This window comes from Pseudomonas sp. P20, assembly GCF_016463925.1.
GTDB classification, from domain to species: domain Bacteria; phylum Pseudomonadota; class Gammaproteobacteria; order Pseudomonadales; family Pseudomonadaceae; genus Pseudomonas; species Pseudomonas aeruginosa.
This window is the reverse complement of sequence record NZ_JAEMVM010000024.1, coordinates 1-54,501: the sequence shown is the minus strand read 5'-3', so window position 1 is coordinate 54,501 and position 54,501 is coordinate 1. Positions and strand designations below refer to the sequence as shown.

The following is a 54,501-nucleotide window of genomic DNA, read 5'->3' as shown; positions in this document are numbered from 1 at the left end:
CCGACAGGCTGACGTGCACTGCCTTGCCCCACTGCGGGCTGCGTCGCAGGTCCTCCGCGACCTTGTAGTTACCGGCGATGGAGACCAGTTCGGCGGCCAGCTGCTGGCAGAAGATTCGCGCCGTGGCGTCGCCTTTCACGCCGGCCAGTGCGCGTCCGCGCATCGGGCCGTACACATGGATGTTTCCGTCGGCGAGAAGTTCCGCGCCGGGACTGACCGCGGCCAGCACGATCAGGTCGCCGCCGGCGGCGTAGATCTGCATGCCGCCGCGCACCGGGGTCTTCACCACCTTGGTCGGGCGGCTGACGGGCTCGGCGGGCTTCTCTTCCGCCTTGGCCGGCTCGGGCCTGGCTTCACCGGCGCTCGGGCTGGGCTCTTCGGCAGGCTTGCGCGGGGCGCTGTCCTTGATGTCCAGCGGTCGTTCGCGGGCGCCCGAGGGCGGCAGCACCGGCAGGTCCAGGGCCTGGGCGGCGGCGATGTCCTCCTCGCGCCCGGCGCGTATCGCCAGGGTGCGCAGGCCGTGGCGGCGACAGACCTCGAGGAGCGCCGGCAGGTCGAGGCGGCCTTCGCCTTCGGGCAGCTTGTCGAGGGCCATGACCAGGGGGGTGTCGCGGAAGAAGTTGGGCGCTTGCGCCACTTTGTCGGCGAGTTGCCGTTCGAGCCTCGCCAGGTCGTTGTGCGCCAGTTCGAGGATGGTCACCGCGAGCATGCTGCCCTTGAGCTGGAATACGGGGTCTTGATCGAGGAGGTCGGCTTGGCTCATGGGGCTTGTCGGTCGTTGAATTGCAGGGACTTATAACGAGAACGCCGGATGCCCGCAAGCGTGGCAGATAGCCGGGGCGGCGTCGATCGGCAACGCGGCGTCCCGCCGGGACGGCGGGCAGGGTAGAATGGCGGGCTTTGATCGTCGTCGGAACCGTCCATGGATCGCCCCCGTTTCTCCAGCGCTTTCCTCCATCCCCGCTACTGGCCGCTCTGGTTCGGCCTGGGACTGCTCTGGCTGGTGGTGCAGTTGCCGTATCCCGTCCTGCTGATGCTCGGCCGTGGCCTGGGGGCGCTGATGTACCGCTTGGTCGGCTCGCGCCGCGAGATTGCCGCGCGCAACCTCGAACTGTGCTTTCCGGAAAAGTCGCCCGCCGAACGCGAGCGTCTGCTGAAGGAGAACTTCGCCTCCAGCGGCATCGCCTTCTTCGAGATGGCCATGAGCTGGTGGTGGCCGAAGGCGCGCCTGGCCCGTCTTGCCCATATAGAAGGCCTGGAGCATCTGCGCGAGGCCCAGGCGCAGGGCGAGGGGGTGATCCTCATGGCCCTGCATTTCACCACCCTGGAGATCGGCGCGGCGCTGCTCGGCCAGGTGCACACCATCGACGGCATGTACCGTGAGCACGACAATCCGGTGTTCGACTATGTCCAGCGCCGTGGCCGCGAGCGGCACAACCTCGATGCCACCGCCATCGAGCGCGAGGACGTGCGCTCGATGCTCAAGGTGCTGCGTGGCGGCCGCGCCATCTGGTACGCACCGGACCAGGACTACGGCGCCAAGCAGAGCCTGTTCGTGCCGCTGTTCGGCATCCCGGCGGCCACCGTCACCGCCACCACCAAGTTCGCCCGCCTGGGCCGGGCGCGGGTGTTGCCGTTCACCCAGAGCCGCCTGGCCGATGGCAGCGGTTATCGCCTGACCATCCACCCGCCGCTGGAGGACTTCCCCGGCGAGAGCGAGGAAGCCGATTGCCTGCGGATCAACCAGTGGGTCGAGCGCTGCGTGCGCCAGCAGCCCGAGCAGTACCTGTGGGCGCACCGGCGTTTCAAGACCCGCCCGCCAGGCGAAGCCAAGCTCTATCCGAAACGGCGCAAGCGCTGAGGACGGGCATTCCGGACGCGCGCGGGGTCTGGCTATACTCGCCGCAGTTCATGACGGAAGCCCCGCTGTGTCCGATCCCCTTGCCCCACGTCCGCCGCTCACCGGCCTGATCCTTTCCGGGGGCGGCGCCCGCGCGGCCTACCAGGTCGGGGTCCTGGCCGCCATCGCCGACCTGCTGCCGGACAGTGCCGGCAATCCTTTCCCGGTCATCGTCGGTACCTCCGCCGGCGCCATCAACGCCGTTGGCCTGGCTTGCGGCGCCCTGCAATTCCGCCAGGCGATCCAGCGCCTGACCGCGGTCTGGCAGGGATTCCGCACCGAACATGTCTATCGCAGCGACTGGCCGGGCGTGACCCGCCAGGCCTCGCGCTTCCTCGGCCATAGCCTGCTCGGCCTGGGACGGCGGGTGCCGGTGGCGTTGCTGGACAACCGGCCGTTGCATGAGCTGCTGGCACGTGAGCTGGATTTTTCCGGGATTCATGCGGCGGTGCGCCAGCGCCAGTTGCGCGCGGTGGCGGTGACCGCGTTCGGCTACGAGTCGGGGCAGGCGGTGACCTTCTACCAGGGGCGCGCGACCATCGATCCCTGGGTACGCCATCGGCGCCTGGGCATTCCCACCCGCCTGGAGCTTCGGCACCTGCTGGCCAGCGCGGCGATCCCGCTGCTGTTCCCGCCGGTGCGGATCAACCGCGAATACTTCGGCGACGGCGCGGTGCGTTCCCAGGCGCCCATCAGCCCGGCGTTGCACCTGGGCGCCACGCGGGTGCTGGTGATCGGCGTCAGCGGCAACCCGGCCACCGGTGGCGACAGTGCCATGACCGGCCTGCCGCCGTCCGACCGACCGCCGAGCCTGGCGCAGATCGGCGCCCACCTGTTGAACAGCACCTTCATCGACAGCCTGGAAGGCGACATCGAGCAGTTGCAGCGGATGAACCAGATCGGCCAGTTGGTGGCGCCGGAGGTGCGCCGCCAGGCGGGTGGGCTGGAGCCGGTGGAGGTATTGCTGGTGTCGCCGAGCCGGCCGCTGGACGAGATCGCCGCGCGGCACTACCGGGAGCTGTCGCGGGTGCTGCGGCTTTTCCTGCGCGGTCCCGGAGCGACCCGCGCCAGCGGGGCGGGGGTATTGAGCTACCTGTTGTTCGAGCGCGGCTATTGCAGCGAACTGATCGAACTGGGCTACCACGATGCGATGGGCAAGCGGGCGGAACTGGAGCGCTTCCTGCGGATCGAGCGGTAAACCTTATTCAGGACGGGACAGGCGGAAGGAAAAAGCCGCCCCGAAGGGCGGCTCGCGCACGGCTCAGACGGCCAGGACACCGTCGCGATAGTCGCGTAGCGCCTGCTCGATTTCCTCGCGGCTGTTCATCACGAACGGACCGTACTGGACGATCGGCTCGCGCAACGGCTTGCCGGCGAGCACCAGTACCCGGGCGCCGGCTTCGCTGCGCAGGCTCAGTTCCCCTTCTTCGGACAGCCGAGCCAGGCGATTGGTGGCGATTTCCACCGGGCGTTCGCCTTCCACCGTCAGGCTGCCTTCGTAGACGTACAGCAGCACGCGATGGCCGTCCGGCAGGCGCGGGGCGATGCGGCCGCCGGCAGGCAATTGCAGGTCGTAGTAGTGCGGCTCGGTGTCCGGCCTTTCCACGGCGCCGATCTGCTGCGCCTGGCCGTCGTCGAAGCGACCGGCGATCACCGTGACCTTCACGCCTCCGGCGGTTTCCAGGCGCGGCACGTCTTCCGGCTCGATATCGCGATAGCCGGCCGGAGCCAGCTTGCTCTTCGCCGGCAGGTTGACCCACAGCTGGAAGCCACGCATCGCGCCTTCCACCTGTTCCGGCATCTCGCTGTGGATGATGCCGTGGGCGGCGGTCATCCACTGTACGCCGCCGGGCTTGAGCAGGCCGCGATTGCCGAGGTGGTCTTCGTGGCGCATACGCCCTTCGAGCATGTAGGTCACGGTCTCGAAGCCGCGGTGCGGGTGCGAAGGGAAGCCGGCGACATAGTCGTCCGGGTTCTGGGTATCGAACTGGTCGAGCATCAGGAACGGATCGAAGCGTTCCGGGGACGGGCCGCCGATCACGCGGGTCAGGCGGACGCCGGCGCCATCGGAGGCGGGGTGGCCGGTATGCAGTTCGAGGACATCACGGTAGCGGGTCATGGGAACCTCCTGGTTCGTGTATGGCTCGATGATAGTCCTCTCTGGTCGATATATGGTTGCGAGTTTTATGTAATTCCTATCGATTTATTGAATCGTTATGAGGAAAAGAAACCGCCGCACAGGGCGACGGTTCTTCGTCTCACTCGGCGATCTGCAGCTTGCGCGCCTCGGTATAGATGTAGCGCAGTTTCTCGTACTCGAACGGCGAGTTCATCTGGCCGTAGCGGAAGCTGGTGTTGTAGCGCCTGTCCACCACGCGCAGGGCGGTGATCTCCGGGTGGTCGCCGCTGGCCTGGGGAACGTTGAGGTAGTTCACCTGGTATTCGCCGACGTAGTCCACCACCAGTCCGCCGGTGTCGCGCAGGTTGGACGGGCCGAGGATCGGCAGCATCAGGTAGGGGCCGCCGCCCACGCCGTAGAAGCCGAGGGTCTGGCCGAAATCCTCGCTGCGCTTGTGCAGGCCCATCCTGGTCGCAGGGTCCCACAGGCCGAGCACACCGAAGGTGGTGTTGAACAGCAGCCGCGCGGTGGTTTCCATCGCCGCCTTGCCCTTCAACTGGGCGAGGTTGTTCAGCAGGTTGGGCACGTCGCCGAGGTTGTCGAAGAAATTGCTCACGCCGCTGCGGACGAAGTGCGGGGTGACGTACTCGTAGCCTCGTACCACGGGCAGGAACACCCACTCATCGAAGCGATAGTTGAAGTGGTAGACCCGGCGGTTCCAGGATTCCCAGGGATCGTACATGTTCAGTGCGTCGAGGGTGGCGCGCTCGAATTCGCGTTGATCCAGGCCGGGATTGAACTTGAGTTGGTCCAGTGGACGGCTGAAACCGTCGCCGTCGAGCTGGCGTGGCGGCAGTTCGGCCGGCGCGGCGGCCTCGTCGGCCTGGGCGCTGGCGGCAGCGCTCAGCAGAAGGGCGAACATCCAGTGTGCGGTTCGGCTCATCGATCAGTTTCCTGCCTGCTGGGTGAGGGCCGCGCTGGCGACCTGGGTCTGTCCGGCAGCGGGCGTGGCGAAGAAGTCCAGCATGTCCTGCGCGTTGACCTTGTAGTTGAGGTTGCCGCAGTGACCGCCATAGGGATAGACGGTCAGGCGTTCGCCGAAGGTCCGGCGGAGGAAGCCGAGGTCGCCCGGGCCGAGGATGACGTCGTCGGCGTTGTGCATCACGGCGATCTTCGGGCTGTCGTGCAGATAGTCCTGCAGCTTGTAGAGGCTGACCTGGTTGACCAGTTGGGTCAGGCTGCCGCCGTCGTAACGGGCTCGCCACATCGGGATCAGTTGCTCGGTCATGTAGCACTCGAAGTCGCACTGTAGCGCGCGCTTGAAGAAGGGCTCCAGGCTGGTGCCTTCGTTGATCGGGTAGTTCGGCGGGGTGATCAGGCCGCGACGGTTGACCAGGTCCGAGGTGAAGGCGATGTCGGCGGCGGAGAAACGGAACGAGGTGCCGATCAGCATGGCCATTTCCTCGTTGCTCAGGCGCTGCTTCGACTGCTGGAAGTCGTAGAGCATGGCGTCGTTGATGTCGACGTAGCCTTTCTGCCGGAAGTAGCGGGTCAGCTTGCTCAGCACCACCTCGTAGAAGGTGCGCGAGTCGGTGATGCCCTTGACCTGGGTTTCCACCAGTTTGTCGAGGTTGCTCACCGAGGTGTAGAGGTTCACCGGTGGATTGAGCAGCAGCACCTTCTTGAAGTTGAAGCTCTGGCGGCTTTCGTCGAGGTGGCTGACGAACGCGGCGTTCAGCGCCCCCAGGCTATAGCCGGTGAGGTAATAGTCGGTCACCGGCAGGTCGCGCTGCTGCGCGCGCACCGCCTGCATCACCCGGTACAGGTCATCGGCGTCGTCGCTGGAAAAGCCCGGTGTGGCGAAGCGCGAGGCGCTGGCCATGAAGTCCCAACTGGTCGGCGAGGACAACTGCACCACGTGGTAGCCGGCCTGGTAGAAGAGCTTCTTCAGGTATTCCGGGTAGCTGCTGGCATAGTGCGCGCCAGTCCCGGCGATGATGAAGATCAGCGGCGCCGCATGATCCTGGCGGGCCAGGCGGTAGCGCAGCTTCTTCACCGGCCAGAAGTTGTCCGGCAGGGCGAACTCGCGCTCCGGGCGCAATTTCAGGCTGTAGTCCTTCTGGTCGATGTCCTCGCTGTGCGGAAGCTCGGGACGCAGTTCCGGCGGCGTGGTGGCGATGGTCGCCTCGAACGGGTTGGTCAGTGGATAGCCGTAGCTCGCGGCGTCCACGTCCCGGGCCTGCGCCAGATTGGCACAACCGAGGGCGAGGCCGCCGAGCAGGGCAGCGAAACGGAGGAAGTGGGGCATCGGGGGAATCCCTTCGAGGGAAAAGTACTGAGTGAATATACTGCCGCTATGACAACTGCAAGCCTCAGTAGTGCAGTGGGTTATTGCAGCCAGCGTTCCAATCGGTCTTTCCCGCCTCTTGCCGTGCCTCGCGAATATCCCTTCAGGCGTGGCGGTGCAGCCAGCCATGGGCGCTAGCCGGGCGCGGCGCGCCGTCTTTCTCGAAGCGTTTCCAGATCTTCTCGTGGAAGTAGAAACCGACCGAGTTGCACAGCGGCTCGACCGCCGCCACCAGCCCGCCGACCGCTATGCTGCCGGTCAGCGCATAGGCCACGCTGAAGGCGATGATGAAGTGCATGACGGTGAAGGTCAGGGTCTTGAGCATGGCTGCTCTCCTTTGATCGAGAATCATTCCTCTTTGGCGAAAGCCTATCCAGGCGGCCGGCCAAGCGGAAATCGGCCTGTCCAATCGAGGGCATAGAGCGCTTCGATCGCACCGTCGCGGAGCACATTCGTTGCGGGCCGCAGCGCAGTTCGGGACATGTCGTTATCGGGTGCGATGGGTGTCGTTCTCAGAGCAGTCCGCCGTCCGGGCGCGCCGATGATGGACGGCGGCACCGCAGAGTGCCGCGACCGCCGGGGAGCGTCCCCGTCGGCATAGAACAAGGGGTACGTCTGATGCGAATGATGCGACGACTGTTGTGCTGGAGTGCGGGCCTGGCAATGTCGGCGGCGGTGGGGATGGCGGCCGCGGCGGACAAGCCGGTGATCACCATCGGTTACGTGGACGGCTGGTCGGACAGCGTGGCGACCACCCATGTGGCCGCCGAGGTGATCCGCGAGAAACTCGGCTACGAGGTGAAGCTGATGCCGGTGGCGGCGGGGATCATGTGGCAGGGCGTGGCGCGCGGCAAGCTCGATGCCATGCTCTCGGCCTGGCTGCCGGGCACCCACGGCGCCTACTACGAGAAGATGAAGGACAAGGTGGTCAACCTTGCCATCAACTACCCGGACGCACGCATCGGCCTGATCGTCCCCGAATACGTGAGCGCCAGCAGCATCGCCGACCTCCAGGCGCAGAAGGACGCTTTCGGCGGCCGCGTGGTGGGTATCGATGCCGGCGCCGGGGTGATGATCAAGACCGACGAGGCGATCAAGCAATATGGCCTCGACTACAAGCTGGTGGCCAGTTCCGGCAGCGGCATGATCGCCGAGCTGACCCGTGCCGAGAACGAGAAGAAGCCGGTGGTGGTGACCGGCTGGATTCCGCACTGGATGTTCGCCAAGTGGAAGCTGAAGTTCCTCGACGACCCGAAGAAGGTCTATGGCGATACCGAGCATGTCGACACCGTCGCCAACCCGGCGCTGGAGGCCAAGGCCAAGCCGGTCTGGGAATTCCTGAAGAAGTTCGGCTGGAAGGATGGCAACGAGGTTGGCCAGGTGATGCTGGCGATCCAGGAGGGCGCCAAACCCGAGGATGCGGCGAAGCAGTGGGTGGCGGCCAACCCGGGACGGGTCAAGGACTGGGTGCAGTAGCACGGCTGGTTCGATCGGGGAACGCCGTGCCCGGGCAACCGGGCACGGCGTTTTTCCTTGCCGAAGGCTGGCTCCGGAATCTGCCGGAAGGCCCGGGAATACCGGTCTAGAGCGGCTGGCGAAACGCTACGACTAAAGTCGTCTGGAGCGCTTGCACCAGCGTCCTACAGTGGATATCGACGACATTCCGCGTCACCCCGCTGTGAGGATAAAAACAATGAACGACAGCATCTACCAGCGGATTGATACCAATCCGCGCTTCAAGGAGTTGGTGGCCAAGCGAGAGCGTTTCGCCTGGATACTTTCTTCGATCATGCTTGGCCTCTACGTGATATTCATCCTGCTGATTGCTTTCCAGCCGCAGCTGCTGGGCGCGCGTATCAGTCCCGATTCGTCCGTGACCTGGGGCATCCCGATGGGTGTCGGACTGATCCTTGCCGCGTTCATCCTGACCGGCCTGTACGTGCGTCGCGCCAACGGCGAGTTCGACAGCCTGAACCAGGAAATCCTCAAGGAGGCGCAGCAATGATCGCTCGTCTCCTTGCCGCGCTCGGCCTTGCCGCCTTCGCTCCGGCCCTCTGGGCCGACGCGCTGACCGGCGACGTGCAGCGCCAGCCGCTGAACGTCTCGGCCATCGTCATGTTCGTCGCCTTCGTCGGCGCGACCCTCTGCATCACCTACTGGGCATCCAAGCGCAACCGCTCGGCGGCCGACTACTATGCCGCAGGCGGCCGCATCACCGGCTTCCAGAATGGCCTGGCGATCGCCGGCGACTACATGTCGGCGGCATCCTTCCTGGGTATTTCGGCGCTGGTCTTCACTTCCGGCTACGACGGCCTGATCTACTCGATCGGCTTCCTGGTCGGCTGGCCGATCATCCTCTTCCTCATCGCCGAGCGCCTGCGCAACCTGGGCAAGTACACCTTCGCCGACGTCGCCTCCTACCGCCTCAAGCAGAAGCAGATCCGCACCCTGTCGGCCTGCGGCTCGCTGGTGGTGGTGGCGTTCTACCTGATCGCGCAGATGGTCGGCGCCGGCAAGCTGATCGAGCTGCTGTTCGGCCTCAACTACCATGTCGCAGTGGTCCTGGTGGGCATCCTGATGGTGCTCTACGTGCTGTTCGGCGGCATGCTGGCGACCACCTGGGTGCAGATCATCAAGGCCGTGCTGTTGCTCTCCGGCGCCTCGTTCATGGCGATCATGGTGCTCAAGCACGTCAACTTCGACGTCAGCACGCTGTTCTCCGAAGCCATCAAGGTGCATCCGAAGGGCGAGGCGATCATGAGTCCGGGCGGCCTGGTCAAGGATCCGATCTCGGCATTCTCCCTGGGCTTCGCGCTGATGTTCGGCACCGCCGGGCTGCCGCACATCCTGATGCGCTTCTTCACCGTCAGCGACGCCAAGGAAGCGCGCAAGAGCGTGTTCTACGCCACCGGTTTCATCGGCTACTTCTACATCCTGACCTTCATCATCGGTTTCGGCGCGATCCTGCTGGTCAGCACCAACCCGGACTTCAAGGACGCCACCGGCGCCCTGATCGGCGGCAACAACATGGCGGCGGTGCACCTGGCCGACGCGGTGGGCGGCAGCCTGTTCCTCGGCTTCATCTCGGCGGTGGCCTTCGCCACCATCCTCGCGGTGGTCGCCGGGCTGACCCTGGCCGGGGCCTCGGCCGTCTCCCATGACCTGTACGCCAGCGTGTTCAAGGGCGGCAAGGCCAACGAGAAGGACGAGCTGCGGGTCTCGAAGATGACCACCGTGGCCCTGGGCGTGGTCGCCATCGTGCTCGGCATCCTCTTCGAGAAGCAGAACATCGCCTTCATGGTCGGCCTGGCCTTCTCCATCGCCGCCAGTTGCAACTTCCCGGTGCTGCTGCTCTCCATGTACTGGAAGAAGCTGACCACCCGCGGCGCCATGATCGGCGGCTGGATGGGCCTGATCACCGCGGTGGGCCTGATGGTCCTCGGCCCGACCATCTGGGTGCAAATCCTCGGCCACGAGAAAGCCATCTACCCGTACGAGTACCCGGCGCTGTTCTCGATGATCGTCGCCTTCGTCGGTATCTGGTTCTTCTCCATCACCGACAAGTCGGCGGCGGCCGACGAGGAGCGGGCGCGCTTCTTCCCGCAGTTCATCCGTTCCCAGACCGGCCTGGGCGCCTCTGGCGCGGTGGCCCACTAAGCGCTACGTGAAGACGTAGCCCGAGGCGGCGGCCGGATTTCCGGTCCGCCGCCTTTCGTTTCAGCGTCCCGGTTACAGCGAGATGAGCCATGCCTGACAGTTTCAACTTCGCCTCGCCGCCCTTCGACCAGTTGCGTCCCCATCAGCGCGAGACCCTCAAGCAGGCCCTCAGCGTAGGCTACTACGCGCCGGGGGAAACCTTGCTGGAGGCCGGTTCGGCGGTCCCCGGGCTGTTCGTCCTGCTCAAGGGCGTGGTCGAGGAGCGCGGCGACGACGGGCGAGTGTTCGCCCAGTACGCCGCGGACGACCTGTTCGACGTCCGCGGGCTGTTTTCCGGCAGCAGCAAGCATCGCTACCTGGCGATCGAGGAAAGCATCGTCTACGAACTGCCGGCCAGTTGCTTCCACCAGTTGTGCGGGGAGAACCCGGGTTTCGCCCGGTTCTTCCAGGCCGACCTGGCGGCCAAGCGCCAGTTGGCCCAGCGCGACGGGCAGAACCTTGCCGAGTTCATCCTTACCCGCATCGCCCGCGAGCACTTGCTGCCGGCGCTGGAGGTGGAGGCCTCGCTGTCCCTCGGCGACGCCGCGCGCCTGCAATTGAGCCACGGCGCCGATGCCCTGCTGGTGCGGCTGGAGAGGGACGGGCCCGAGCTCGGCATCGTCACCCGCACCGACCTCATGAGCGCGCACTTCCGCGACGGGCGCAGCGAGCTGGAGGCTATCGGGCCGTTGGCCCATGGTCCGCTGGCCAGCGTCGAACTGGGCGATTTCCTGTTCGACGCGATGATCCTCATGACGCGCCAGCGTATCGAGCGGGTCGCGGTCACGGAGGACGGTCAGGTGATCGGCCTGTTGCACCTGACCCAGGTGCTCAGCCTGTTCTCCACCCATTCCCACGTCCTGGCGCTGCGCATCGCCCGCGCCGACGACCTCGGCGACCTGCGCCGCTGCGCGGAAACCCTGGACACCCTGATCGCTACCCTGGCCGGCAACGGTATCCGCCTGCGCTTCATCATGCAGCTGGTCAGCGCGCTCAACGAGCAATTGCTCGAACGGCTTTTCGAATTGTTGCTGCCGCCAACCCTGCGCGGGCGCTGCTGCTTGCTGGTGATGGGCAGCGAAGGACGCGGCGAGCAGTTGCTGAAGACCGACCAGGACAATGCCCTGGTCCTGGCCGACGATCTGCCGCAGGAACAGGCCCTGGCGATGATGCAGCGCTTCAGCGCGGCCTTGCTGGAGTTCGGTTATCCGCCCTGTCCCGGAGGGGTAATGGCCAGTCGGCCGGAATGGTGCAAGCCGCTGGCGGCCTGGCAGGCGGAGCTGCGCGGGACGCTGCTGGAGGGCAAGCCGGAGCAGCTGTTGCGCCTGTCGATCCTGGCCGATGCCTGGCCGGTGGCCGGCAACCTGCAGCTGTTCGAGCCGTTGCGTCGGCAACTGCGCGGTTTCGCCGACGGCGGCGAGCGCTGGCTGGCGGATATCGCGGCGGCGGCCCTGCAATTCGATACGCCGCTGACCTTCCTCGGCCAGCTGAAAACCCAGGACGCCCGCCTCGATCTCAAGCGCGGCGGGATCTTCCCCATCGTCCACGGCATCCGCACCCTGGCCCTGCGCGAAGGCCTGGAGACCCGCGGGACCCTGGCACGGATCGAGGCGCTGAAGCGACACAAGGTCCTCGAAGCACGCCTGGCGGACGACCTGAGCGAGTCTTTCGAGCTGTTCCTGCAACTGCGCCTGACCCGCCAGTTGGCCGGCCAACACGACGGTCGCCAGCAGGGCCTGGACGTCAGCGGCATGAGCCGCCACGATCGCGACATGCTGCGCTACGGCCTGCATGTGGTGAAGAAGTTCAAGCAGAGCGTGGCCCGTCAATTCCACCTGGAGACCCGATGAACACCATGGTCAAGTTGCCCGACAGCCGCTGGCCGGGCTGGCGCCGCCGGCTGTATTGGTGGATGCACGAGGCGGTCGAGGCGGAGGAAGTGATCTCCCTCGATCTCGAGACCACCAGCCTCGACCCGCGTCGTGCCGACATCCTCAGCATCGGCGCGGTGCTGGTGCGGCGCGGCAAACTGGTCATGGGCGAGCGCCTGGAACTCTACGTCGAGCCGCCGCCGAGCCTGGATGCGGAGTCGATCCGCATCCACAAGCTGCGCCGCGCCGACCTGGAGGGACAGTTGCAGCTGGAGCAGGCCCTGCGCCAGGTGCTGGCGTTCATCGGCGACCGACCGCTGCTGGGCTACTATCTGTCGTTCGATGTCGCCGTGCTGAACCGGCACCTGCGCCAGCTCCTCGACCGACAGTTGCACAACCCCTCCATCGAGATTTCGTCGCTGTACCACCGGAAGGTCAGCCGGCATTTTCCCGACGCACACATCGACCTGCGCTTCGACACCCTGGCGCGGGCCCTGGATGTGCCGGTCAGCGGTCGCCACACCGCCCTCGGCGACGCCCAGGCGGTGGCGCTGATGTTCATGCGTCTGCTCAAGGGGCCGGCGCCCAAGGTCATCCACTGAGGCTGGAGGTCGCGGATTTATTGAATCTTCGTTGCTCGGCGGGGGTCGAGAACTACAAGGGCGGAATCTCCCGCCCTTTGCCCCATGAGCCGAACAGGAGCGACGCCCATGAGTCTCGGTACGATTCTTCTGATCATCCTGATCCTGCTGCTGATCGGCGGTCTGCCGGTCTTTCCTCATTCGCGCAACTGGGGCTACGGGCCCTCGGGGATCATCGGCGCATTGCTGGTGGTGCTGTTGGTCCTGTTGCTGCTGGGCATGATCTAGGGCCCGATCGGGAATGCCGTCGCGGCGGGTATCGGCGGATAACGCCTCCGGCGTTATGCGCCCTACGCGGAGGGTTCCAAGCTTTCGCTCTGCGCTGGGGTAGGGTGAATAACCGCATCGCGGTTATCCGCCGTCGCGGCGGGTATCGGCGGATAACGCCTCCGGCGTTATTCGCCCTACGCGGAGGGTTCCCAGCTTTCGCTCCGCCGTTGCGGCGGGGTATCGGCGGATAACGCCGTTGGCGTTATGCGCTCTACGTAGGATGGATTGAAGCCTTCGCTTGGAGAAGGGCGGTTTCATCGCGGGTCCGCCGGGCGCTTTTTTCCATCGACCGGCTTCACTTGCCTTGCGTCTCGCGCCAGACTGGCGCGCATGCCGATCCAGACGCTTGCCACCCTTGCCGATATCGACGCCGCCGAGTGGGACGCCTTGCTGCCTCCCGCCCAGCCATTCCTGCGTCATGCTTTCCTGTCCGCGCTGGAAGACAGCCACAGCGTGACGCCCGCTACCGGCTGGCGCCCGGCTCATCGCGTGCTGCGCGATCCGCAAGGGCGGCTGTGCGCGGCGCTGCCGGCCTATGTGAAGGCGCACTCGTACGGCGAATACGTGTTCGACTGGAGCTGGGCCGACGCCTGCCAGCGGGCCGGTATCCGCTACTACCCGAAGCTGCTGGTAGGGGTGCCCTTCACCCCGGTCGCCGGTGCGCGCCTGCTGGGCGAGGACGAAGGGTTGCAGGGGCTGCTCGCGTCCCTTGGCGAGGAGGCCGAGGCGAGCGGTCTGTCGAGCATCCATGTGAATTTCACCGACGCCCGGGCGGACACCTTGCTTGCCGCGCGTGACGGTTGGCTCGAACGCCTGGGTTGCCAGTACCACTGGCACAACCGCGGCTATCGGGACTTCCAGGACTTCCTCGAGGCCCTCAGTTCGCGCAAGCGCAAGCAACTGCGCAAGGAGCGCGAACAGGTCGGCGGACAGGGCATCGAGTTCGAATGGCGGGAAGGCGGCCAGTTGTCCGAACTGGAGTGGGATTTCGTCTATCTCTGCTACGCCAACACCTACCTGGTGCGCGACCGCGATCCCTACCTGAGCCGCGAGTTCTTCGGCCTGCTGGCCGAGCGCATGCCGGAGGCGATCCGTGTGGTCTTCGCCCACCAGCGTGGCAAGCCGGTGGCGATGGCGTTCAGCCTGGTCGCTGGAGATACCCTGTACGGGCGCTACTGGGGATGCCTGGCCGAGTTCGACCGGCTGCACTTCGAGACCTGCTTCTACCAGGGCCTGGAATTCGCCATCGGCGCCGGCCTGGCGCGCTTCGACGCCGGCGCCCAGGGCGAACACAAGCTGATCCGCGGTTTCGAGCCGGTGCTGACGCGCTCCTGGCACTACCTGGCGCATCCCGGTCTGCGCGATGCCGTGGCGCAGTTCCTCGAACAGGAGCGGGCGGGTGTGCGCGCCTACGCCGAGGAGGCCCACGGCCTGTTGCCCTACCGCCAGGCCTGAAGGGGGCCGGAACGATAGGGCGTGGCGTCCGCTCAGCCGTTGCTGGTGCTGCCGCCCCATTCGAGGAAGCGGATCTTGTGCAGCTCGCCGCTATGGTCCTCGTAGACCACGGTCACCGGCACTACGCCGGTCCTGGTCGAATTGTCGGTACGGTGCAGGACATTCTTCACGTCCAGTTGCATGCCGTAGTGGTATTCCTCGACCGGCAGGCCGCGGCCCGGGTCCTTGTCCACGTCCTGGGCGAAGGCCATGGGGGCGAGGCTGGTGATGACGGCGGACACGACAGAGGCAAGTTTCATTCTGTGATTCTCCGTAGCGATGGGGCGAAATCCCCGGTACCGAGCACTGGCATCCTTGGTCGTCCGTGGCCGACGCCAGGTGGACGGGGACGATGCGGCAGGCGTCGGGATCGAGCCGGGGCACGGGTTCGATAAGAACACCGTTTCGCTGGCGGAAAAAATCGAAGCGCGTGCTAGTCGAGATCGACGGCGGTGATGATTGCCGCGAAAAGGCCCGTTGCAGAGCCTTTGACAAGGTCACCCAGGCCGGGCGGCGCGAGCCGCCGCCCGGTGCCGAGGCTTCAGTCGACGCCGACGAAGCCGCCGGTCTGGTGTTGCCAGAGGCGCGCATAGAGGCCGCCATGGGCGAGCAACTCGGCATGCGTGCCGCTTTCGGCGATGTGGCCCTTGTCCAGCACCACCAGGCGGTCCATGCGCGCAATGGTCGACAGGCGGTGGGCGATGGCGATCACCGTCTTGCCCTGCATCAGGGTCTCCAGGCTTTCCTGGATCGCCGATTCGACTTCCGAGTCCAGCGCCGAGGTCGCTTCGTCGAGGATCAGGATCGGCGCGTCCTTGAGCAGCACCCGGGCGATGGCGATGCGCTGGCGCTGGCCGCCGGAGAGCTTCACTCCGCGTTCGCCGACATGGGCGTCGAAGCCGCGGCGGCCCTCGGCGTCGCTGAGCAGCGGGATGAACTCGTCGGCGCGAGCCTTGCGCACCGCTTCCATGAGTTCCGCGTCGCTGGCGCCGGGGCGGCCGTAGAGCAGGTTGTCGCGGATCGAGCGGTGCAACAGCGAGGTGTCCTGGGTGACCATGCCGATCTGCGCGCGCAGGCTTTCCTGGGTCACCCCGGCGATGTCCTGGCCATCGACCAGGATGCGTCCGCTCTCCAGGTCGTACAGGCGCAGCAGCAGGTTGACCAGGGTCGACTTGCCGGCGCCGGAAGGTCCGACCAGGCCGATCTTCTCGCCGGGCCGGACCTTCAGGTCGAGACCCTGGATCACGCCGCTGCCCTTGCCGTAGTGGAAGGCGATGTGCTCGAACTCCACCTCGCCGCGCTCTACCCGCAGCGGCTGGGCGTCCTCGCGGTCGACCACCTTGCGCGGCAGGGCGATGGTCTGCATGCCATCCTGGACCTGGCCGATGTTCTCGAAGATGCCGCCGACCACCCACATGATCCAGCCGGACATGTTGTTGATGCGGATCACCAGCCCGGTGGCCAGGGCGATGGCGCCCACCGAGATCAGCTCCTGGCTCCACAGCCACAGGGCCAGGCCGGTGGTGCCAGTGATCAGCACGCCGTTCATCACCGTGATGGTCACGTCCATGGAGGTCACTACGCGCCCGGCGCGTTGCGACTTGAGGGTCTGGTCGCCGATCGCTTCGCGGGCGTAGTCCTCTTCCTGGCGGGTGTGGGCGAACAGCTTCAGCGTGGTGATGTTGGTGTAGCCGTCGACGATCCGCCCCATCAGCTTCGAGCGCGAATCCGAGGCCTCCACCGAGCGGCGCTTGACCTGGGGAACGAAGTAGGCGAGGGCGCCGACGTAGGCGAACACCCACAGCACCAGAGGGATCATCAGGCGCCAGTCGGCCTCGGCGAACAGCACCAGGGCGCTGACGGTATAGATCAGCACGTGCCAGAGGGCGTCCACCACCTGCACCGCCGAATCGCGCAACGAGTTGCCGGTCTGCATGATGCGCTGGGCGATGCGCCCGGCGAAATCGTTCTGGAAGAAGCCGAGGCTCTGCTTGAGCACGTAGCGGTGGTTCTGCCAGCGGATCAGGTTGGTCATGCTCGGGTTGATGCTCTGGTGCACCAGCATGTCGTGCAGGGCGTTGAACAGCGGGCGCAGGACCAGCGCCACCACCGCCATCCAGATCAGTTCGTTGGCGTGCACGCGGAAGAACTCCGCGCTGGGCGTGCTCTGGGCGAGATCGACGATGCGGCCGAGGTAGCTGAACAGCGCCACCTCGATCAGCGCGACGATCAGGCCGACCACCAGCAGGGCCAGGAACACCGGCCAGACCTGGCGCAGGAAGTAGACATAGAAACGCAGCACTTCGCTGGGCGGCATGCGTTCGGAAGCACTGCGGAACGGGTCGATCAGACGTTCGAAACGACGATAAAGCATGATGGCTCTCTTCTGGAGCGGGCCCGTCCTGGGCCCGCCGGATCAAGCCCCTGCGGCTGGACTCAGAGGCGTTTGGCGGACAGGATCACCACGTCGTCGCTCGGCACGTCGGCGAAGCCGTTGCGGCGGGTGGTGGGAACCTTGGCGATCTGGTCGACCACGCCCATGCCACGCACCACCTTGCCGAACACGGCATAGCCGAAGTCGCGGGCACCATGGTTGAGGAAGTCGTTGTCGGTCAGGTTGATGAAGAACTGGCTGGTGGCCGAGTCGACCACTCCGGTACGGGCCATGGCGAGGGTGCCGCGCTCGTTGAGCAGGCCGTTGTCGGCCTCGTTCTTGATCGGTGCACGGGTCTTCTTCTCCTGCATGCCGGCGCTGAAGCCGCCGGTCTGCACCATGAAGCCCGGGATCACGCGGTGGAACAGGGTGCCGTCGTAGTAGCCGCTGTCGACGTACTCGAGGAAGTTCTTCACGCTGATCGGCGCCTTGGCCGGATCGAGTTCTACCTCGATCTCGCCGAGGCTGGTGGCGATCAGGACGTGCGGCTTGGCGGCAGGAGTGGCGGCCAGCAGGGAACCGGCGAAGAGCAGGGTGCAGGCGGCGATCAGGAGACGTTTGAGCATGGTTGTTCCTTGGTTTTATCGATATCGGCGAGGAAGCCGAGCAGGGTGGTGTTGAAAATCTCGGGTTGGTCCATCGGCGTGGCGTGGCGGGAGTCCTCCACCACCACCAGGCGGGCGTCGGCGATCCGCTCGCAATAGGCCTGCTTCAGCGATACCGGCGTGTAGTCGCGATCCGCGCTGATCACCAGGGTCGGACAGGCGATCTCGGCCAATCGTTCCTGCACGCCCCAGCCGATGATCGCGTCGAGGCTGGCCAGGTAGGCGCGCTTGTCGTTCTCCGCCCAGCGCGCCTCGATCTTCTCTCGCAGCCCGGCCTGTTCCGCCTTGGGAAACAACAGCCGGCCGAGGGCGCGGCCGATGGTCCGCAGGCTGAGCAGGCGCGAGAGGAGCTTGCGCTTGGCCACCTCCAGATGTTCGCGAGGCTTGCGCGGGATGACTTCCGGAGTGCTGTTGACGATGGTCAGGCTGCGCAGCAGGTCGGGTCGGTCGCAGGCCAACTGGAAGCCGATCATCCCGCCCATGCTGATGCCGACCAGGTGTACCGGGCCGCAGCCGAGCCGGTCGAGCAGCGCCGCGCAGTCCTCGGCGAAGCCGGCCATGCTGTAGCCGCCGCGCGGCTTGCCGGAGCGGCCGTGGCCGCGCAGGTCCGGGACCAGCAGGCGGTAGTGGCCCAGCAGGGCCGGCAACTGGTATTCCCAGTCGCGGGCGCTCGAACCGAGACCGTGCAGCAGCAGGACCGGCGCGCGCTCGGTGGGACCGGGGTGGTCGTCGTAGACGAGGGTGCAGTCGCGGTGCTGGAAGTCAGGCATCTGCGTTCACTCGGCGGCCGGTTCGGGCGCCGCGAAGGGCGCGTTGAGCGGTACGTTGGCGAACGACTTGAGCATTTCCATGAGGATCTGGCTGGCCGGGCCGAGCGGCTTTTCCTTGTTGGTGTAGAGGTAGAAGCGGCTCTGCCGCACGCCGCCCTGGCTCAGCGGCAGCGGCTTGAGCTGGCCACTCTGCAGTTCGCGCTCGATGATGTGTCGCGGCAGCCAGGCGAAGCCCAGGCCGTTGCCGACGAAGGTCGCCGCGGTAGCCAGGCTGCCCACCGTCCAGCGCTGTTCGGCGCCCAGCCAGCCGTGGTCGCGCGGCTGTAGCCGGCCGCTGTCGCGGATCACCACCTGCATCTGGGTTTCCAGGTCCTGGTGGGTCAGTTCGCGTTGCAGGCGGTGCAGCGGATGGTCGGGGTGGGCCACGGCGACGAACTCGACCACGCTGAGGTCGGCGCCGAGGTGGCCGGGAATGATCAGGCCGCTGATCGCCAGGTCGGCGGCGCCCTGGATCAGCGCTTCCTCGACGCCGGAGAGCACTTCCTCGCGCAGCAGCACGCGACAGCCGCGGCTCTGCGGCATGAAGGCGGACAGCGAGCGGACGATCCGCGCGGTGGGGTAGGCGGCGTCCACCACCAGGCGCACCTCGGGTTCCCAGCCCTGTTCCATGTGGTGCGCCAGTTCCTCCAGTTGCCCGGCCTGCTTGACCAGTTGCCGCGAACGGCGCAGCAATACTTCGCCGGCCTCGGTCAGCACCGCCTTGCGTCCGTCGATGCGCAGCAGCGGCACGCCGAGCTGTTCCTGCATGCGCGCCACGGTATAGCTGATCGACGATTGCGAGCGGTGCAGGGCTTCCGCGGCCTGGGCGAAGCCGCCGTGGTCGACCACCGCCTGCAGGGTCCGCCATTGGTCCAGGGTTACGCGTGGCGCTTTCATTTCCGCCTCCTCGAATGCAGGGATGCCTCGCCGGCGTTTCCGCGGCCGGCAGGCGATGACGAGTGCGCCGGAGGGGCGACTTCGCTTATCGTGTCGTCGGCGTCCTGTACGGGATGGCTGTCCATTCTCTTGACGTACGGGATGCCGTGGTTTTCAGGGTGTTGCCATTTTTCCATCTGTCGCTACCGGGAGTCCGGCCATGAAAAGGCTTTGCTGTTTCGCACTATCGCTGCTGCCCCTGTCCGCTTTCGCCTATCCGATCGAGGTCGACCCGCAACTCAACGGCACCGAGGTCTCCTACAGCACCCAGGACATCGGGCGCGACATGGGCGCGATCCTTCTCACCAACCTGGGAGGCCAGGCGGCAGAGTGCACGGCGGTGTTCCGCAACGGCCCGGAGACCCCGAAAGTGCGCAAGGGCGTGATCCAGCCCGGGCAGAACAGCAACTTCACCGCGCAGTTCGGCCGCGACATCATCAAGTTGCGGATCAAGCTGACCTGCAAGATCGCGAAATAGAGCGTTCTCTCACCGAAAGACTAGGTGGTGCCTGTTTATAAATCAACCTGGTCGATATTTAACAGCGGTTTTTTCAACTTTTTAATCGATTAATCATTCTCTACCCTCACCTCCATCGTTGTAGCGCAGTGGGTGGAGGTCGAGTCATGTCCCGTGTCCTGGTTATCGAGAGCAGTGCCCGCCAACGGGGCTCGGTTTCCCGCCTGCTGACGGCGGAATTCATCTCCCACTGGAAAATCGCGCATCCCGCTGATCGCTTCCAGGTCCGCGACCTGGCGCGCGAGCCGCTGCCGCACCTTGATGAATTATTGCTGGGAGCCTGGACCACCCCCTGTGATGGCCATAGCGCTGCGGAAAGGCGCGCCCTCGAGCGTTCCAATCGCCTGACCGAGGAGTTGCGGATGGCGGACGTGCTGGTGCTGGCGGCACCGATGTACAACTTCGCCATTCCCAGCAGCCTGAAGAGCTGGTTCGACCATGTGCTGCGCGCCGGCCTGACCTTCCGTTACGCCGAGCAGGGGCCGGAAGGCCTGCTACAGGGCAAGCGCGCCTTCGTTCTCACCGCCCGCGGCGGGATCTACGCCGGCGGTGGTCTCGATCACCAGGAACCCTATCTGCGCCAGGTGCTGGGCTTCGTCGGCATCCACGACGTCACCTTCATCCACGCGGAGGGCATGAACATGGGCCCGGAATTCCGTGAGAAAGGCCTGGCGCGAGCCCGTGAGCGGATGCGGCAGGCGCTGGAAACCGACACCTCCCTTTGCGTCCCTCTGCCAACGCTCCGGTGATTGGACGCAGCACCCGGTCGAACCCCTTCCCCCCGCGTGTTCGACCGGGTTTTTTTATTCCCTGCGGACTTTCGATGGTTGCCGGTGTGACGGCCGGGGCGGATTCAGGCGCGCTCGGGATCGCCTCGTTCGTCGCCGACTGCGGTTTTCCTGCCCCGTGCACCGAGGCGCGCCGACAGCACGATGGCGAGGATGATCAGGGCACCGCCGAGGAACATCCGCGGCCCCGGCGTCTCATGGAACAGCAGCCAGGCGAAGGCGATCCCGTAGACCGGCTCCAGGGCGAATACCAGTGCCGCGGTGCGGGCCTTGACCACCGCCAGGCTGGCCACGAACAGGCTGTGCGCCAGGCCGGTGCAGAAGACGCCCAGCAGGGCCAGCCAGAGCCAGTCGAGAGCGGGTGGCGCCGGTAGTTCGCCGACCGCGAATGGCAGCAGGCACAGGGCGACTACCAGGTTCTGCCAGAGCGCCGCCTGCACCGGGCCGACCTGCCCGCTGTTGCTACGGTTGGCCAGCGACAGCAGGGCGAACAGCAGGCCGGAAAGGATCGCCCAGAGCAGGCCGAGGGTGGCGCCGCTGGCGAGGTCGAAGTTCGGCGTGACCAGCACCAGGCCAAGGCTGACCAGGACCACCAGCAGTCCTTCCGCGAGATGAATGCGCTCGCGGAAGAGCAGCCCTTCGAGGATTACCGTGAAGGCCGGGAAGCTGGCGAAGCCGAGGGTGGCGATGGCCACGCCGGCGGTCTTCACGGCGATGAAGAAACTCACCCAGTGGCCGGCCAGGAGCAGGCCGCAGAGCGCCAGGCGCAGCCATTGCGCGGGTCCCAGGGCGCGCCAGGCCTGGCCCGCGAGGCGGGCGAAGAGGCCGAGGGCGAGCACCGCGAACAGCGCACGACCGAACACGATCACCCCGGGGGAGGCGCTGGCCAGCTTGCCGAACACCCCGGTCAGGCCGAAGAGGAGGGCGCCGCCGTGCAGGGCGGCGAGGGCGGAACGTCGATTCATGGGGATCCTTCAGGCCAGGCGCGCACCGTTGGGCAGGGGCTTGTCGAAGCCGGCCAGGACCACCTTGTCCTCGCTATCGTAGACCCCGGTGACCAGGACCTCCGAGCGCACCCCGGCGATCTGCTTCGGAGCGAAGTTGCAGACGCAGAGGACCTGGCGTCCGACCAGTTGCTCGGCCTGGTAGTGTGCGGTCAGTTGCGCGCTGGAGGTGCGCAGGCCGAGCGGTCCGAGGTCGACCTCGAGGACATAGGCGGGTTTGCGTGCCTTGGGGTTGGGAGCGGCGCTGAGGATGGTGCCGACGCGCAGTTCGACGCGTTCGAAATCCTGCCATTCGATGATGTCCATGCTGACTCCTGTTCTGTCGATGGGCAGAGAGTAAGGAGTCGTGACGGATTTGTCTGTCGTGCGGCTAGCCGGTTTTGTCGCGGGACTCGCGACGCAGTTGTCGCGGGGTGACGCCGAACTCGCGGACCAGCGCTGCGGTGAAGGCGCTCTGCGAGGCGTAGCCGACCCGGGCGGCGATCTCGCCCACCGCCAGGCTGCTCTCCAGCAACAGTTCGTGGGCCTGGTGCAGGCGTCGGCTGCGCGCGTAGTCCATGGGCGTCTGTCCGGTCTCGGCGAGGAACAGGCTGTGGAAGCGCGCCACCGAAAGACCGGCCAGCCGCGCCAGGTCGGCTACCTGTAGCGGATGGGCGGCATGGCGGTCGAGGTAGGCGTCGAGGCTGGCCAGTGGCAGGCGGGGCTGCTGGCGCGGCGGCTGGCGCTCGCTGGCCAGGCTGGCGAGGAGCAGGCCGGCGCCCTGGTGGGCGATCACCGGGTCGTTGATCGGGCCGCTGGCCAGCCAGTTCACCAGTTGACCCTGGGCGGGCGTCAGCGACAGCGCCTGCGGTCGCTCGAACAGCCGCCTGCCGGCTTCGGCGTGTTCGCCCAGGCCCAGCAGCAGGCTGCCGTCGCAGGGCAGGTCGAGGACCAGGCAGCGGCTGCCGGAGGGACTCGAGCAGGCATGCCGGGCTTGCGCCGGAACCACCGCGAAGGTCTGCCGCAACACGCGGCTGCCGCGCCCCTCGACCTCGAAGTCGAGGCAGCCGCTGAGGCCCAGGACCAATTGGGCATGGTCATGGCTGTGGACGATCTGGTCGTGGCTGTAGTGGCGCAGGGAAAGGATCGAACCCATGGCGAAGCTCCCGGAGGCAGGCGCCCAGTCTACCCGCTGGCGCCGGCGACAGACAGCCGGGCCCTGTCACGCAACGGTCGCCGGCCTGTCACAGTCGTTTCACCGGCGCCGGCCAAGATCGGAAAAACACCGTCGGAGACCCGCCGATGAGCACCGCGCAACGCTTCACCTCGAACCGCAAGCAGCGGGTCCGGACCCTGTGGATCTCGGATGTCCACCTGGGGACGCGGGATTGCCAGGCCGAACACCTGGCGGCGTTCCTCAAGCGCTACCACGCCGATCGCATCTACCTGGTGGGCGACATCATCGACGGCTGGAAGCTGCGCGGCGGCATCTACTGGCCGCAGGCGCACACCAACGTGATCCGCCGCCTGCTCACCCTGAGCAAGCGCGGCACCGAGGTGATCTACGTCACTGGCAACCATGACGAATTCCTGCGCCGCTATTCGAGCCTGATCCTCGGCAACATCCGCCTGGTCGACGAGGCGGTGCACAGTACCGCCGACGGCCGCAAGCTGCTGGTGATACACGGCGACCAGTTCGACGTGATCACCCGCTACCACCGCTGGCTGGCGTTCCTCGGCGATTCCGCCTACGAGTTCACCCTGCTCCTCAACCGTTGGCTGAACCACTGGCGGCGGCGCTGGGGCTACGGCTACTGGTCGCTGTCGGCGTACCTCAAGCACAAGGTCAAGACCGCGGTGAACTTCATCAGCGACTTCGAGGAAGCCATCGCCCACGAGTGCCACAAGCGCGGGCTCGACGGGGTGGTCTGCGGGCACATCCACCATGCCGAGATCCGCCGCATCGAGGGCGTCGATTACCTCAACTGCGGCGACTGGGTGGAGTCCTGCACGGCGCTGATCGAACACTGGGACGGCAGCATCCAGCTCTACCGCCTGGCCGAGGAGCAGGCGCGGCTGGCGGCGCAGGCCGCGGCGGTCGAGCCGGCGGCATGAGGCTATTGATCGTCAGCGACGCCTGGTTACCGCAAGTCAACGGAGTCGTCACCAGCCTGCTGGCCCTGCAGCGCGAGCTGGAACTGCTGGGCCACCAGGTACGGGTGCTGTCGCCCGCCGACTTCCGCTGCCTGCCCTGTCCCAGCTATCCGGAAATCCCCCTGGCCTGGAACCTCTGGCGCCTCGGCGGGCTGATCGAGGCCTTTGCCCCGGATGCCGTGCACCTGGCCACCGAGGGGCCGCTCGGCTGGGCCGCGCGGCGCTGGCTGGGCAAGCGCGGCCTGGACTTCACCTCGGCGATCCATACGCGCTTTCCCGAATACCTGCGTGACCGCTGTCCGTGGCTGCCGTTGTCCTGGGGCTATGCCTTCCTGCGCACCTTCCATCGGCCGAGCCGGGCGGTGCTGGTGAGCACCCCGCGCCTGCGCGACGAGTTCTGCGCCTGGCGCTTCCAGCACCTGCGGCTGTGGCGCAAGGGCGTCGATACCGAATTGTTCCATCCCGCCGAGACACCTCCGGCGAAAGAGCGGCCGCCGGTGTTCCTGTATGTCGGGCGGCTGGCGACGGAAAAGAACCTGGAGGCGTTCCTCGATCTCGAACTGCCGGGCGAAAAATGGCTGGTGGGCGACGGCCCGCAGCGGGCGGCGCTGGAGCAGCGCTATCCACAGGCGCGTTTTCTCGGCTACCGCCATGGCCGCGCGCTGGCCGACGCCTACCGGGCGGCCTCGGTGCTGGTGTTCCCCTCGCTGACCGATACCTATGGCCTGGTGATGCTCGAAGCCCTGGCCTGTGGCGTGCCGGTGGCGGCCTTCGCCGTGCCGGGGCCGCTGGATGTATTGCAGCAGGGCGTGACCGGGGTCATGCACGAGGATCTTGGCGAAGCCTGCCGCCAGGCGCTGGCGCTGGATCGCCAGGCCTGCGGGTGCTGGGCGCGAGAACAGTCCTGGCGGGTTTCGGCGGAGGAGTTCCTGGCTCTGCAGGCGAGCGGCCCGCGGACTGCGCCGGAATGGCGCGACGAACTGCCGGCGGCGTTCGACGAACTTAGAGGATGACCTTGTCGCGCAGGCGTTCGGCGGCCTGTTGCAGGGCCTGGATGACCCGTTCCTTGTCGTAGTTCTGGATGTTGTTGGTGTCCAGGTACATGGAGAAGCCGGGCAATTCGTGCTCGACGTAGCTGGGCGCGGCGCCGAGGTCGCGGCGCGAGTCCACCACCTGGTAGATCTGCACCGGGCGGCTGAAGCCCTTGACCGCGATCTGGCCCTTGTCGCGGCACATGATCACGTCCTTGATCAGCGAGTAGGTCTCGTGGGAAATGAGGATTTCGCCGGCTTCCGAGGCGCTTTCCAGGCGGCTGGCGAGGTTCACCTCGCGGCCGATGATGGTGTAGTCCATGCGCGTGTCGGCGCCGAAGTTGCCCACCGTGCAATAGCCGGTGTTGATGCCCATGCGGATTTCCAGCGGCTTGGTGATGCCCTGGGCCCGCCACTGCTGGCGCAGCACCTTCATGTGCTTGCGCATGGCGATGCCCATCGATACCGCAGCCACCGCGTCCTTCTTCGCGCCCTGGGTGCTGGGGTCGCCGAAGAACACCATGACGCAGTCGCCGACGAACTTGTCGATGGTGCCGCCGTACTTGAGGGCGATCTTCGACATTTCGTTGAGGTAGTTGTTGAGCAGGTCGGTCAGGGCCTCGGCTTCCAGTTCCTCGGATAGCTCGGTGAAGCCGCGGATGTCGGAGAAGAACACGGTGAGCTTCTTGCGCTGGGTTTCCAGGCGCACGCTCTTCTTGCCGCTGAAGATCATTTCCCAGACCTGCGGCGACAGGTACTTGGCCAGGTTGCGCGCGAGCCGCGCGGCCTTTTCCTGCTCGCGGGCGATCTCCTGGCGCACCTGGGCCAGGCGCAGGCCCTGCTGGTGGCCGAAGAAGGCGGTGATGCAGATGTACAGTCCGCAGAACAGGATGCTGACCGCGGCCACCTCGACCGGGGTATTGCCCAGCAGCGGCGGGGCGACGAGCACGGCGACCAGCAGGGCGCTGCTGGCCGATACCAGCAAGGCCATGCCGAGCAGGCGCAGGCCGCCGATGACCAGCGTGGTGAAGCTCAGCACCAGCAGGAACATCAGGCTGGGCACCACGGAGAAGCCGAGCAGCGCCATGCCCAGGCCACAGTGCACGGCGTCGACCGCGAGCAGGGCGCGGGTCACCTTGCGCGGGTCGTGCTGGCGGAAGCGCTGGCCGAGGTGGTACGCCAGGTGCGGGTAGAGCAGCGCATAGGGCACCATCCAGAGGATGCCGTAGCTGAAATACTGGGTGTAGGTTCCCGCCGCGATGCTGGCGCCACAGGCGATATAGGCCAGCACGCGCGAATAGTATTCACGCATGGACGCGACGGACCGGCTCGTCGGCGAGCGGTCGGGGAGGGTAGGCTTCATGCGCTGGAGAGGATCCCTGTGTATTTTCGTCCCGGCTCGGCCTCGTGAGCTTTCCGCCTGGGGAATGGCGGGTGGCCAGGTTGCTGGCGGAATCTTAACCAAGCGTTTGCGCGGCGGCCAGTGACAGCTGATCGATAGTTCAGGAAAGCGCGCCGATCCGGGACCGACGGTCGTCCCGGGGGAGCGACCGGCCCGGGGGCCAGCCGCGCGGATGGGTCAGAAGCGGATGCGGCCGGTGAAAGCGTCCTTGAGCATCACCCAGTCGCCCATGAACGACCACAGCGGGTACTTGAAGGTGGCCGGGCGGTTCTTCTCGAAGACGAAGTGGCCGACCCAGGCGAAGCCGTAGCCCACCAGCGGCAGCGCCAGCAGCCATAGCCACTGCTGGCTGGCCACGGCGTGGAAGAGCACCGCCAGCACCAGCAGGCTGCCGACGTAGTGCAGGCGGCGGCACACCGCGTTGCTGTGTTCCTGCAGGTAGTAGGGGTAGAACTCGGCGAAACTGTGGAAACGCTCGTCATCAGGGCTGCTCATGGAATGCCTCCTCTCGTTGTGTCCGCGCAGTGTAGTGCGGGCCGCACGATGTCGCGGATGACATACAGGGCCAGTTTAGTATCCTTGGGCCGCCAGGCCGGACGACGGTCGGCGTGCCTCCCGCCAGAACAAGAAGAGACCGATGCCGGAACGTACAACCTTGTCCAGCTGGGTCCAGGGCATCGTCCTCGCCCTGGAGCTGGAAGGCCTCGACGGACGCCAGCTGTTCGCCGAGCTGGGCCTCGACTACCAGGCCTTGCAGGACCCCGACGCGCGCTTCCCGCAGGACGCCATGAGCCGTCTGTGGCAGCGTGCGGTGGCGCTCAGCGGCAACCCGGCGATCGCCCTGAACATCGCCCGGGTCCGGCGCCCGGCTTTCCACGTCGTCGGCTATGCGCTGATGTCGAGCCGCAACCTGGCGGAAGGCTTCGCGCGCCTGGAGCGCTACCAGCGGATCATCGCGGAAGCGTCCGACCTGACTTTCCGCCGCACGCCGCAGGGCTATCGAATCGGCGTCACGGTGCATGGCGATCGCCTGCCGGCGCCACCGCAGAGTGCCGAATGCTCGCTGGCCTACCTGGTGGACATGGTCCGCTGGATCACCGGCCGGTCGCTGGACCCGCTGGCGGTGGAACTGCCCGGCGCGCCCCGCGAGCCGCTGGCACCCTATGTCGAGCTGTTCCGCGCGCCGCTGCGCTTTCACGCCGAGGAGTTCGCGCTGGTGTTTTCCCGCGTCGACCTCGAGACGCCGCTACCCTCGGCCAACGAGGCGCTGGCCCAGTTGCACGATCGCTTCGCCGGCGAATACCTGGCGCGTTTCAGTACCAGCCGCATTACCCATCTGACCCGGCAGACCTTGTGCCGGCTGCTGCCGCAGGGAGAACCCAAGCGCGAACGGGTGGCCCAGGCGCTGCACCTGTCGCAGCGCACCTTGCAACGGCGCCTCCAGGAAGAAGGCACCAGCTACCAGCAACTGCTCGACGACACGCGCCGGGATATGGCCGAACAGTATCTCCAGCAGCCCGGCCTGACCTTGCTGGAAGTCGCCTACCTGCTGGGTTTCGCCGATCCGAGCAATTTCTTCCGGGCATTCCGCCGCTGGTTCGGCTGCACGCCCAACGAATACCGGGCGCGCCGCCAGGAGCGCCCGGGCTAGTCGCCAGGCCAGGCGGGACGCTTCAGGGCTGCACGGCGGGTTGCGCCGAGGCCTGGCGTAGGGTCCAGTCGAGAACCTGGGCCGACAGCGTATCGCCGGCCTTGCCGAAGGCGCTGACCACCGCCGCGACCTTCTTGCCATCCACCGGCTGGCTGACCTCGAAACGCCGGCTGGCGACCACGCGCTTGTCGTCGGTACGCACCAGGCGCGCGTCGTAGCGGATCAGCGCGCTGGCCTGGCCGTTCGGGTACTCGGTCTGGAAGGCGCGAAGGTCGCCGCCCAGTTCGAAATCGGCCTGCAGGTTGCTGTCGTCGCTGCTCAGGCCGCGGACCCGGCCGTCGGCCTGGAACGCCTGCATCAGACGATCGCGCAGCAGCGACGGCGCCGGATCGCTCCAGCGCGCGCCCTGGTACACGCTGATTTCGTCGCCGTGCGGGCGCACCGCGATGCGCGGGCTCTCCAGCACCAGGCTGGTACGCGGCCGGGCGATCCGCAGCGACCAGTCGACCGGCCGCGCGGCGGCGCTGGCCGGAGGGTTGTGCACCGGTAGCAGGTAGACCTGGAGGACCTGCGCCTCCGGCAGGATCGAGCAGGCGCCGAGGGTGGCGAGCGCGGCCAGGCCGGCGGCCAGGGACAGGCGACGCAGCAGGCGAAGGGCGAGCCTCATGGGGTGAACTCCTTGGTTTTTTCCCGGCCCAGCAGGTAGTTCGCCGGGTTCTCTTCCAGGCGCCGGCTGATTCCGCGCAGTGCCGCCAGGGTATCGCGCAGTTCGCTGACCGCCGGGCCCAGCTCGGCGAGTCCCTGGATGCCGCCGTCCAGCGAGTGGCGATTCTCGCTGATCAACTGGTCGAGGGTGGCGCTGGTGCGCTCCAGCGAAGCCATGGTCTTGTTGGCGTTTTCCAGCATCCCCTTGCCTTGCTCGTTGAGCAGGCCGTTGGCGCTGCGCATCAACTCGCTGGCCTGGGCCAGGGCGGCGTTGGCCTGCCTGCTCGCCTGGGCCAACTGCTGCATCACCGCGCTGACGTTCTCGCGCTCGGCGGAGAGCGCGCCGGTGGCCTGGTCGAGATGGTCGAGGGTGCGGCTGATGCGCGCTGTGTTTTCCTCGGAGAGCAGGTTGCTGAAGCGCGCGATGAGCTGGTTGATGTTGCCCATCAGGTCTTCGCCGTTGCTCAGTAACTGGGTCAGCGGCGAGGGCGTGGCGACGATCACCGGGATCTTCCCGTCCTTGCCCTCCAGCATCGGGCTGGCGGGCGTGCCGCTGCTGAGCTGGATGATCGAGGTGCCGGTGATCCCGGTGAGCGCCAGCTTGGCGGTGGTGTCCTGCTTGATCGGCGCGCTGGCCACCACGCGGATGCGTGCCCAGACCTTGCGCGGGTCCTTCGGATCGAGGCGGAGGAAGGCCACGTCGCCGACCTTGATCCCGCTGTACTGCACCGAGCTGCCCTGGGAAAGGCCGCTGACCGCTTCGTTGAAGACGATGTCGTAGTAGTTGAACTTGCCCTCCGAGCCGGACTTGGCCAGCCACAGGCCGAAGAGCAGGGCGGCGCCGATCACGATCACGCTGAACAGGCCGATCAACACATGGTGGGCTCGGGTTTCCATCTCAGTGATTCTCCGGCACGGCGGCGGCTTGGTGGGCGGCGCGCCCGCGCGGCCCGTGGAAGTATTCGCGAACCCAGGCGTCGTCGGTGGCGGCGACCCGTTCCAGGGTGTCGACCACCAGGACCTTCTTCTGCGACAGCACGGCGACCCGGTCGCAGATGGTGTACAGGGTGTCCAGGTCATGGGTGACCAGGAACACGGTCAGGCCGAGGGCGTCGCGCAGGGTACGGATCAGGTTGTCGAAGGCCGCCGCGCCGATCGGGTCGAGGCCGGCGGTGGGCTCGTCGAGGAACAGGATGTCCGGGTCCAGCGCCAGGGCGCGGGCCAGGGCGGCGCGCTTGATCATGCCGCCGGAAAGCGAGGCCGGATACTTGTCGCCGGCGTTGGCCGGTAGCCCGGCCAGGGCCAGCTTGACCTGGGCCAGGTGCTCGGCGTCGGCGCGCGGCAGGCCGGCGTTCTCGATCAGCGGCAGGGCGACGTTCTCCACCACGGTAAGCGAGGAAAACAGCGCGCCCTGCTGGAACAGCACGCCGAAGCGCCGTTCGACCAGGGAGCGGCGCTCCTCCGGCAGTTGCAGCAGGTCTTCGCCGAACACCCGCACGCTGCCGGAGGTCGGCCGGCGCAGGCCGACGATGCTGCGCAGCAGCACCGACTTGCCGGTGCCGGAGCCGCCGACCACGCCGAGGATCTCGCCGCGACGGACGTCGAGGTCGAGGTGCTCGTGGACCACCTGGGCGCCGAAACGGTTGCACAGGTCGCGGACCTGGATGATCGCCTGCGGGTTGTCCTGGTTCACCAGCCCATCTCCATGAAGAACAGCGCGGCGAGGGCGTCGAGCAGGATCACCACGAAGATCGAGTGGACCACGCTGGTGGTGGTGTGCTCGCCCACCGACTGGGCGCTGCCGCTGACCTTGAAGCCTTCCAGGCAGCCGATCACGGCGATCAGGAAGGCGAACAGCGGGGCCTTGCTGATACCGACCAGGAAATGCTGTACGCCGATTCCGTCCTCCATGATCGACAGGAACATCGCCGGCGGGATGTCCAGGGTCCAGGCGCAGACGGTCATGCCGCCGACGATGCCGCAGAGCATGCCGACGAAGGTCAGCATCGGTAGCGATACCAGCAGCGCCAGCACCCGCGGCAGCACCAGCAGCTCGATGGGGTTGAGGCCGAGGGCGCGGATCGCGTCGATCTCCTCGTTGGCCTTCATCGAGCCGATCTGCGCGGTGAAGGCGCTGGCGGTGCGGCCGGCCATGAGGATCGCGGTGAGCAGCACGGCGAACTCGCGGAGGAAGGAGAACACCACCAGGTTGACCGTGTAGATGGTCGCGCCGAAGTTGGCCAGCACCGTGGCGCCGAGGAAGGCGATCACCGCGCCGACCAGGAAGGTCAGCAGGGCGATGATCGGCACCGCGTCCAGGCCGCTCTTCTCGATGTTCGCCACCAGCGGCGTGACCCGCCAACTGGCCGGGCGGACCAGGCTGCGGAACAGGGTCTCCAGGGTCAGGCCGATGAAGCCGAGGAGTGCCTTGAGGTGCAGCCAGAAGGTCTCCATGGCACAACCGATGCGAGCCAGCAGTTCGATGGCGGTGGTTGGCGGCTTGGGTTTCTCCGGCTCGCAGAAGTCGTGCAGGGCGTGGCCGACGGTCTTCAGCAGGGCCTGGCGCTCGCGCGGCAGGCCGGGCTCCAGCTCGGCGAGGTCGGCCAGGCGCTCGGCGCCGAGCAATTCGGCGAGCAGGGCGGCGCCGGCGGTATCCAGGGCGCCCAATTGGCTCAGGTCGAAGCTGGCGTTGCCCGCCACTTCGCTGCGCAGGCGCGTCACCTCGCGCTCCAGAGCCGTGTAGTGGGCGAGCGTCCAATCACCTATGGCTCTGACGCGGGCGGGCTGGGTGGAGCTATCCAGGCTCACGTGGCCGGGTTGCGGCTGTGTCGTCATGGTGCAGAAGCTTACACCGGCTTTTCAGTCCCTGAGTAGAGCCATTGCAGACAGGCCCGTGAGCGCTCAGTGGCGCCAGAACGCCGGGGTCAGCAGGACCAGCACGGTGATGATCTCCAGGCGACCGAGCAGCATGCCGGCTGCCAGCAGCCACTTGGCGGCGTCCGGCAGGCTGGCGAAGTTGCCCGAGGGGCCGATGATGGGCCCCATCCCCGGGCCTACGCCGGCCACGGTACTGGCGGCGCCGGTGAGCGCGGTCATCCAGTCCAGGCCGATCAGCGACAGGCCGAGGGCGAGCAGGCAGACGACGATCGCGAAGAAGAACGAGAAGGTCAGGATCGAGCGGACGATTTCCTCGTCCAGGCGATGGCCGTTGTAGTTCTGCTTGAGCACTGCGCGCGGATGGATCAACTGGTAGAGGTTGGCCTTGAGCAGGGTATAGGCGACCTGGAAGCGGAAGATCTTGATACCGCCGGCGGTAGAACCGGAGCAACCGCCGATGAAGCCGAGGTAGAAGAACAGCATGATCGAGAAGTGCCCCCACATGCTGTAGTCGCCGAGGGCGAAGCCGGTGGTGGTGACCACCGAGGTGACGTTCACTGCGACGATGCGGAAAGCATCCATCCAGGGCAGCTTGGAGGTTACCGCGTACCAGGTGCCCATCAGCAGCCAGGTCACCAGCAGCAGGCCGAGCAGGCCGCGGACCTGCTGGTCCTTGATCAGCGCCTTGCGGTGTCCGCGCAGGGTGGCGACGTAGAGCGCGAACGGCAGGCTGCCGAGGATCATCACCACTACCGCGGTCCAGTGCACCGCTGGCTGCTTCCACTTGGCCAGGGATTGGTCGGAGGTGGAGAAACCGCCGGTGGAAATCGCCGACATGGCGTGGTTGACCGCGTCGAACGGGCTCATGCCCGCGCCCCAGAAGGCCAGGCTGCCGAGCAGGGTGATGCCGACATAGGTGGCGACGATGTACTTGGCGACCATGTGCGAGCGTGGCAGGACCTTTTCCGAGCGGTCCGAGGATTCGGTCTGGAACAGGCGCATGCCGCCGATCCGCAGCATCGGCAGGATCGCCACGGCCATGGCGATGAAGCCGATGCCGCCCAGCCAGTGCAGCAGAGAGCGCCAGATGAGGATGCCCGGGGACATGTCGTCCAGCCCGCTGAGCACGGTGGAGCCGGTGGCGGTGATTCCCGACATGCTTTCGAAGAAGGCATCGGTGTAGCTGATGTGCTGCTGCAGGACGAACGGCAGGGCGGCGAAGATGCATACCAGCACCCAGCTCGATACGGTGAGCATGTACATGTCCCGCGGGCGCAGGTGGACATGCTCGGGACGTCCCGGCAGGACCAGGCCGAGGCCGGTGACGAAGGTGGCGACGCTGGACCAGATGAATGCCTGGATGCCTTCGGTACGGTCGAAGGCGAGCATGGTCAGGATCGGGACCAGCATGCTGGCGGCCAGAGTGATCAGGAAGATGCCGATGATGAAACCGAGGATACGTAGGGTCGGCAAGGCCATGGATCGTGGGGCTCTGGGCTGTGGCGGACCGGCCATTCTACCAGCCGTCCGCGGAGAGTAAATCTGCCGCTGCACCCCTCTTCACAGCTGCCGCGAAATCGCTAGAATCTCGCTTCGCCCGCCGGCGCTCGCCGGTTTCTCTGGTGTTCTGCCAACCATGTCCACTGACAATCCGTGTCTTACCTGCGGCGCCTGCTGTGCGCATTTTCGTGTGTCTTTCTATTGGGGCGAGTGCCGTTCCGCAGGTGGCGTCGTGCCCGACGAACTGACCGTCCGCATCAGCCCGCAGATGGTTGCCATGAGCGGTACCGAGAACAAGCCGGCACGCTGCGTCGGGCTGCTCGGTGAGGTCGGTTGCGGCGTTCGCTGCACCGTCTACGAGCAGCGCTCGAGTACCTGCCGCGAGTTCGAGGCGGCCTGGGCCAACGGCCAGCCCAACCCGGCCTGCGATGCCGCGCGCGCCGCCTACGGCCTGCCGCCGCTGACCCCGCCGCTGCAGCCGCACCTGGCGCCGGGACGGGTCGCCTGAGAGCGGGCGTGAGCCTGGCGATTGCGTCTACAATGGCGATTTCGTTTCTGACAGGAGTTCGCCCATGGAGGCTCTCGACGCCTTGCTCACTCGCGTTTCCCACGCCCGCCTGAGCGATCCCGCGCCCTCGCCGGAGCAGCTCGACCGGCTGTTCCGGGTCGCCTTGCGTGCCCCGGACCACGGGCAACTGCGGCCCTGGCGCTTCATCCTGGTAGAGGGCGAAGGCCGCCGGGCCCTGGGCGACCTCTACGCCCGCGCCCTGGCGAGCCGCCAGCCGGACGCCGCCGAGGAAGCGCTGGCCAAGGCCCGCAACATGCCGCTGCGCGCACCGCTGCTGGTCGTGGCGGTCGCTTGCCTGCAGGACCACCCGAAGGTGCCGCACGCTGAGCAACTGCTGGCTGCCGGCTGCGCCGCCCACGGCCTGGTGCTGGGCGCCTATGCCCAGGGACTGGGGGCGATGTGGCGGACCGGCGAGATGGCCACCGATCCGGTGGTGCACGCCGGCCTGGGGCTCGGCGAGCAGGAGCGGATCATCGGCTTCGTCTACCTGGGTACGCCGATGGGCGAGTTGCGCACGCCGGTGGAACTCGACCCGTCGGCCTTCGTCAGCGCCTGGCCGGGCTGAGCGGCAACAGCAGGCGTACGCACCAATACGCGCCCTGGGCGTGCCAGAGCAGTCGTCCGCCCTGCCAGCCGGCCAGTTGTCGGGCGGCTTCCACGGCCGCCGGCAGCCAGCGCCGGCCTTCTTCCGCCTGGCCGAGGATGTCCAGGCGCAGCCGGCCGTGGCGTGCGTCCAGCGCCGGATTCAGTGTGATGCGCTGCCACGGGCGGGCCTGCGCGGCGCCGCCGAGCAGGCCGTAGAGCGCCTCGTGCAAGGCCGGGCGCCAGCTTTCCAGCGGCCAGGTGCCGCGTTCCGGCAGGTTCAGGTCGAGGCGCGCCCAGCGATGCCGCAGTTGCTGGGCGACCTGTCCCAGCTCGACCGCCAGGACCAGCGATTGCGGTTCGTCGCCGGGAGGTTCCGGCGGCGGCGCGATGGCCTGGGCGAGCGGGCGTTCATCGAGGAACAACGAAGCGGGAAGAGTCATGCCGGATGCTCCTGGGGAATTGTTCATCTGGGCGCGGCGTCATTCGGTCGCCTTGCGCCGTAGCGGCAGGCTGAGGGTGGCGATGAAGCCGCCGTCGGGATGGTTGCCCAGGCGCAGGTGCCCGCCGTGACGCTCGATGGCGCGGCGGGCGATGGCCAGGCCCAGGCCGTGTCCCGGGCTGCTCTGGTTGGGTGCGCGGAAGAACGGCTCGCCCAACTGCTCCTGCAGTTCGGCGGCGATGCCTGGCCCATGGTCGCGGACGCTCAGGCGCAGGTAGTCGCCGGCGCTGCTGGCACGCACCTCCAGGGGTTGGCCGACGGGGTTGAAGCGCACGGCGTTGCGCAGCAGGTTGTCTACCGCGCGTTCGAACATGTCCGGCCAGCCGTCGATGCTCAGGTCAGGCGCCACCTCCAGGCGGATATCCTGTTCCGGAGCCAGCAGCAGGGCGTCTTCGCGCAGCCGCTGGAGCAGCGGTAGCAGGGCGATCCGTTGGCTCGCGCCGGGTTCGGCGTCGAGCCGGGCGAGGGCGAGGATCTCGCCGATCAGCGCTTCCAGGCGGTCGCATTCCTGTTCCAGGCGCGGCCACATCTGCGCCCGCGCTTCCGGTTCGGCGCGTTCGGCCAGGGCCAGGGCGATGCGCAGGCGAGCCAGCGGCGAGCGCAGTTCGTGGGATACGTCGCGGAGCAACTGACGCTGGCTGCCGATCAGGCTTTGCAGGCGTTCGCCCATGCGGTTGAAATCGCGCGCCAGGGTGCCCAGTTCATCGCCGCGCCGCGCCAGGCGGGCCAGGCTGTCCTTCTGGTAGGCGGTCTGGCCGAGGTCGTGCACGGCGCGCCGCAGACGGTTCAGCGGACGGGTGATGGACAGCGTCAGCAGCAGGCTGAACAGGGTCAGCACCACCAGTGCGATGCCCAGCGCGCTGAGCGGCCAGAGCAGGCTGCCGCGGTGCCAGGCCTCCAGCTCCGGGTGCGGGATGCGGTAGATGAACAGATAGGTATGGTTGCTCTGCGGGCTGACGTATTCCTGGCTCAGCTGGCGCCAGGGGAAGCGCGGCAGGTTGCGGTCGCTGGTGCGCGGCGGGCGGTGGTGAGGGCGCGGCAGGTAGGTGCCGTCGACCAGGCGCTGGCCGCTTTCATCGAGCACCTGGATGGAAATCCCGTAGTCGCGACGGCGTTGCTCCAGCAAGCCCTGGGCCGCGTAGCTGCCCTGTTCTTCGTAGAGGGCGGTCCACTGCTCGGCGAGATCCTTCAGGCCAGGATGGCGGGCTATGATCCAGGTGTCCTGGTTCAGCGCACGACCCAGCAGGATGGACAGCCCGGCGACCAGCAGCAGGGCCAGCCAGAAGGCGGCGAGGATTCGCCAGAAGAGTGAACGCATGGTTTTCCTGTTGAATCGCATGTTGGGCCGGCCGCGAGGGTAAACCCCTAGGATATGCGATTCCGGCTGGTCGGAAGACCGCTACCGGAGGACCCGGTAGCGGTGGCTCGGACGTCAGTTGGACTTCTTGTCGGCCTTCCATTGCTGGAATTCGGCCCACTCTGCCTTGCGCTGCTCGCGCTTCTTCTGCAGTTCGTCGAACTTCTTCTGCTGCTCGGGGGTGAGCAGGGCGCGGATGTCCTTCTGGGTCTTCTCGTGGCTGGCCTTGAGTTCGTCCTTCAGGGCCTTCTGCTCGGCCGCCGGCAGCTTGGCCAGGTAGCGCTGGGTGATCTCGTGGCGGGCCTTCATTTGTTCGCCCATCAGTTTGCCCATCTGCTGGCGCTGTTCGCGGGTCAGGTCCAGTTCCTTCATCGGGCCGCCATGCCGGGGACCGTGCTGGCCCATCATGTGGCCGCCTTCCATCGGCGGGGGTGGCAGGTCGTTGGCGGCGGGCGCGGCCATGGCGAAGGTCGGCAGGGCGGCGGCGATGAACAGGGCGGTTAGCGTCTTGCGCATGGTGTTTCTCCTTTCTGGGTCCGGCCATTTACCGGATGAGCCCAGTCTAGGGAGGTCAAGGTCAAGCGCGGTCAGCCCTGGGTAAAGCTTGGGTAAAGACCTTGTGTCGGCGGGCTGACGAAACCCGCTCAGTGGCTGTAGTAGTAGCCGCGGCCGCGCAGGGCGAGGATGCGCGGGCTGCCGTCGGGGTGGCTGCCGAGCTTCTTGCGCAGGTTGCTGACGTGCATGTCCAGGCTGCGGTCGTAGAGGGTCAGCTTGCGGCCCAGCGCCAGTTGCGCCAGGGCCTGCTTGTCCAGCGGCTCGCCGGGCTGGCGCAGGAGCGCTTCGAGGATGCGGCTTTCGGAAAGGGTCAGGCTGATCTCCTGGCCGTCGATCTGCGCCACGCCGCGCGTCAGGTTCAGCGACAGGTCGCCCAGTTGCATCTGCGCGCTGGGTTGCGCCGGGTGGGTTCGCCGCAGCACGGCGCGCAGCCGTGCGGTGAGTTCGCGCGGGTCGCAGGGCTTGGCCAGGTAGTCGTCGGCGCCCAGTTCCAGGCCGAGGATGCGGTCCAGCGGCTCGCCGCGGGCGGACAGCATCAGCACCGGCAGGTCGGGATGGTCGCCGCGCAGTTGCTTGAGCAGTTCCAGGCCGCTACCGTCCGGCAGCATCACGTCGAGCACCACGGCATCCGGTGTCTGCTCGGCGAGGGCGCGACGGGCCTGGGCGCCGTCGTGGCTGGCACGCACGGAGAAACCTTCCTGGACCAGCCAGGTACCGAGCAGCTCGCAGAGCTCCCGGTCATCGTCGATCAACAGCAGTTCGCTCATCGAGTGTCGCTCAATTGATCCATTCGCGTCGCTGTCGCCGGCGGCCGCGGCTCAGGGCACCGAGGACGAACGCGAGCAGGGCCGTGGCGGCGCCGGCGACATACCAGGTCTGCTCTTCCGTGAGCAGCGGCGGTTGCCGCTGCGCCTGGGCCGCCTGCAGCTGCTCGCGCAACTGGCGGTTCTCCTGGCGCATACGACTGACCAGTTCGTCGCGCTGGCGTTCCGTTTCCACCAGGCGGCGCTCCAGTTCGGCGGTAGCCTGCGTAATGGAAGGCTGCGCGGCTGGAATCGGTGCTGGCGCGGGTTCCTCGGCCAGGGCCAGGGAAGCTCCCAGGCTCAGCAGCAGGCAATGGGCAGCGGATGGACGCATCATGACTCCTTGTACCGATGAAGCGACGGATTGCACTGTCTTCCGGTTCGCCCTTCCGGCTTGGCGAAAGCGCCGGGCCGGCCTGGTTGCGCTGCGGCGGGCACCGGAAAGCGGCGTCCGGTGCGAAAACGTTTGCCGGGAGGGCGACCGGGCCGGCCGCCGGTACCCGGCGACTGCCTCAGGGCAGGACTTTCTTGAACGGCTTGACCACCACCTCGGCGTACACCCCGGCGGCCCGGTAGGGATCGGCCTCGGCCCAGCTCTGCGCCGCGGCCAGGGAATCGAATTCGGCGACGATCAGGCTGCCGGTGAAGCCGGCGGCGCCCGGGTCGTTGCTGTCGATCGCCGGGTGCGGGCCGGCGAGTACCAGGCGGCCTTCTTCCTTCAGCTGTTCGAGACGGGCCAGGTGGGCCGGGCGGCTGGCCAGGCGGCGTTCCTGGGAAGCGGGGATGTCACGGGCGATGATCGCGTAGAGCATGTCAGTCCTTGGGCTTTTCGCCGGTATCGGCGTCGTGCAGGTGGCGAGCCAGGAACAGGCCCTGGCCGATCAGGAACAGCAAGGTCATGCCGAGGCTGCCGAACACCTTGAAGTCCACCCAGAAGTTCGGATAGGTGAAGACCACGTACAGGTTGGCGAAGCCGCACACCAGGAAGAACACCACCCAGGCGATGTTCAGGCGCACCCAGAGGCCCTGCGGCAACTGGATGGCATGGCCCATGATGCGCTGGATCATCGGCTTGTCGCCGATGAAGTGACTGCCGGCGAAGGCCAGGGCGAACAGCCAGTTGACCAGCGGCGCCTTCCATTTGAGGAAGGTGTCCTCGTGGAAGGCCAGGGTCAGGCCGCCGAGGACCAGGCAGGCGCCGAGGGTGAACCACTGGCTCTTTTCCAGGTGGCGGTGCTTGAGCCAGAGGGCGCCGTAGACGATCACCGAGGCGAGGATCAGGGTCGCGGTCGCGCCGTAGATGCCACTCAGATTGAACCCGGCGAACTCGACGTTCTGAGGGTCTATCTTGTAGACGATGAAGAACAGGATCAGTGGGATGAAATCGATGAATTGCTTCATGGTGGCAGTCAGGACACGGTTGAAGCGGCATAATAGCAACCTCTGGATGTTCTGAAACAGTCATCCTGTCTTTCCGAATGCGTCAGGCCTGTGCCGCAGGCGCATTCGCCAGGTGGAGCAGGCTCCCCGGACCCATGAACGGTACGTCTCGATACCGCGAGGCAGCGAATCGGCGTTGCTTCATCACCATTCTTCACTGGAATCAGGATTCAGCCATGCGTGTCGATCTGCATTGCCACAGTACCGCCTCCGATGGCGTTCTCGCGCCCGCCGCCCTGGTGCAGCGGGCCCACGAGAAAGGCGTCGGGCTGCTGGCGCTGACCGACCACGACACCCTGGAAGGCCTGCCGGAAGCCCACCAGGCGGCCGCTCGACTCGGTATCGAACTGGTCAACGGTGTCGAGCTGTCCTGCACCTGGGGTGGCGCCACCATTCATGTGCTGGGCTACGGTTTCGACCTCGACGCCGCTCCCCTGCGCCAGGCCACCGAAGCCCTGCACCGCGGCCGCTGGGCGCGCGCCGAGGAAATCGACCGACGGCTGGCGGCCAAGGGTATGCCCGGGGCGCTGGAGGGCGCGCGGGCGATCCAGCGGGCTCTGGGCGACAGCGGCAACGCGCCGGCGCGGCCGCATTTCGCCGAGTTCCTGGTCCAGGGCGGCTGGGTCAAGGATCGCGCCGACGCGTTCCGCAAGTGGCTGGGGGCCGGCAAGCTGGGAGACGTCAAGCAGCACTGGCCGACCCTGGAGGAAGTGGTCGGCTGCCTGCGCGAGGCGCGCGCCTGGATCAGCCTGGCGCACCCGTACCATTATGATTTCACCCGGACCAAGCGCCGGCGCCTGGTCGCCGACTTTCTCCAGGCCGGTGGACACGCCATCGAGGTGGTCAATGGCGTGCAGCCGGCCGAACAGGTCGGTACCCTGTCGATCCTGGCCCGCGAGTTCGGCCTGATGGTCACCGCCGGCAGCGATTTCCACGCGCCGGGCGACTGGTCCGAACTGGGCATGTACCGTGCGGTTCCAGAGGACCTTCCGGCCATGTGGCCGCGTTTCGCCAGGCATTTTCGCGATACCGAACGTCATTCCGAAGCCAAGGGGGCCGAATGAGCCAGTTCTTCCAGATCCATCCGGAAAATCCCCAGCCGCGGCTGGTCAAGCAGGCGGTGGAAATCGTCCGCCAGGGTGGGGTGATCGTCTATCCCACCGACTCGTCCTATGCCCTGGGCTGCCGCATCGGCGAAAAGACCGCGGTGGATCGCATCCGCCGCATCCGCCAACTGGACGACAAGCACAACTTCACCCTGGTCTGCCGCGACCTTTCCGAGCTGGGCGTCTATGCCAAGGTCGACACCGGCCTGTTCCGCCTGCTCAAGGCGCACACCCCCGGTCCCTACACCTTCATCCTCAGCGCCACCCGCGAGGTGCCGCGCATGCTCCTGCACCCCAAGCGCCGCACCATCGGCCTGCGCGTGCCGAACTGTCCGATCGCCCGGGCGCTGCTGGAGGAACTGGGCGAACCGCTGATGAGCGTGAGCCTGATCATGCCCGGCAGCGGCGAGCCGCTGAACGATCCCTATGAAATGCGCCAGGTGCTGGAACACCAGGTCGACCTGATCGTGGACGGGGGCTATGGCGGCGGCGAGGCTTCCACCGTGATCAGCCTGACCGACACCGATCCCGAAGTGATCCGCGTGGGTTGCGGCGATCCGGCGCCGTTCATGCAGCCGGCCTGAGCGCCGCCCGAATCCGCCCACCACGAGCCTAGCGATGCAGGACGATAACCCGGCCAACGCCGACACCCCTCCAGCCGAACCCGCCGCCGAGCGGGTGCCGCTGCAACTGGCGCTGGTCTACGGCGAGGCGGTCACCGAGCTGCCGCAGGACCTCTATATCCCGCCGGACGCGCTGGAGGTCTTCCTCGAGGCCTTCGAGGGCCCGCTCGACCTGCTGCTGTACCTGATCCGCAAGCAGAACATCGACATCCTGGATATCCCGGTGGCGGAAATCACCCGCCAGTACATGGGCTATGTCGAGCTGATGAAGGCGGTGCGCCTGGAGCTGGCCGCCGAGTACCTGGTGATGGCGGCGATGCTGGCGGAGATCAAGTCGCGCATGTTGCTGCCGCGCTCGGCGGAAGCCGAGGAGGAAGAGGAAGATCCACGGGCCGAGCTGATCCGCCGCCTGCAGGAGTACGAACGGTTCAAGAAGGCCGCCGAAGACCTCGACGAACTGCCCCGGGTCGGCCGCGACGTGCTGGTGCCGGCGGTGGCTGCTCCCGAGGCGCGGGCGCGCAAGCTGCTGCCGGAGCTGGCGCTGCAGGAGCTGATGCTGGTGATGGGCGAGATGCTGCGCCGCGCCGACCTGTTCGAGAGCCACCAGGTGACCCGCGAGGTACTGTCCACCCGCGAACGCATGAGCGAAGTGCTGGAGCGCCTGAAAGGCGGCGCCTTCGTGCCCTTCATCCAGTTGTTCACCCTGGAGGAGGGCAAGCTCGGCGTGGTGGTCACCTTCATGGCGATCCTCGAACTGGTCAAGGAGCAGATGGTGGAGCTGGTGCAGAACGAGGCTTTCGGCGCCATCCATGTGCGCCTGCGGATAGCCCGCGAAGCGGAGGAAGGCGAAACCCTGGAGGAAGCCCTGGAAGACGATTTCGAGTGAGCGCGCCGCGCCGCTGGCCGTTCGTCCTCCTGCGGACGGTCGCCTTTTCCGAGCTTCCGGCTTCGCTCCCTGCCGTGGCCTGTTAAGCTGCATGCCCGATTCCGCTATCTTTCCCTCTTCCTGGCTCCGGTATCCGTTGCGACGATGAACCTGTCCGATCCCCACGAACTCGCCACCCTGCTCGAAGGCATCCTCCTCGCGGCCGGCAAGCCGCTGTCGCTGGAACGCCTGGCCGAGCTGTTCGACGAGGCAGAGCGGCCGGAGCCGGGGCAGTTCCGCGACGCCCTGGCGATCCTGGCACTGTCCTGCGCAGGGCGCTCCTTCGAGCTGAAGGAAGTCGCGTCCGGGTATCGCCTGCAGATTCGCGAGCGTTTCTCGCCGTGGGTCGGCCGCCTCTGGGAGGAGCGTCCGCAGCGCTATTCGCGCGCGCTGCTGGAAACCCTGGTGCTGATCGCCTACCGCCAGCCGATCACCCGTGGCGAGATCGAGGAGATCCGCGGCGTGGCGGTGAACACCCAGATCGTCAAGACGCTGATGGAGCGGGAGTGGATCCGCATCGTTGGCTACCGCGAGGTGCCGGGGCGCCCGGCGATGCTGGCGACTACCAAGGCGTTCCTCGATTATTTCAACCTGAAGAGCCTCGACGAGCTGCCGCCGCTGTCGGCGCTGCGCGAGATGGAGCCCGAGCCGGAACCGCCGGTCGAAGTGGCGCCCGCGGCGCAGCCGCCGCGCGACGATCTCGACGAGGATGCGATTCCTGCCTCGATCCAGGCCCTGGCCGATCGCGCCATCGCCGAGGCCGGGGAAAGCCTCGAGGAGATCGAGGGGGAGGCCGGCGAGCCGGAGAAGCCGCGCGAGGAAACCAGCTTCCGCAGCCTGCTGCTGGAACTGGACGAGATGGAGCAGGGCCTGAAGACCGACTTCGACGACCTGCTCGACCCTCCGGAGCCCTCGGAGCAGGGCGACGAGTCCGCCGAGCCAGCGGCTGGGCCGATTCCCGTGGTCGCGGAGCAAGCCGTCGAGCCTGCCGTCGCGGAGGCTGTCGCGGGCGCCGATCCCGATGACGAAGAGCGCGCCCTGGCGGAGGCCATGCGCGAGGAGCGCGAGGCACTGGACGCCGACGACGACTGGTCGCGCCGCTGACCGTCGTTCCACCCTGTAGAATTCATCCGGCCGCGCCGGCGAGGCCGGCCCGCTCCGTTTCATCGACCCTGGAACCCGCCCATGAAAGAGACCCTGAACGAACTGATCACCCTCATCAGCACCGGCTGCATGGGCGCCGAGGAGATCCGGCGGATCGCCGACGAGGCGGCCCAGGCCTACGCCGATCCGGCAGGGTTCCTCGCCGCCAACCCGGACATCAACTACGACGACAGCTTCCCGATCCCGCTCGGCGAGTGGGTGGTGGTCGGTAGCCTGCCGGATATCGTGCTGTTCCAGGCCGACACCTATGCCGAGCTGTTCGCCCGGATCGTCGCCTCCTTCGGCAAGGACGTGGCGTTCAACATCAAGCCGAAGCAGTTGCTCAAGACCGAGCCGCTGGTCGCCCTCAACCGTATCCAGGTGCAACTGAGCAGCATGTATCCGGAAAAGGGCGGCTACGTGCTGGTGGATCTCAGCGAGCCGCTGGACGACGAGTTGCAGGCGGTGCTGGTCTATACCCAGGACCTGCCGCGGGTCATGGCGCTCTGCGTCGAGGCCGGCATCTATGCCGCGCCTGCCTACGAAAGCCTGCGCGACGCCGAGGCCGAGTGACCGCGGGCCGCTCGATCGGCCCGATAGTCATTCCCTCCTGGACGCCGGCCCGCCGCCTGTCGTGAAGTGACGGGCGAGGACCGGTTGCGGTCCGCGCCGAAAAAGGGGGAACGCTTGAAAAGTCCTTGCATCAATATCTGTGAGTTCGATGCCGACGTGTGCCGTGGCTGCGGGCGTACGCGCCAGGAAATCCGTGCCTGGAAGCGCGCGGACAAGGCCGAGCAGCGACTGATCCTCGCCGAGGCCGACCTGCGCCTGCTGGCGTTGCAGGCGCGCGGTCGGCGCAAGTTCCGCTGAGGCGCGTCAGTCGCGGGCGGCGGCCAGCGCCAGGGCGCTGTCCAGCATGCGGTTGGAGAAGCCCCACTCGTTGTCGTACCAGGCCATCGCCTTGACCAGCCGGCCGCTGACCTTGGTGTGGTTGGCGTCGAAGATCGACGAGCGCAGGTCGTGATTGAAATCCACCGACACCAGCGGCTGGGTGTTGTAGCCGAGCACCGGAGAGCCCTCGCTGGCCTCGCGCAGCAGGCGGTTGACCTCGTCTACGCTGGTATCCCGGGCCACCTGCACGGTGAGATCGACCAGCGACACGTTGATCACCGGCACCCGCACCGCCAGCCCGGTAAGCTTGCCGGCGAGTTCCGGCAGGACCAGGCCGACCGCCTCGGCGGCGCCGGTCTTGGTGGGGATCATCGACTGGGTCGCCGAACGTGCGCGGTACAGGTCCGGGTGGTACACGTCGGAGAGGTTCTGGTCGTTGGTGTAGGCATGGATGGTGGTCATCAGGCCGTGCTCGATGCCCAGCTCGCGATGCAGCACCTGGGCCACCGGTGCCAGGCAGTTGGTGGTGCAGGAGGCGTTCGAGACGATCCGATGGGAGGCGCGCAGCACCTCGTGGTTGACGCCGTAGACCACGGTGGCGTCGACGTCCTTGCCGGGCGCCGAGATCAGCACCTTGCCGGCGCCGGCCTGCAGGTGGGCAGCGGCTTTGTCGCGGCTGGTGAAGAGCCCCGTGCACTCGAGCACGATGTCCACGCCGAGGCTCTTCCAGGGCAGTTCCGCCGGGTTGCGGATGGCGCTGACGGCGATGCGGTCGCCCATCACCCGCAGGCTTTCGGCATCGTGCTCGACCTCGCCGGGAAAGCGTCCATGGACGCTGTCGTACTGGAACAGGTGGGCGTTGACCGCGGCGTCGCCGAGGTCATTGATCGCCACTACCTGCAACTGTTCGCGGTAGTGGCCGGTATACAGGGCGCGAAGAACGTTTCGGCCGATGCGACCGAAGCCGTTGATGGCCAGGCGGATAGTCATAATGAGGTCGTCTCTTTTCTATTGTTGTGGTAAAAACCATTACATTTCGTCCAGAAAGAAAAGTAAACATCCTTCAACCGATGATTATGTTGTAAAAACAACAATTGATAGTCTGTAGGAGAATCTGCCATGCACCCTCGTGTGCTCGAAGTCACCCGCCGCATCCAGGCCCGTAGCGCGGCCACTCGCCAGCGCTACCTCGAGATGGTCCGGGCTGCGGCCAGCAAGGGGCCGCACCGCGGCACCCTGCCGTGCGGCAACCTCGCCCACGGGGTCGCGGCCTGTGGCGAAAGCGACAAGCAGACCCTGCGGCTGATGAACCAGGCCAACGTGGCCATCGTTTCCGCCTACAACGACATGCTCTCGGCGCACCAGCCGTTCGAGCGCTTTCCGGGGCTGATCAAGCAGGCGCTGCACGAGATCGGTTCGGTCGGCCAGTTCGCCGGCGGCGTGCCGGCCATGTGCGACGGGGTGACCCAGGGCGAGCCGGGCATGGAACTGTCGCTGGCCAGCCGCGACGTGATCGCCATGTCCACCGCCATCGCGCTGTCTCACAACATGTTCGATGCAGCGCTGTGCCTGGGTGTTTGCGACAAGATCGTGCCGGGCCTGCTGATCGGCTCGCTGCGCTTCGGCCACCTGCCCACCGTGTTCGTCCCGGCCGGGCCGATGCCGACCGGCATCTCCAACAAGGAAAAGGCCGCGGTGCGCCAACTGTTCGCCGAGGGCAAGGCCACTCGCGAAGAGCTGCTGGCCTCGGAAATGGCCTCCTACCATGCACCCGGCACCTGCACCTTCTATGGCACCGCCAATACCAACCAGTTGCTGGTGGAGGTGATGGGCCTGCACTTGCCCGGTGCCTCCTTCGTCAACCCGAACACCCCCCTGCGCGACGAACTCACCCGCGAAGCGGCACGCCAGGCCAGCCGGCTGACCCCCGAGAACGGCAACTACGTGCCGATGGCGGAGATCGTCGACGAGAAGGCCATCGTCAACTCGGTGGTGGCGCTGCTCGCCACCGGCGGCTCGACCAACCACACCCTGCACCTGCTGGCGATCGCCCAGGCGGCGGGCATCCAGTTGACCTGGCAGGACATGTCCGAGCTGTCCCATGTGGTGCCGACCCTGGCGCGCATCTATCCGAACGGCCTGGCCGACATCAACCACTTCCAGGCGGCCGGCGGCATGTCCTTCCTGATCCGCCAACTGCTCGACGGCGGGCTGCTTCACGAGGACGTACAGACCGTCGCCGGCCCCGGCCTGCGCCGCTACACCCGCGAGCCGTTCCTCGAGGATGGCCGGCTGGTCTGGCGCGAAGGGCCGGAACGGAGTCTCGACGAAGCCATCCTGCGTCCGCTGGACAAGCCGTTCTCCGCCGAAGGCGGCTTGCGCCTGATGGAGGGCAACCTCGGTCGCGGCGTGATGAAGGTCTCGGCGGTGGCGCCGGAACACCAGGTGGTCGAGGCGCCGGTACGGATCTTCCACGACCAGGCCAGCCTGGCCGCGGCCTTCAAGGCCGGCGAGCTGGAGCGCGACCTGGTCGCCGTGGTGCGTTTCCAGGGCCCGCGGGCGAACGGCATGCCGGAGCTGCACAAGCTCACGCCGTTCCTCGGGGTCCTGCAGGATCGTGGCTTCAAGGTGGCGCTGGTCACCGACGGGCGCATGTCCGGGGCGTCGGGCAAGGTGCCCGCGGCCATCCATGTGAGTCCGGAAGCCATCGCCGGCGGTCCGCTGGCGCGCCTGCGCGACGGCGACCGGGTGCGGGTGGATGGGGTGAACGGCGAGTTGCGGGTGCTGGTCGACGACGCCGAATGGCAGGCGCGCAGCCTGGAGCCGGCGCCGCAGGACGGCAATCTCGGTTGCGGCCGCGAGCTGTTCGCCTTCATGCGCAACGCCATGAGCAGCGCGGAAGAGGGCGCCTGCAGCTTTACCGAGAGCCTCAACGGCTGGCGCTGATTCTGATAGGTCGATATCCGCCGGCGCTTGGCTGGCGGCTGTCTCTCCGGCAACATCTGCCGACCGTCCCGCCCTGGCGCGGGGCATTGCGGTTCAACGACGATGAATAACGACAACAAGAGAAGCGCCGGCGGCCTCGGCCTGGTCGGCGATATCGGCGGCACCAATGCGCGTTTCGCGCTCTGGCGCGGGCAGCGCCTGGAATCCATCGAGGTGCTCGCCTGCGCCGACTACCCGCGGCCTGAACTGGCCGTGCGCGACTACCTGGCGCGGATCGGCGAATCGGTGGCGAACATCGACTCGGTCTGCCTGGCCTGCGCCGGTCCGGTCGGGGCGGCCGATTTCCGTTTCACCAACAACCACTGGGTGATCAATCGTGCCGCGTTCCGCGAGGAGCTGGGGCTGGATCACCTGCTGCTGGTCAACGACTTCAGCACCATGGCCTGGGCCGCCTCGCGGCTAGGCGCGGACGAGCTGGTGCAGGTCCGCGCCGGCAGCGCCCAGGCGGATCGCGCCCGGCTGATCATCGGTCCCGGCACCGGCCTTGGCGTCGGCAGCCTGCTGCCGCTGGGCGGGGGACGTTGGGAAGTGCTGCCCTGCGAGGGCGGGCACGTCGACCTGCCGGTCACTTCGCCGCGCGACTTCGCGCTCTGGCAGGGCCTGCAGGCGCGCTACGGACATGTCTCCGCCGAGCGCGCACTGTCCGGCAACGGCCTGCTCGCCCTCTATGAAATCAGCTGTGCCCTGGACGGGGTCGCCGTACGCGCGAGCAGTGCGGCGGAAGTCGGTGCCCTGGCCATGGCCGGCGACGCCCAGGCGGACGCCGTGCTGGAGCACTTCTTCCTGTGGCTGGCGCGGGTCGCCGGCAACGCGGTGCTCACCGTCGGCGCGCTCGGTGGCGTCTACATTACCGGCGGCATCGTCCCGCGTTTCCTCGAGCGTTTCATCGCCAGCGGCTTCGCCGAGGCCTTCGCCAGCCGTGGCAAGACTAGCGGCGCTTACCTGCAGGACGTACCGGTGTGGGTCATGACCGCCGAACATCCGGGCCTGCTCGGCGCCGGGGTCGCCCTGCAGCAGGCCCTGGACGCCGAGGGCTGAGTCGGCGTCGAGCAACCGCATAAGGAGGAGCCTCGTGAGCGCGAACGGACGATCGATCCTGCTGGTAGACGATGACCAGGAAATCCGCGAATTGCTGGAGACCTACCTGAGCCGCGCCGGCTTCCAGGTCCGCAGCGTCTCGCGGGGCGCCGACTTCCGCCAGGCGCTGTGCGAGGAGGAGGCGAGCCTGGCGATCCTCGACGTGATGCTGCCGGACGAGGACGGCTTCAGCCTCTGTCGCTGGATTCGCTCCCACCAGCGCCTGGCCTGCATGCCGATCATCATGCTCACCGCCAGTTCCGACGAGGCCGACCGGGTGATCGGCCTGGAACTGGGTGCCGACGACTACCTGGGCAAGCCGTTCAGCCCGCGCGAGCTGCTGGCGCGGATCAAGGCCCTGCTGCGCCGCGCGCAGTTCACCCAGGTGCGCGGTGGCGACGTACTGGCTTTCGAGGACTGGCGGCTGGACACGGTCAGCCACCGACTGTTCCACGAGGACGGCGAGGAGTTCTTCCTCAGCGGCGCGGATTTCGCCCTGCTCAAGCTGTTCCTCGACCATCCGCAGCAGATCCTCGACCGCGACACCATCGCCAACGCCACCCGCGGCCGCGAGGTGCTGCCGCTGGAGCGCATCGTCGACATGGCGGTCAGCCGCCTGCGCCAGCGTCTGCGCGACACCGGCAAGGCGCCGCGGCTGATCCAGACCGTGCGCGGCAGTGGCTACCTGCTGGCGGCGCAGGTGCGGCCGCACCTGCAGCCATGAGCGAACGGCGGCGCTGGTCGCCGGTGCCGCGCTCGCTGCTCGGGCGCATGCTGCTCCTGACCCTGCTCGCGGTGCTGGTCGCGCAAGGGCTTTCCAGCCTGTTCTGGCTGTCGCACCTGCGCTCCAGCCAGCGCGAGGGCCTGCTCACCAGCTCGCGCAGCCTGGCCTACTCGATGGCGGCCAGCGTCAGCTACTTCCGTTCCCTGCCGCTCGGCTACCGTCCGCTGGTGCTCGACCAGTTGCGCAGCATGGGCGGTACGCGCTTCTTCGTCTCGCTGAACGACCGGCCGCTGGAGATGCGTGCCCTGCCGGACACGCCGAACAAGCAGGCGGTGCTGGAGATCGTCCAGGACGTGTTGCACCAACGCCTGGGCAAGGAGGTCGAGCTGCAGGTCGAATTCGTCAGTCCCGACGAGCTGCGCCTGTTTAACGGCGCGCTGAAGCTCGACGAGCTGCCGCGTTCCTGGGCGCACTACGCGCTGACCCTGGAGCCGGTGAACCCGCCGGTGCTGGTGACCCAGATCCGCATCGGCGAAAGCGAGTGGCTGTACATCGCCAGCCTGATGCCGGCGCCGTACGTCAGCCTGGAACCCGAGGGACTGCAACCGCAGCAGGTGCTCTCGATCGTTTTCACCAGCCTGTTGCTGCTGCTTTTCACCGGTTTGCTGATGCATTGGCAGAGCCGTCCGCTCAAGCGCCTGGCGCGCGCCGCCCGCGACCTGGCCCTGGGCAGTCCGTCGGCAGCGCTGGAGGAGCGCGGCGCCAGCGAACTGGTGGAGGTGGCGCGCGCCTTCAACACCATGCATGAGCGCATCGACCGCTACCTGAACGAGCGCGGGCAGTTGTTCAGCGCCATCTCCCACGACCTGCGCACGCCGATCACCCGCCTGCGCCTGCGGGTAGAACTCCTCGAGGACGAGCGCTTGCAGGAGAAGTTCGGGCGCGACCTGGACGAGCTGGAACTGCTGGTGAAGGGCGCGCTGCAGTGCGTGAAGGACACCGATATCCACGAGAACGTCGAGCCGGTCGACCTCGACCTGTTGCTCCAGCACATCGCCGAGCCCTACCTGGCCGATGGCCGGGTGGAGGTCGTCGGTCGCGCCGCGGAGCCTTATCCGGGCAAGCCCCTGGCGCTCAAGCGCTGTATCGGCAACCTGCTGGACAATGCGCTGAAATACGGCGAACGCGCCCGCCTGAGCCTGGAGGACGGGCCGGAAGCGGTGGTGCTGCACGTCGACGACGACGGCCCCGGCGTGCCCGAGCAGCGCCTGGAACAGATCTTCGAGCCGCGCTTCCGCCTGTCTCCGCGAGGGCAGGGCTACGGGCTGGGCCTGGGCATCGCGCGCAACATCGCGCACACCCATGGCGGCGAAGTCAGTTTGCAGAACCGTCGCGAGGGCGGCCTGCGGGTCAGCCTGCGCTTGCCGCGCCTGGGGCTGGAGTGATGGGCTGGCCTGCCGGGCCCTTGAACGAGGCGGGCAGGCACGAGGTTCTCCCGTGTTCTGCGGCAGCCGCAGACAGAGGCGGAGCGGGCGCTATGGCAGTGTTTGCGCGGGCATCGATTGCTCGGGCTGAAGTTTCGTCGGCAGAAGGTTCTCGGGCCGTACATCGTCGACTTCGTCTGTCATGAGCGGATGCTGGTGATCGAACTGGATGGCGGGCAGCATGTGGGTTCGCCGGCCGATGCCTGGCTGGAGAGCCGGGGTCCAGGGTACTGCGGTTCTGGAACGACAAGGTGCTGGCGCGCAGGGAGGTGCTGCTGGAGGTCATTCTCGTGTTGTAGGAGGTTTCTGTCGCGAAACCGCCTTGCCGAGTTCAAGTCCAGATTTTCCTGCTCTGCCTCAATCCCAATGTAACCACTCCGTGACAAACCCGGATCGCTTCGTTACCCGCGACGCGGAACGCTTGAATAGACTCGGAGCATTGCAAGCGCAGACTTGCTCCGAATAACAAGAAGAAGGTTTTCCTCATGAATGCGATCCGTCGCCTCTCTGCCGTCATCTGTCTTTCCTCCCTCTGTCTCTCCCCGCTGCTGGCCCAGGCCGGCGAAGTCGAAGTGCTGCACTGGTGGACCTCCGCCGGCGAGAAGCGCGCCGCCGAAACCCTGAAGAAGCTGGTCGAAGCCAAGGGCCACACCTGGAAGGACTTCGCCGTGGCCGGCGGTGGCGGCGAGGCGGCGATGACCGTGCTGAAGACCCGCGCGGTGTCCGGCAATCCGCCGGCCGCGGCGCAGATCAAGGGGCCGGATATCCAGGAGTGGGGCGAACTGGGCCTGCTCGCCGACCTCAACGCGGTGGCCGCCGAAGGCAAGTGGGACAGCCTGCTGCCGAAGCAGGTGGCGCAGATCATGAAGTACGACGGCGACTACGTAGCAGTGCCGATCAACGTACACCGGGTCAACTGGCTCTACATCAACCCGGAAGTGTTCAAGAAGGCCGGCGCCACCCCGCCGACCACCCTCGACGAACTGTTCGTCGCCGCCGACAAGCTCAAGGCCGCCGGTTTCACGCCGCTGGCCCATGGCAGCCAACCGTGGCAGGACGGCACCGTGTTCGAGAACCTGGTGCTGAGCAAGATGGGCCCGGAAGGCTATCGCAAGGCCTTCGTCGAACAGGACAAGGCGACCCTCACCGGAGCGCAGATGGTCGAGGTGTTCGCCGCGCTGAAGAAGCTCCGCGGCTACGTCGATGCCGACGCCGCCGGTCGCGAATGGAGCGCCGCCACGGCGATGGTGATCAACGGCAAGGCCGGGATGCAGATCATGGGCGACTGGGCGAAGAGCGAATTCACCGCCGCCGGCAAGGTGCCGGGCAAGGACTACCAGTGCCTGCCGTTCCCCGGCACGCAGAAGGCCTTCGACTACAACATCGACTCGCTGGTGATGTTCAAGCTGAGCAACGCGGAGAACCGCAAGGCCCAGGAAGACCTGGCGCGCAGCGTGCTCGACCCGTCCTTCCAGAAGGACTTCAACCTCAACAAGGGCTCCATCCCGGTTCGCCTGGACGCCGACATGGCGCCGTTCGACAGTTGCGCCCAGCAGTCGATGAAGGACTTCAAGCAGGCTTCCCAGGACGGCAACCTGGTGCCGAGCATGGCCCACAGCATGGCCGCTTCCAGCTACGTGCAGGGGGCGATCTTCGACGTGGTGACCAACTTCTTCAACGACCCCGCCGCGGATCCGCAGAAGGCCGCCCAGCAACTGGCGGCCGCCATCGAGGCGGCGGCGCAGTAAGTCCCTGGCGCGGAGCCCGGCCTGGGCTCCGCTCGATCCTCCCGACTGGCTCCGTGCCGCCGAGCGGCACGGGTGGGTTCCTTCGCACGCGAGAAAACGCATGGCGACCAATTCCCCTGTCTATCCCACGGCTCCGGTAGCGCCTCGTCGCGTCTCGCCACTCGATCGCCTGCAAGGCTGGCTGCCGAAGCTGGTGCTGGCGCCAAGCGTGGTCGTGGTGCTGTTCTGCATGTATGGCTACATCGGCTGGACGCTGCTGCTGTCCTTCACCAACTCGCGCTTCATGCCCAGCTACAAGTGGGCCGGGCTGAGCCAGTACCAGCGCCTGTGGGACAACGACCGCTGGTGGGTGGCGAGCAAGAACCTGCTGCTCTTCGGCGGCTCGTTCATCGCCATCTGCCTGGTGCTCGGAGTGTTCCTCGCAGTGCTGCTGGACCAGCGCATTCGCCGCGAAGGCTTCATCCGCACCCTCTACCTGTATCCCATGGCGTTGTCGATGATCGTCACCGGCACCGCCTGGAAGTGGCTGCTCAATCCGGGCCTGGGCCTGGACAAGCTGCTCCGCGACTGGGGCTGGGAAGGTTTCCGCTTCGACTGGCTGGTGGACCCGGAGCGGGTCGTCTACTGCCTGGTGATCGCCGCCGTGTGGCAGGCCTCCGGCTTCGTCATGGCGCTGTTCCTCGCCGGCCTGCGCGGGGTCGACCCGGCCATCGTGCGCGCCGCCCAGGTCGACGGTGCGAGCCTGCCGACCATCTACCTGCGCATCGTCCTGCCGAGCCTGCGCCCGGTGTTCTTCAGCGCGCTGATGATCCTCGCCCATATCGCGATCAAGAGCTTCGACCTGGTGGCGGCGATGACCGCCGGCGGCCCGGGTTATTCCTCCGACCTGCCGGCGATGTTCATGTATGCGCATACCTTCACCCGTGGCCAGATGGGGCTCGGCGCGGCGAGCGCGATGCTGATGCTCGGCGCTGTACTGGCGATCGTGGTGCCTTACCTGTATTCCGAACTGCGAGGCAAGCGCCATGCGTGACGCGTCCCTGAACCCGAGCTTCAGCGTCAGCCGCCTGGCCGTGCACCTGACCCTCTGGGGCGCCTGCGCGCTTTACCTGGTGCCGCTGCTGGTGATGCTGCTGACCAGCTTCAAGACGCCGGACGACATCCGCACCGGCAACCTGCTGTCGCTGCCCGACACCTTCACCGTCATCGGCTGGCTCAAGGCCTGGGACAGCGTCGGCGCGTTCTTCTGGAACTCGGTGCTGATCACCGTGCCCGGCGTGCTGATCTCCACCTTCATCGGCGCGTTGAACGGCTACGTGCTGTCGATGTGGCGCTTCCGCGGTTCCCAGCTGTTCTTCGGCGCGCTGTTGTTCGGCTGCTTCCTGCCGTTCCAGGTGATCCTCCTGCCGATGTCCTTCACCCTCGGCAAGCTCGGCCTGGCCAATACCACCAGTGGCCTGGTGCTGGTCCACGTGATCTACGGCCTGGCCTTCACCACGCTGTTCTTCCGCAACTATTTCGTGGCGATCCCGGATGCCCTGGTCAAGGCCGCGCGCCTGGACGGCGCCGGCTTCTTCACCATCTTCCTGCGCATCCTGCTGCCGATGTCCACGCCCATCGTGATGGTCTGCCTGATCTGGCAGTTCACCCAGATCTGGAACGACTTCCTGTTCGGCGTGGTGTTCGCCAGCGGCGATTCGCAACCGATCACCGTGGCCCTGAACAACCTGGTGAACATCACCACCGGGGTCAAGGAATACAACGTCGACATGGCCGCGGCGATGATCGCCGCGCTGCCCACGCTGGTGGTCTACGTACTGGCCGGCAAGTACTTCGTGCGCGGCCTCACCGCCGGCGCCGTGAAAGGCTGAGACGGGTCGCTGACCCCGGAGACGAACGAAACATGGCAACCCTCGAACTGCGCAACCTGCACAAGAGCTACGGCAGCGGCCTGGCGGATACCCTCAGGGACATCCGGCTGAAGATCGACTCCGGCGAATTCCTGATCCTCGTCGGGCCCTCGGGTTGCGGCAAGTCGACCCTGATGAACTGCATCGCCGGGCTGGAGAGCATAACCGGCGGTGCGATCCTGGTGGACGGCCAGGACATCAGCGGCATGAGCCCCAAGGACCGCGACATCGCCATGGTCTTCCAGTCCTACGCCCTGTACCCGACCATGAGCGTGCGCGAGAACATCGCCTTCGGCCTGAAGATCCGCAAGATGCCCCAGGCCGCCATCGACGAGGAGGTGGCGCGGGTGGCCCGGTTGTTGCAGATCGAGCACCTGCTCGAACGCAAGCCCTCGCAGCTCTCCGGCGGCCAGCAGCAGCGGGTGGCCATGGGCCGGGCGCTGGCGCGGCGGCCCAAGGTCTACCTGTTCGACGAGCCGCTGTCCAACCTCGATGCCAAGCTGCGGGTGGAAATGCGCACCGAGCTGAAGCTGATGCACCAGCGGCTGAAGACCACGACCGTGTATGTCACCCACGACCAGATCGAGGCCATGACCCTCGGCGACAAGGTGGCGGTGATGAAGGACGGCGTCATCCAGCAGTTCGGCACGCCGCAGCAGATCTACAACGACCCGGCCAACCTGTTCGTCGCCAGCTTCATCGGTTCGCCGCCGATGAATTTCATTCCGTTGCGCCTGCAGCGCCGGGACGGACGCTGGACCGGCCTGCTCGATAGCGGCCAGGACCGTATCGAACTGCCGCTGAGCCTGGAGCCCGGCCTGGAGGAGGGGCGCGAGCTGATCCTCGGCGTACGACCGGAGCAGATCGCCCTGGGCGATGGCAGCGCTGCCCATGACCTGCGTACCGAGGTCGAGGTGCTCGAACCGACCGGGCCGGACACCCTGGTCTTCGTCACCGTCAACCAGGTCAAGGTCTGTTGCCGCCTGGCGCCGGACGTCGCGCCGGCCGCGGGCAGCGGCATGAGCCTGCGCTTCGATCCCGCGCGGGTCCTGCTGTTCGACGCGCAGAGCGGCGAGCGCGTGGCCGTGCGCACGGCGGGCGTGGCGGCGGAGAAGGTCACCGCCTTGAACGGCAATCGCCAGAAGAACTCCTGAATCCTTTCGTACTGCCTAGACCACAACCACGAGGACGCTGGAAATGTACAAGAACAAGAAAACCAGACCGGCCGCCAGGACCGTTGGCTGCCTGTTTGCCCTTGGAGCGCTGGGCTTGGGGAGCGCGGCGCACGCCGCCGAGGCGTTCTCCCCGAACTCGAAATGGATGCTCG

Annotated in this window: 60 protein-coding genes (1 of these 60 only partly in view); 32 read left to right on the top strand and 28 right to left on the bottom strand. The window is 66.9% G+C overall.

The genetic code is table 11. From position 1 onward, the window contains the following. On the bottom strand, positions 1–763 hold the 5' portion of the coding sequence (minC, locus tag JHD77_RS24585; protein ID WP_003114802.1) for a septum site-determining protein MinC. The gene continues 29 nt to the left of window position 1, outside the view; 763 of the gene's 792 nt are visible here — the first part of the coding sequence; the start codon lies at positions 761–763; its stop codon lies beyond the left edge, outside the window. 159 nt (positions 764–922) lie between these two features. Here minC and JHD77_RS24580 point away from each other — a divergent pair, with 159 nt between their 5' ends. After that, entirely contained in the window at positions 923–1,861 is a 939-nt protein-coding gene (locus tag JHD77_RS24580) for a lipid A biosynthesis lauroyl acyltransferase (protein ID WP_003114803.1), read from the top strand. A gap of 67 nt (positions 1,862–1,928) precedes the next feature. After that, positions 1,929–3,098: a patatin-like phospholipase family protein gene (locus JHD77_RS24575; protein ID WP_003091575.1), complete on the top strand. Its 1,170-nt coding sequence runs from the start codon at positions 1,929–1,931 to the stop codon at positions 3,096–3,098. Positions 3,099–3,161: 63 nt separating this feature from the next. Here JHD77_RS24575 and JHD77_RS24570 read toward each other — a convergent pair whose 3' ends face one another. From JHD77_RS24570 to JHD77_RS24555, 4 genes are all read right to left on the bottom strand, one after another. After that, a complete protein-coding gene (locus tag JHD77_RS24570; protein WP_003109175.1) occupies positions 3,162–4,019 on the bottom strand; it encodes a pirin family protein in 858 nt (285 codons plus the stop codon). 139 nt (positions 4,020–4,158) lie between these two features. After that, on the bottom strand, positions 4,159–4,962 hold the full coding sequence (locus JHD77_RS24565; RefSeq protein WP_191519418.1) for an MlaA family lipoprotein: 804 nt from the start codon (positions 4,960–4,962) through the stop codon (positions 4,159–4,161). Positions 4,963–4,965: 3 nt separating this feature from the next. Beyond that, positions 4,966–6,327, bottom strand: a complete 1,362-nt coding sequence (locus JHD77_RS24560; RefSeq protein ID WP_003091553.1) for an alpha/beta fold hydrolase — start codon at positions 6,325–6,327, stop codon at positions 4,966–4,968. Between the two features lie 142 nt (positions 6,328–6,469). Then, the gene (locus JHD77_RS24555) at positions 6,470–6,691 is read right to left on the bottom strand and encodes a DUF2061 domain-containing protein (RefSeq protein ID WP_003091551.1); all 222 of its coding nucleotides are present in this window, start codon (positions 6,689–6,691) and stop codon (positions 6,470–6,472) included. 293 nt (positions 6,692–6,984) lie between these two features. On the opposite strand from JHD77_RS24555, the gene JHD77_RS24550 reads away from it, so the two are divergent. The 7 genes from JHD77_RS24550 (at position 6,985) to JHD77_RS24520 (ending at position 14,299) form a co-directional block, all read left to right on the top strand. Continuing rightward, a complete protein-coding gene (locus JHD77_RS24550) occupies positions 6,985–7,842 on the top strand; it encodes a glycine betaine ABC transporter substrate-binding protein (RefSeq protein WP_049270078.1) in 858 nt (285 codons plus the stop codon). 217 nt (positions 7,843–8,059) lie between these two features. Continuing rightward, positions 8,060–8,371 carry a DUF485 domain-containing protein gene (locus tag JHD77_RS24545; RefSeq protein ID WP_003091547.1) on the top strand — a complete coding sequence of 104 codons (312 nt, stop codon included), beginning with the start codon at positions 8,060–8,062 and terminating at the stop codon, positions 8,369–8,371. Further along, positions 8,368–10,023 carry a cation acetate symporter gene (locus tag JHD77_RS24540; RefSeq protein ID WP_003091546.1) on the top strand — a complete coding sequence of 552 codons (1,656 nt, stop codon included), beginning with the start codon at positions 8,368–8,370 and terminating at the stop codon, positions 10,021–10,023. Before JHD77_RS24545 ends, JHD77_RS24540 begins: the two co-directional genes overlap by 4 nt. 89 nt (positions 10,024–10,112) lie before the next feature. Continuing rightward, positions 10,113–11,912 carry a CBS domain-containing protein gene (locus JHD77_RS24535; protein WP_049270082.1) on the top strand — a complete coding sequence of 600 codons (1,800 nt, stop codon included), beginning with the start codon at positions 10,113–10,115 and terminating at the stop codon, positions 11,910–11,912. After that, on the top strand, positions 11,909–12,535 hold the full coding sequence (locus tag JHD77_RS24530; RefSeq protein WP_003114810.1) for a 3'-5' exonuclease: 627 nt from the start codon (positions 11,909–11,911) through the stop codon (positions 12,533–12,535). The genes JHD77_RS24535 and JHD77_RS24530 overlap by 4 nt, the downstream gene beginning before the upstream one ends. Positions 12,536–12,643: 108 nt before the next feature. Beyond that, positions 12,644–12,802 (top strand): DUF3309 family protein, encoded by a 159-nt coding sequence (locus JHD77_RS24525; RefSeq protein ID WP_003109182.1) that lies wholly within the window; start codon positions 12,644–12,646, stop codon positions 12,800–12,802. Between the two features lie 372 nt (positions 12,803–13,174). After that, on the top strand, positions 13,175–14,299 hold the full coding sequence (locus JHD77_RS24520; protein WP_003114811.1) for a GNAT family N-acetyltransferase: 1,125 nt from the start codon (positions 13,175–13,177) through the stop codon (positions 14,297–14,299). A gap of 32 nt (positions 14,300–14,331) precedes the next feature. Here JHD77_RS24520 and JHD77_RS24515 read toward each other — a convergent pair whose 3' ends face one another. From JHD77_RS24515 to JHD77_RS24495, 5 genes are all read right to left on the bottom strand, one after another. Continuing rightward, positions 14,332–14,598: a DUF2790 domain-containing protein gene (locus JHD77_RS24515; RefSeq protein WP_003091540.1), complete on the bottom strand. Its 267-nt coding sequence runs from the start codon at positions 14,596–14,598 to the stop codon at positions 14,332–14,334. A 281-nt stretch (positions 14,599–14,879) separates the two neighbouring features. Beyond that, on the bottom strand, positions 14,880–16,712 hold the full coding sequence (locus JHD77_RS24510; RefSeq protein WP_003109184.1) for an ABC transporter ATP-binding protein: 1,833 nt from the start codon (positions 16,710–16,712) through the stop codon (positions 14,880–14,882). Between the two features lie 62 nt (positions 16,713–16,774). After that, positions 16,775–17,338 carry a peptidylprolyl isomerase PpiA gene (ppiA, locus tag JHD77_RS24505; protein WP_003114812.1) on the bottom strand — a complete coding sequence of 188 codons (564 nt, stop codon included), beginning with the start codon at positions 17,336–17,338 and terminating at the stop codon, positions 16,775–16,777. Continuing rightward, complete coding sequence (locus tag JHD77_RS24500; protein WP_003119699.1) at positions 17,320–18,147, bottom strand: alpha/beta fold hydrolase; 828 nt, start codon at positions 18,145–18,147, stop codon at positions 17,320–17,322. The genes ppiA and JHD77_RS24500 overlap by 19 nt, the downstream gene beginning before the upstream one ends. A 6-nt stretch (positions 18,148–18,153) precedes the next feature. After that, positions 18,154–19,083, bottom strand: coding sequence for a LysR family transcriptional regulator (locus tag JHD77_RS24495; RefSeq protein WP_003091534.1), 930 nt, complete (start codon positions 19,081–19,083; stop codon positions 18,154–18,156). Positions 19,084–19,282: 199 nt separating this feature from the next. Between JHD77_RS24495 and JHD77_RS24490 the strand changes: the two genes are divergently transcribed. Beyond that, positions 19,283–19,600 (top strand): hypothetical protein, encoded by a 318-nt coding sequence (locus JHD77_RS24490; protein WP_003091533.1) that lies wholly within the window; start codon positions 19,283–19,285, stop codon positions 19,598–19,600. Between the two features lie 146 nt (positions 19,601–19,746). Next, on the top strand, positions 19,747–20,388 hold the full coding sequence (gene azoR3 / locus JHD77_RS24485) for an FMN-dependent NADH-azoreductase AzoR3 (RefSeq protein WP_003114814.1): 642 nt from the start codon (positions 19,747–19,749) through the stop codon (positions 20,386–20,388). Positions 20,389–20,492: 104 nt separating this feature from the next. Here the strand turns inward: azoR3 and JHD77_RS24480 are convergent, their stop codons facing one another. From JHD77_RS24480 to JHD77_RS24470, 3 genes are all read right to left on the bottom strand, one after another. Continuing rightward, a complete protein-coding gene (locus JHD77_RS24480) occupies positions 20,493–21,392 on the bottom strand; it encodes a DMT family transporter (protein ID WP_115288736.1) in 900 nt (299 codons plus the stop codon). 9 nt (positions 21,393–21,401) lie between these two features. Then, positions 21,402–21,737 (bottom strand): tRNA-binding protein, encoded by a 336-nt coding sequence (locus JHD77_RS24475; RefSeq protein ID WP_003109191.1) that lies wholly within the window; start codon positions 21,735–21,737, stop codon positions 21,402–21,404. A 64-nt stretch (positions 21,738–21,801) separates the two neighbouring features. Further along, on the bottom strand, positions 21,802–22,566 hold the full coding sequence (locus JHD77_RS24470) for a helix-turn-helix domain-containing protein (protein ID WP_003114816.1): 765 nt from the start codon (positions 22,564–22,566) through the stop codon (positions 21,802–21,804). A gap of 146 nt (positions 22,567–22,712) precedes the next feature. Between JHD77_RS24470 and JHD77_RS24465 the strand changes: the two genes are divergently transcribed. Next, the gene (locus tag JHD77_RS24465; protein WP_003091510.1) at positions 22,713–23,525 is read left to right on the top strand and encodes a UDP-2,3-diacylglucosamine diphosphatase; all 813 of its coding nucleotides are present in this window, start codon (positions 22,713–22,715) and stop codon (positions 23,523–23,525) included. After that, complete coding sequence (locus tag JHD77_RS24460) at positions 23,522–24,577, top strand: glycosyltransferase family 4 protein (RefSeq protein ID WP_015649197.1); 1,056 nt, start codon at positions 23,522–23,524, stop codon at positions 24,575–24,577. The genes JHD77_RS24465 and JHD77_RS24460 overlap by 4 nt, the downstream gene beginning before the upstream one ends. On the opposite strand, the gene JHD77_RS24455 is transcribed toward JHD77_RS24460, so the two are convergent. Together JHD77_RS24455 and JHD77_RS24450 are read right to left on the bottom strand one after the other, a co-directional pair. Beyond that, on the bottom strand, positions 24,567–25,958 hold the full coding sequence (locus JHD77_RS24455; RefSeq protein ID WP_025325043.1) for a protein CyaB: 1,392 nt from the start codon (positions 25,956–25,958) through the stop codon (positions 24,567–24,569). The two genes, JHD77_RS24460 and JHD77_RS24455, sit on opposite strands and share 11 nt — an antisense overlap. Positions 25,959–26,174: 216 nt before the next feature. Then, positions 26,175–26,492, bottom strand: a complete 318-nt coding sequence (locus JHD77_RS24450) for an Mpo1-like protein (RefSeq protein WP_003114819.1) — start codon at positions 26,490–26,492, stop codon at positions 26,175–26,177. 142 nt (positions 26,493–26,634) lie between these two features. Here JHD77_RS24450 and JHD77_RS24445 point away from each other — a divergent pair, with 142 nt between their 5' ends. Further along, positions 26,635–27,648 carry an AraC family transcriptional regulator gene (locus tag JHD77_RS24445; RefSeq protein ID WP_003114821.1) on the top strand — a complete coding sequence of 338 codons (1,014 nt, stop codon included), beginning with the start codon at positions 26,635–26,637 and terminating at the stop codon, positions 27,646–27,648. Between the two features lie 22 nt (positions 27,649–27,670). On the opposite strand, the gene JHD77_RS24440 is transcribed toward JHD77_RS24445, so the two are convergent. From JHD77_RS24440 to JHD77_RS24420, 5 genes are all read right to left on the bottom strand, one after another. Next, positions 27,671–28,315 (bottom strand): ABC-type transport auxiliary lipoprotein family protein, encoded by a 645-nt coding sequence (locus tag JHD77_RS24440; protein WP_014602687.1) that lies wholly within the window; start codon positions 28,313–28,315, stop codon positions 27,671–27,673. Beyond that, complete coding sequence (locus JHD77_RS24435; protein WP_003114822.1) at positions 28,312–29,250, bottom strand: MlaD family protein; 939 nt, start codon at positions 29,248–29,250, stop codon at positions 28,312–28,314. Before JHD77_RS24435 ends, JHD77_RS24440 begins: the two co-directional genes overlap by 4 nt. Before the next feature lies 1 nt (position 29,251). Further along, positions 29,252–30,046 carry an ABC transporter ATP-binding protein gene (locus JHD77_RS24430; protein WP_003124351.1) on the bottom strand — a complete coding sequence of 265 codons (795 nt, stop codon included), beginning with the start codon at positions 30,044–30,046 and terminating at the stop codon, positions 29,252–29,254. Further along, positions 30,043–31,188 carry an MlaE family ABC transporter permease gene (locus tag JHD77_RS24425; protein WP_003116404.1) on the bottom strand — a complete coding sequence of 382 codons (1,146 nt, stop codon included), beginning with the start codon at positions 31,186–31,188 and terminating at the stop codon, positions 30,043–30,045. Before JHD77_RS24425 ends, JHD77_RS24430 begins: the two co-directional genes overlap by 4 nt. Positions 31,189–31,254: 66 nt before the next feature. Continuing rightward, entirely contained in the window at positions 31,255–32,709 is a 1,455-nt protein-coding gene (locus JHD77_RS24420; protein ID WP_003114825.1) for a TrkH family potassium uptake protein, read from the bottom strand. A 157-nt stretch (positions 32,710–32,866) separates the two neighbouring features. Between JHD77_RS24420 and JHD77_RS24415 the strand changes: the two genes are divergently transcribed. Then, a complete protein-coding gene (locus JHD77_RS24415; protein ID WP_003114826.1) occupies positions 32,867–33,238 on the top strand; it encodes a YkgJ family cysteine cluster protein in 372 nt (123 codons plus the stop codon). A gap of 64 nt (positions 33,239–33,302) precedes the next feature. Next, entirely contained in the window at positions 33,303–33,863 is a 561-nt protein-coding gene (locus JHD77_RS24410) for a nitroreductase family protein (protein ID WP_115288738.1), read from the top strand. Here JHD77_RS24410 and JHD77_RS24405 read toward each other — a convergent pair. From JHD77_RS24405 to JHD77_RS24375, 7 genes are all read right to left on the bottom strand, one after another. After that, positions 33,844–34,323, bottom strand: coding sequence for a hypothetical protein (locus JHD77_RS24405; RefSeq protein WP_033949542.1), 480 nt, complete (start codon positions 34,321–34,323; stop codon positions 33,844–33,846). The genes JHD77_RS24410 and JHD77_RS24405 overlap by 20 nt on opposite strands. Positions 34,324–34,362: 39 nt before the next feature. After that, complete coding sequence (locus JHD77_RS24400; RefSeq protein WP_003114830.1) at positions 34,363–35,700, bottom strand: sensor histidine kinase; 1,338 nt, start codon at positions 35,698–35,700, stop codon at positions 34,363–34,365. Between the two features lie 114 nt (positions 35,701–35,814). Then, positions 35,815–36,255 carry a Spy/CpxP family protein refolding chaperone gene (locus JHD77_RS24395; protein ID WP_003114831.1) on the bottom strand — a complete coding sequence of 147 codons (441 nt, stop codon included), beginning with the start codon at positions 36,253–36,255 and terminating at the stop codon, positions 35,815–35,817. A 128-nt stretch (positions 36,256–36,383) separates the two neighbouring features. After that, positions 36,384–37,061: a response regulator transcription factor gene (locus JHD77_RS24390; protein ID WP_003091491.1), complete on the bottom strand. Its 678-nt coding sequence runs from the start codon at positions 37,059–37,061 to the stop codon at positions 36,384–36,386. A gap of 10 nt (positions 37,062–37,071) precedes the next feature. After that, a complete protein-coding gene (locus JHD77_RS24385) occupies positions 37,072–37,434 on the bottom strand; it encodes a hypothetical protein (RefSeq protein WP_003114832.1) in 363 nt (120 codons plus the stop codon). 175 nt (positions 37,435–37,609) lie between these two features. After that, positions 37,610–37,909, bottom strand: a complete 300-nt coding sequence (locus JHD77_RS24380) for a YciI family protein (protein WP_003091489.1) — start codon at positions 37,907–37,909, stop codon at positions 37,610–37,612. 1 nt (position 37,910) lies between these two features. Next, on the bottom strand, positions 37,911–38,498 hold the full coding sequence (locus JHD77_RS24375; RefSeq protein ID WP_003091488.1) for a septation protein A: 588 nt from the start codon (positions 38,496–38,498) through the stop codon (positions 37,911–37,913). Positions 38,499–38,713: 215 nt separating this feature from the next. On the opposite strand from JHD77_RS24375, the gene JHD77_RS24370 reads away from it, so the two are divergent. From JHD77_RS24370 to JHD77_RS24345, 6 genes are all read left to right on the top strand, one after another. After that, a complete protein-coding gene (locus tag JHD77_RS24370; RefSeq protein WP_003091487.1) occupies positions 38,714–39,601 on the top strand; it encodes a PHP domain-containing protein in 888 nt (295 codons plus the stop codon). After that, positions 39,598–40,227 carry an L-threonylcarbamoyladenylate synthase gene (locus JHD77_RS24365; protein ID WP_003091486.1) on the top strand — a complete coding sequence of 210 codons (630 nt, stop codon included), beginning with the start codon at positions 39,598–39,600 and terminating at the stop codon, positions 40,225–40,227. The genes JHD77_RS24370 and JHD77_RS24365 overlap by 4 nt, the downstream gene beginning before the upstream one ends. Positions 40,228–40,399: 172 nt before the next feature. Then, positions 40,400–41,152 (top strand): segregation and condensation protein A, encoded by a 753-nt coding sequence (locus JHD77_RS24360; protein ID WP_003124353.1) that lies wholly within the window; start codon positions 40,400–40,402, stop codon positions 41,150–41,152. A gap of 144 nt (positions 41,153–41,296) precedes the next feature. After that, positions 41,297–42,295, top strand: coding sequence for an SMC-Scp complex subunit ScpB (gene scpB / locus JHD77_RS24355; protein WP_023088165.1), 999 nt, complete (start codon positions 41,297–41,299; stop codon positions 42,293–42,295). Between the two features lie 81 nt (positions 42,296–42,376). After that, positions 42,377–42,907: a hypothetical protein gene (locus JHD77_RS24350; RefSeq protein ID WP_023088166.1), complete on the top strand. Its 531-nt coding sequence runs from the start codon at positions 42,377–42,379 to the stop codon at positions 42,905–42,907. A gap of 114 nt (positions 42,908–43,021) precedes the next feature. Then, a complete protein-coding gene (locus JHD77_RS24345; RefSeq protein ID WP_003091481.1) occupies positions 43,022–43,204 on the top strand; it encodes a DUF1289 domain-containing protein in 183 nt (60 codons plus the stop codon). Positions 43,205–43,210: 6 nt separating this feature from the next. Here the strand turns inward: JHD77_RS24345 and gap are convergent, their stop codons facing one another. Then, positions 43,211–44,215, bottom strand: a complete 1,005-nt coding sequence (gene gap / locus JHD77_RS24340) for a type I glyceraldehyde-3-phosphate dehydrogenase (protein WP_023088167.1) — start codon at positions 44,213–44,215, stop codon at positions 43,211–43,213. A 129-nt stretch (positions 44,216–44,344) separates the two neighbouring features. On the opposite strand from gap, the gene edd reads away from it, so the two are divergent. The 10 genes from edd to JHD77_RS32470 all read left to right on the top strand — a co-directional run. Next, entirely contained in the window at positions 44,345–46,171 is a 1,827-nt protein-coding gene (gene edd, locus JHD77_RS24335) for a phosphogluconate dehydratase (RefSeq protein WP_191519420.1), read from the top strand. A 102-nt stretch (positions 46,172–46,273) separates the two neighbouring features. After that, positions 46,274–47,269, top strand: coding sequence for a glucokinase (locus JHD77_RS24330; RefSeq protein WP_003114838.1), 996 nt, complete (start codon positions 46,274–46,276; stop codon positions 47,267–47,269). 34 nt (positions 47,270–47,303) lie between these two features. Further along, positions 47,304–48,032, top strand: coding sequence for a two-component system response regulator GltR (gene gltR, locus JHD77_RS24325; RefSeq protein ID WP_003091475.1), 729 nt, complete (start codon positions 47,304–47,306; stop codon positions 48,030–48,032). A gap of 23 nt (positions 48,033–48,055) precedes the next feature. Beyond that, positions 48,056–49,477, top strand: coding sequence for a two-component system sensor histidine kinase GtrS (gtrS, locus tag JHD77_RS24320; RefSeq protein WP_073658306.1), 1,422 nt, complete (start codon positions 48,056–48,058; stop codon positions 49,475–49,477). A 57-nt stretch (positions 49,478–49,534) separates the two neighbouring features. Then, positions 49,535–49,888, top strand: coding sequence for an endonuclease domain-containing protein (locus JHD77_RS24315; protein ID WP_305954495.1), 354 nt, complete (start codon positions 49,535–49,537; stop codon positions 49,886–49,888). Between the two features lie 113 nt (positions 49,889–50,001). Next, positions 50,002–51,264, top strand: coding sequence for an ABC transporter substrate-binding protein (locus tag JHD77_RS24310; protein ID WP_003091472.1), 1,263 nt, complete (start codon positions 50,002–50,004; stop codon positions 51,262–51,264). A 100-nt stretch (positions 51,265–51,364) separates the two neighbouring features. Continuing rightward, complete coding sequence (locus JHD77_RS24305) at positions 51,365–52,297, top strand: carbohydrate ABC transporter permease (protein ID WP_003091471.1); 933 nt, start codon at positions 51,365–51,367, stop codon at positions 52,295–52,297. Next, complete coding sequence (locus JHD77_RS24300) at positions 52,290–53,135, top strand: carbohydrate ABC transporter permease (RefSeq protein WP_003091470.1); 846 nt, start codon at positions 52,290–52,292, stop codon at positions 53,133–53,135. The genes JHD77_RS24305 and JHD77_RS24300 overlap by 8 nt, the downstream gene beginning before the upstream one ends. 32 nt (positions 53,136–53,167) lie before the next feature. After that, on the top strand, positions 53,168–54,328 hold the full coding sequence (locus tag JHD77_RS24295) for an ABC transporter ATP-binding protein (RefSeq protein WP_003114840.1): 1,161 nt from the start codon (positions 53,168–53,170) through the stop codon (positions 54,326–54,328). 43 nt (positions 54,329–54,371) lie between these two features. Next, positions 54,372–54,501, top strand: a 130-nt coding sequence (locus JHD77_RS32470) for a hypothetical protein (RefSeq protein WP_223818785.1), incomplete at its 3' end; no start/stop codon positions are given.

Bases quoted from the DNA above. Each gene is read 5' to 3' on its own strand.
- JHD77_RS24580 (WP_003114803.1), top strand. From the start codon at position 923: ATGGATCGCCCCCGTTTCTCCAGCGCTTTCCTCCATCCCCGCTACTGG.
- JHD77_RS24570 (WP_003109175.1), bottom strand. From the start codon at position 4,019: ATGACCCGCTACCGTGATGTCCTCGAACTGCATACCGGCCACCCCGCC.
- JHD77_RS24565 (WP_191519418.1), bottom strand. From the start codon at position 4,962: ATGAGCCGAACCGCACACTGGATGTTCGCCCTTCTGCTGAGCGCTGCC.
- JHD77_RS24560 (WP_003091553.1), bottom strand. From the start codon at position 6,327: ATGCCCCACTTCCTCCGTTTCGCTGCCCTGCTCGGCGGCCTCGCCCTC.
- JHD77_RS24555 (WP_003091551.1), bottom strand. From the start codon at position 6,691: ATGCTCAAGACCCTGACCTTCACCGTCATGCACTTCATCATCGCCTTC.
- JHD77_RS24550 (WP_049270078.1), top strand. From the start codon at position 6,985: ATGCGAATGATGCGACGACTGTTGTGCTGGAGTGCGGGCCTGGCAATG.
- JHD77_RS24545 (WP_003091547.1), top strand. From the start codon at position 8,060: ATGAACGACAGCATCTACCAGCGGATTGATACCAATCCGCGCTTCAAG.
- JHD77_RS24540 (WP_003091546.1), top strand. From the start codon at position 8,368: ATGATCGCTCGTCTCCTTGCCGCGCTCGGCCTTGCCGCCTTCGCTCCG.
- JHD77_RS24535 (WP_049270082.1), top strand. From the start codon at position 10,113: ATGCCTGACAGTTTCAACTTCGCCTCGCCGCCCTTCGACCAGTTGCGT.
- JHD77_RS24530 (WP_003114810.1), top strand. From the start codon at position 11,909: ATGAACACCATGGTCAAGTTGCCCGACAGCCGCTGGCCGGGCTGGCGC.
- JHD77_RS24525 (WP_003109182.1), top strand. From the start codon at position 12,644: ATGAGTCTCGGTACGATTCTTCTGATCATCCTGATCCTGCTGCTGATC.
- JHD77_RS24520 (WP_003114811.1), top strand. From the start codon at position 13,175: ATGCCGATCCAGACGCTTGCCACCCTTGCCGATATCGACGCCGCCGAG.
- JHD77_RS24515 (WP_003091540.1), bottom strand. From the start codon at position 14,598: ATGAAACTTGCCTCTGTCGTGTCCGCCGTCATCACCAGCCTCGCCCCC.
- JHD77_RS24510 (WP_003109184.1), bottom strand. From the start codon at position 16,712: ATGCTTTATCGTCGTTTCGAACGTCTGATCGACCCGTTCCGCAGTGCT.
- ppiA (WP_003114812.1), bottom strand. From the start codon at position 17,338: ATGCTCAAACGTCTCCTGATCGCCGCCTGCACCCTGCTCTTCGCCGGT.
- JHD77_RS24500 (WP_003119699.1), bottom strand. From the start codon at position 18,147: ATGCCTGACTTCCAGCACCGCGACTGCACCCTCGTCTACGACGACCAC.
- JHD77_RS24495 (WP_003091534.1), bottom strand. From the start codon at position 19,083: ATGAAAGCGCCACGCGTAACCCTGGACCAATGGCGGACCCTGCAGGCG.
- JHD77_RS24490 (WP_003091533.1), top strand. From the start codon at position 19,283: ATGAAAAGGCTTTGCTGTTTCGCACTATCGCTGCTGCCCCTGTCCGCT.
- azoR3 (WP_003114814.1), top strand. From the start codon at position 19,747: ATGTCCCGTGTCCTGGTTATCGAGAGCAGTGCCCGCCAACGGGGCTCG.
- JHD77_RS24480 (WP_115288736.1), bottom strand. From the start codon at position 21,392: ATGAATCGACGTTCCGCCCTCGCCGCCCTGCACGGCGGCGCCCTCCTC.
- JHD77_RS24475 (WP_003109191.1), bottom strand. From the start codon at position 21,737: ATGGACATCATCGAATGGCAGGATTTCGAACGCGTCGAACTGCGCGTC.
- JHD77_RS24470 (WP_003114816.1), bottom strand. From the start codon at position 22,566: ATGGGTTCGATCCTTTCCCTGCGCCACTACAGCCACGACCAGATCGTC.
- JHD77_RS24465 (WP_003091510.1), top strand. From the start codon at position 22,713: ATGAGCACCGCGCAACGCTTCACCTCGAACCGCAAGCAGCGGGTCCGG.
- JHD77_RS24460 (WP_015649197.1), top strand. From the start codon at position 23,522: ATGAGGCTATTGATCGTCAGCGACGCCTGGTTACCGCAAGTCAACGGA.
- JHD77_RS24455 (WP_025325043.1), bottom strand. From the start codon at position 25,958: ATGAAGCCTACCCTCCCCGACCGCTCGCCGACGAGCCGGTCCGTCGCG.
- JHD77_RS24450 (WP_003114819.1), bottom strand. From the start codon at position 26,492: ATGAGCAGCCCTGATGACGAGCGTTTCCACAGTTTCGCCGAGTTCTAC.
- JHD77_RS24445 (WP_003114821.1), top strand. From the start codon at position 26,635: ATGCCGGAACGTACAACCTTGTCCAGCTGGGTCCAGGGCATCGTCCTC.
- JHD77_RS24440 (WP_014602687.1), bottom strand. From the start codon at position 28,315: ATGAGGCTCGCCCTTCGCCTGCTGCGTCGCCTGTCCCTGGCCGCCGGC.
- JHD77_RS24435 (WP_003114822.1), bottom strand. From the start codon at position 29,250: ATGGAAACCCGAGCCCACCATGTGTTGATCGGCCTGTTCAGCGTGATC.
- JHD77_RS24425 (WP_003116404.1), bottom strand. From the start codon at position 31,188: ATGACGACACAGCCGCAACCCGGCCACGTGAGCCTGGATAGCTCCACC.
- JHD77_RS24420 (WP_003114825.1), bottom strand. From the start codon at position 32,709: ATGGCCTTGCCGACCCTACGTATCCTCGGTTTCATCATCGGCATCTTC.
- JHD77_RS24415 (WP_003114826.1), top strand. From the start codon at position 32,867: ATGTCCACTGACAATCCGTGTCTTACCTGCGGCGCCTGCTGTGCGCAT.
- JHD77_RS24410 (WP_115288738.1), top strand. From the start codon at position 33,303: ATGGAGGCTCTCGACGCCTTGCTCACTCGCGTTTCCCACGCCCGCCTG.
- JHD77_RS24405 (WP_033949542.1), bottom strand. From the start codon at position 34,323: ATGACTCTTCCCGCTTCGTTGTTCCTCGATGAACGCCCGCTCGCCCAG.
- JHD77_RS24400 (WP_003114830.1), bottom strand. From the start codon at position 35,700: ATGCGTTCACTCTTCTGGCGAATCCTCGCCGCCTTCTGGCTGGCCCTG.
- JHD77_RS24395 (WP_003114831.1), bottom strand. From the start codon at position 36,255: ATGCGCAAGACGCTAACCGCCCTGTTCATCGCCGCCGCCCTGCCGACC.
- JHD77_RS24390 (WP_003091491.1), bottom strand. From the start codon at position 37,061: ATGAGCGAACTGCTGTTGATCGACGATGACCGGGAGCTCTGCGAGCTG.
- JHD77_RS24385 (WP_003114832.1), bottom strand. From the start codon at position 37,434: ATGATGCGTCCATCCGCTGCCCATTGCCTGCTGCTGAGCCTGGGAGCT.
- JHD77_RS24380 (WP_003091489.1), bottom strand. From the start codon at position 37,909: ATGCTCTACGCGATCATCGCCCGTGACATCCCCGCTTCCCAGGAACGC.
- JHD77_RS24375 (WP_003091488.1), bottom strand. From the start codon at position 38,498: ATGAAGCAATTCATCGATTTCATCCCACTGATCCTGTTCTTCATCGTC.
- JHD77_RS24370 (WP_003091487.1), top strand. From the start codon at position 38,714: ATGCGTGTCGATCTGCATTGCCACAGTACCGCCTCCGATGGCGTTCTC.
- JHD77_RS24365 (WP_003091486.1), top strand. From the start codon at position 39,598: ATGAGCCAGTTCTTCCAGATCCATCCGGAAAATCCCCAGCCGCGGCTG.
- scpB (WP_023088165.1), top strand. From the start codon at position 41,297: ATGAACCTGTCCGATCCCCACGAACTCGCCACCCTGCTCGAAGGCATC.
- JHD77_RS24350 (WP_023088166.1), top strand. From the start codon at position 42,377: ATGAAAGAGACCCTGAACGAACTGATCACCCTCATCAGCACCGGCTGC.
- gap (WP_023088167.1), bottom strand. From the start codon at position 44,215: ATGACTATCCGCCTGGCCATCAACGGCTTCGGTCGCATCGGCCGAAAC.
- edd (WP_191519420.1), top strand. From the start codon at position 44,345: ATGCACCCTCGTGTGCTCGAAGTCACCCGCCGCATCCAGGCCCGTAGC.
- JHD77_RS24330 (WP_003114838.1), top strand. From the start codon at position 46,274: ATGAATAACGACAACAAGAGAAGCGCCGGCGGCCTCGGCCTGGTCGGC.
- JHD77_RS24310 (WP_003091472.1), top strand. From the start codon at position 50,002: ATGAATGCGATCCGTCGCCTCTCTGCCGTCATCTGTCTTTCCTCCCTC.
- JHD77_RS24305 (WP_003091471.1), top strand. From the start codon at position 51,365: ATGGCGACCAATTCCCCTGTCTATCCCACGGCTCCGGTAGCGCCTCGT.
- JHD77_RS24300 (WP_003091470.1), top strand. From the start codon at position 52,290: ATGCGTGACGCGTCCCTGAACCCGAGCTTCAGCGTCAGCCGCCTGGCC.
- JHD77_RS24295 (WP_003114840.1), top strand. From the start codon at position 53,168: ATGGCAACCCTCGAACTGCGCAACCTGCACAAGAGCTACGGCAGCGGC.